Raw genomic sequence first — 57,671 nt, forward strand, 5'->3', positions numbered from 1 at the left:
AACGCCAGAAGCGTTGCTGGCTCCTGTCATGTCGATGTTCATGTTGCTGGCATTAATAATGCCTGCGCGGGTAAAACTGTTATCGCCTATAGCCGAAAGCCCGTAGGAATTGGCTCCGTTCATAATGATGTCGGTATTGGAGATATTAATAGTTGAGCCACTAAATTGTGCTGATGCGCCATAGCCTCCCGAGGCATAAATTGTGTTTCGATTATCCTGAGAACCGTTGAAATTGATCGTTGATGGGTCAGAAAAAGATGTGTTGGCTACCAGCCCGTACGTTTTGGCGGTGTCGCTTCGTCCGTCGATCGTACTGCCTTCACCAATATTAACGACGGTGGCATACATGCTACTTTGGGCTGTTATCGCTGTTCCTTGCGCGGTTTTTACCGTCAGGTTATCCGCGTCAAGTTCCCCGTATCCTCGGCCAGTGAGGTAAATAGTTGATGCCGTTCCGGTGGCGCTGATGGAACTGCCGGAACCGAGATCTACCAGACCTCCCTCTATACGGATACCTTCGGTTTTGCCGCCGGTCACTTCAATTGTCAGGTTTTCGGCATGTGCTGCGGCAGTGACGTCTTCTTTTTTTGTCGCCGAATAATCTCCGACAAACAGACCATATCCTTCGGAAAAGCCTGCCACTGTTATGGTCGAATCGTGGCCAAAGTCGATGTTGCCTGAGATGTCTGCGCCGCGGCCACTTGTGTGTCCTGTAGAGGTAGTGGATACATCGATCGTCAGGTTATTAGCAGCGATCTGACTTCCCCTTCCTGACGTCAATCCATAGGCCGTTCCACCTGGAGTGGAGAGCGTTATCTTACTGCCTTCACCAAGATTAATATGGTTGTTTGACCCTGTCTGGATTCCATAAATCATCACAGTATTTGCTGAGTCTAACGTTGTGACATCAATAACCAGGCCGTTCGCGTTGAGCGTTGTATCTTTGCCGAAATAGAGACCACTGCCTCTCTCGGTACCACTGTTGATTTCTATGTGGGTGTTGTCTCCCAGATTGAGCGTGGTTTTCTCTGCCCTGGAGGTATCGATACCCGTCGCTTTACCGGCGGAGTTGGAGGTTACATGAATGGAACCGCCATCCATGGTGAATGTATTACCGCCATCATAGAAAAAGACACCGGTGCTATTTCCGCTCAGGGATTCAACGTTGATTTTGCTTCCTTGCCCGAAGTCGAGAGATGAATCCATACCGTGAATATAAACACCATAGGCGGTGTTGTTACTGGCAACGTTAATTAATAGATTGTTGGCATCGATGCGAGTACCCGGATTTACTTTACTAATGTAAACACCATTTGTTGAGCTTGTAGTGGTTGAACCGGTATCGGTTACGTTAATCTGTGTATCGTTTCCTAAATCATTTATCACACCGTTATCGAGTTTAACGCCGATTGAACCGCTATCCCCCGTAACGTTAATTGATGCCTTACCCTCAATTTGCACTCCTTGACCACCAGTCACGGTGCTATCGATACCCGTCTCTCCTGATAATGACGTTATAGTGTCACCATTGTTCAGGATGATGGTTTCTCCGCTCTGTGGCCCTTTATCTGCGGCAAGGGCGGCGCTGGTCATGATGCCGACGGTTGATAAAAGCACCCCGGCAACGGTGGTTCGTACCCGGTTATCACCACGAGAGCGTTCTGACACGACGATGAACATGTTTCGCGCGATATTCCAGACAATGCGATAGCATTTATTCATTATTTATATCCTTATAAAATTATGCCGCCATTAATGAACAACATTCTGCGCAAAATGATTTTGGATGTTTCTATGTTTGCCTTTGAAATATATATCAAAAGGTGGTGGTGATAATTTTATGTAATTTCACTTAATCAATGTTGCTTTGGATTATAGGTAGGGGATATCGCTAAAGGTAGCTTTTGATGTCTGATTTTTTCATCAGGATTAATAAAAGCACTCCATGTATAAAAAGTGAGAATATCCTAAGGTTATTCATGGTTTTATAATTAAGGATGTTACTACTTATTATTTTAAAATAAGGCATATCGCCAGAGTGATGAAATGCTAAATAATTATAATTTACTGTAAATATATCTATGTTGATGATGAATTCTGTAATTGGCCTCTTGGGCAAGCAAAACGCTGGCCCAGCCGCATAAGTAACGTAATTGTTTCAGCTGTAGTTGTAGCAAAGGTGATCCAGTTAACAATGCAATGTAAATAGTCAGTGATGTCTCAGGTTTATGTGGTTGTCAGGTTGTTAAAATCAGGAAAGATGTTATAGAAACAAAATGTAACATCTTTCTGGATCACGCAAACGGACAACAACTATGAATAAATCAGGGAAATACCTCCTCTGGACATTGCTCTCCGTTATCGGAGCATTTGCCCTGGGATATATTGCGTTAAATCGTGGTGAACAGATCAACGCGTTGTGGATAGTCGTGGCGTCAGTCTGTGTCTACCTTATCGCTTACCGTTTCTACGGCCTGTACATCGCGAAAAATGTACTGGCGCTGGACCCGACGCGTATGACGCCAGCCGTGCGTCATAACGATGGTCTGGATTATGTACCCACCGATAAAAAAGTACTGTTTGGTCACCATTTTGCGGCGATTGCCGGAGCGGGTCCGTTAGTTGGACCGGTGCTGGCGGCGCAAATGGGCTATCTGCCGGGTATGATCTGGCTGCTCGCCGGGGTGGTACTGGCAGGGGCGGTGCAGGACTTCATGGTGCTGTTTGTTTCTACCCGTCGCGATGGTCGTTCCCTTGGCGAACTGGTGAAAGAAGAGATGGGCCCAACGGCGGGTGTTATTGCGCTGGTAGCCTGTTTTATGATCATGGTGATTATCCTCGCGGTACTGGCGATGATTGTCGTGAAAGCGCTGACCCACAGCCCGTGGGGAACTTACACCGTAGCGTTCACTATCCCGCTGGCGATTTTTATGGGGATTTACCTGCGCTATCTGCGCCCGGGCCGCATTGGTGAAGTGTCGGTTATTGGTCTGGTATTCCTGGTGTTTGCCATTATTTCCGGCGGCTGGGTAGCGGAAAGCCCGACCTGGGCACCGTACTTTGACTTTACCGGCGTACAACTGACCTGGATGCTGGTGGGCTACGGTTTTGTCGCCGCCGTGCTGCCGGTGTGGCTGCTGCTGGCCCCGCGTGATTACCTCTCTACCTTCCTGAAAATCGGCACCATTGTTGGTCTGGCGGTAGGGATTCTGATCATGCGTCCGACGCTGACCATGCCAGCTCTGACCAAGTTTGTTGACGGTACTGGCCCGGTCTGGACCGGTAACCTGTTCCCGTTCCTGTTTATCACCATTGCATGCGGTGCGGTATCTGGCTTCCATGCGCTGATCTCCTCCGGAACCACGCCGAAGATGCTGGCGAATGAAGGGCAGGCTTGCTTTATCGGCTACGGCGGAATGCTGATGGAATCCTTTGTCGCCATTATGGCGCTGGTTTCCGCGTGCATCATCGATCCGGGCGTGTACTTTGCGATGAACAGCCCGATGGCGGTGCTGGCTCCTGCGGGCACGGTTGATGTAGTGGCTTCTGCGGCACAGGTAGTCAGTAGTTGGGGCTTTGCTATTACGCCAGATACTCTGCACCAAATCGCCAATGAAGTGGGTGAGCAATCCATTATCTCCCGCGCAGGTGGTGCGCCGACGCTGGCCGTCGGGATGGCGTACATTCTGCATGGCGCACTGGGTGGCATGATGGATGTGGCGTTCTGGTATCACTTCGCCATTCTGTTTGAAGCTTTGTTTATTTTGACGGCGGTTGATGCCGGTACACGCGCTGCGCGCTTTATGCTGCAGGACTTGCTGGGCGTGGTGTCACCGGGCCTGAAACGTACCGATTCGTTGCCTGCGAACCTGCTGGCGACGGCGCTGTGCGTACTGGCCTGGGGTTACTTTTTACACCAGGGCGTGGTGGATCCTCTGGGTGGTATTAATACCCTGTGGCCGCTGTTTGGTATCGCCAACCAGATGCTGGCAGGTATGGCGTTGATGCTCTGTGCTGTGGTGCTGTTCAAGATGAAACGCCAGCGCTACGCGTGGGTGGCACTGGTCCCAACCGCCTGGCTGCTGATTTGTACCCTGACCGCTGGCTGGCAGAAAGCATTTAGCCCGGATGCAAAAATCGGCTTCCTCGCTATCGCCAACAAATTCCAGGCGATGATCGACAGCGGTAACATTCCGGCGCAGTACACCCAGTCGCAGCTGACGCAACTGGTGTTTAACAACCGCCTGGATGCGGGTCTCACCATCTTCTTCATGGTAGTCGTTGTGGTGCTGGGTCTGTTCTCCATCAAAACTGCGCTGGCAGCATTGAAAGAGGACAAACCAACTTCGAAAGAGACGCCGTACGAGCCGATGCCTGAGAATGTCGAAGAGATCGTGGCGCAGGCGAAAGGCGCGCACTAATATTCTCTTAACCAATGAGCCCTCTCCTGAATGGGGAGGGCGTTTGTACGACAGGGAATCACTATGTTTGAAACACTCTCCAAAGCCGGGAAGTATTTAGGTCAAACCGCCCGATTAATGATAGGTGTGCCGGATTACGACAACTATGTTGAACATATGCGCGTCACGCATCCGGACCAAACGCCAATGACCTACGAAGAATTTTTCCGCGAGCGCCAGGATGCGCGATATGGGGGGAAAGGCGGCGCGAAGTGCTGTTGATTTTTTGCCGGATGGCACTGACGCTTATCCGGCCTACAACATCGCATTTGCCGTTATAATTAGTCGTCGTAGGCCTGATAAGGCGAAGCCGCTATCAGGCATCCCATACCCTAATCATACCGTAAACGATTCTACCTTTTCGAATGCTGCGCGCAGTGTCTCCGGCGTTAACGTTACCGGCAGGGCGTGAATGGACTCCACCGGGCGCAGGGTGTGCGTAATCACTTTGTCGATTTCTGCGCGATTATTGATGTCCACGTCCAGTTGAGCTAATCGGGTGGGCAGGTTGAAGCGCTGATAGGCGGTAATTAACTGCGCCAGCACGGCATCTTGACCCAACAACGCACTCTGCACCAGGATGCCGTACGCCACTTTAGTGCCATGTAAAAACTTCTCTGTTTGTGGGAGGACGGTCAGGCCATTGTGAACAGAATGCGCCGCCGCCACGCGGGTGTAGCGCTCGCCCAGACCACCAACCATGCCGCCTCCGGCAATAATCGCATCCACTACATCGCAAAACGTGCGGCTTAACGAGCCTTGTTGTTTATCTGTCAGCGCCTGCTCGCTGCTTTCCAGCAGGACGTCGCGGATCGTCTGCGCGGCATCTATACCCAGACGAACAGTTAATGGCAGGTTTTCTGGCTGAGGCGCAAGCACGACGGCCTCGTACCACTTCGCCAGCGTGTCGCCGATCCCCGCCAGTAGATATTCCTCTGGCGCATTGAGAACGATCTCGGGTTCGACCAGAACGAGGAAATTGGCATCAGGGAAAATTTCAAAATGCAGCGCCTGGCCTGCATCGTTATACCAGACGGAGAGCGGCGTCCAGGCGGCGCAGGTCGCCGCAATCGTAGGAATACCGACAAACGGCAGATCCAGACGACGGGCCAACGCTTTAGCGGTGTCGAGCAATGTTCCTCCGCCCACGCCAATCACCACGCTGCGATTATCTCCCGACTCTTTTGCCAGTTGAGCAACATCGGTTTCGCTGCAATGTCCCGTAAACAGCAGGCGCTTAGCCTCGGCGAGATGAAATGTCTCTGGCAGATAAGGGCGGGCCGCATCGATAGCGCGCTCACCATAAACCCACACGGCGCGTGAAAGTTGGTCGGTAGTGAAAAAATCGTTGAGTCTCGACAGGCTGCCGGGATGGGAAAAATAGTTGGCCGGGCCGGTGACGACGCGAATCTCTGTATTACTCATGTTGTGTTGTCCTTTGGCTGTCCTGTCCAGGCAGGTTATTTTTATATAGACGTCTGAACGTCTTGATTGCCAAATACTAGCATCGTGTTATAGTGGCTTCAACCACAACATCACACGCTGGGATAACAATAATGAGTAATAACCCGCTGATTCCGCAAAGCAAACTGCCTAACCTGGGCACTACTATCTTCACGCAAATGAGTGCGCTGGCGCAGCAGCATCAGGCCATTAATCTCTCGCAGGGATTTCCTGATTTTGACGGTCCGCTCTTTTTGCAGGAGCGTCTGGCGTATCACGTCGCGCACGGTGCAAACCAGTATGCACCGATGACGGGCGTGCAGCCGCTGCGCGAAGCCATCGCGGATAAAACGGCAGACCTGTACGGCTACAAACCCGACGCGAATAGTGAAGTGACCATCACGGCGGGAGCCACAGAAGCGCTGTATGCCGCGATCACTGCGCTGGTGCGCCCAGGTGATGAGGTGATTTGTTTTGACCCGAGCTACGACAGCTATGCGCCTGCGGTTGAATTATCCGGCGGGGTGGTTAAACGTATCGCGCTGCAACCACCGTCTTTTCGCGTCGACTGGCAGGCTTTTAGTGCCTTACTCAGCGACCGTACCCGATTGGTTATCCTGAACACGCCACATAATCCTTCTGCCACCGTGTGGCATCAGGCCGATTTTGACGCGCTGTGGCAAGCAATTAAAGAACGCGAGATCTTTGTCATCAGCGACGAAGTTTATGAGCATATCTGTTTCGCCAGGCAAGGGCATGCCAGTGTGCTGGCACATTCAGAGCTGCGGGAACGCGCTGTTGCTGTTTCATCGTTTGGTAAGACCTACCATATGACCGGCTGGAAGATTGGCTACTGCGTTGCGCCAGCAGCCATTAGCGCTGAGTTACGCAAGGTACACCAGTATCTGACGTTTTCTGTCAACACGCCGGCTCAGTTGGCACTGGCGGATATGCTACGAGAAGATCCTGCACACTATCGCGAGCTGCCTGCGTTTTATCAGAAAAAACGCGACGTGTTGGTGAACGCGCTGCGTGACAGCCGACTGGAAATTCTGCCGTGTGAAGGCACGTATTTTCTGCTGGTCGATTACAGCGCCGTTTCCACGCTTAACGACGTGGAATTTTGCCAGTGGCTGACCACTGAAGTGGGCGTTGCGGCGATACCGCTGTCGGTGTTTTGCGCCGATCCTTTCCCGCATAAACTGATTCGTCTCTGTTTTGCCAAGCAAGAATCGACGCTGTTAACAGCAGCTGAACGTCTGGTGTCGCTGTAGCTATTTCACCGTCCAGGCTTTGGAGAATCGACGGTCGGCGAACAACTCTTGCAGACCGTTGATTTGCTTCAGGCGTAACACCTCGTCGTTGTCCATGCCGAGATCCTTGCTAATTCTTTCTTCACTCCATCCCAGTTGCGATAGCTCGCGGACAATCTCGGACATGGCGTGGATTTGATGACGCCCACGGGCGCGGTTGTGGCGAATGGTCGCCGCCATACGCTCTTGGCGTTCTCGTTCTAAACAGGCAACCGGCAGGTATCCTTTAAGCCTGGGCCTCAGTGAGGCTTTGGCTTTACCTAACTCGTGGCGGTGGAAACCGTCGACAATTTCGTATTCCTCTGCCGTTGAGTGAACCACCACAATGGGCTGTGTAAACCCGTCTGCTTCAAGGGACTTCAGCAGCAGCTTTTTCTCCGGTGGCGCAACGTTATTGGGGTTGTAGTCATTGGGTGAAATGTGATCATTTTTAACCCAAAGTACGCAATCTACGGGTTCCTCGCGAAAGGGACTGACGCTGTGTATCGCCCGCCTGAATTCATTGATGGCTTCAATTCGTTCTTCTTCTGACAGGCCAGAAAGAAAGCCGAGGAGTTCGTGAGTTAGTCGGTGTTGCATAAGATTCCCCATTCCTGGCGTTTTGTTTTCATACGTTCGTTATAGCGTTGGTAGTTTTTGGGTTTCGTTGGACTGAATGAAAGTGCCCGACACCAGTAATCATTATTCAACAGGACTTTGCAGATACGTCGCCATGAAGGAATATCTTTCGAACCAATATCGCCTTCCTGGGTTTGCGGGATATTATCCATGCCTTTTTTCTTATACCACTGCAAATAGACGGCGATTTTATTGCGGTAATGCTCTGCTGTAGTCTCCGGCATGCTGTTCAATAGCAGCATGGCATATTCCTGCCAGCTTAAATGCTCTGGTTTAAGTATTTTCCGATGACCGTAAAAATGGTTGTCATGACCGGCATAAATACCCCCGCTTTTAACACCGCTGACACGGGCGCACATAGCCGCCCAGCGCTCGGGTTCAATGACATGATATAGCCATAATCCCTGACGCTGTTCCGGGCCAAAGGGTTCGCAAATGCGCATATATCGTGTCGGGACCCCGGCCTGGTACATCAGATTATACAGGGGGTTACACGGTAATTTTGACTTCGCAAACCACGTCCAGATGTCGGCTGTTTTCCAGTCATACAGCGGGTAAATATACCAGGTGTGTCCACCAGGTGCTGCAGTCGTCCACGGCTTGTCATCGGCAAAACGCTGCTTTTGCGAGTTGGCAATGGCAACAAAGCGGTTATATGACTCATCGGCGCGGATGCCCACCATCATGGCAGCCGGTCGTTTCTGCGAAAACCAGTCAGCGAACTCACGAACAAATTGTTCAAAGGTCATGCCGGGTTGATAGAAGGAGAAATATTCAGGATCGGTTATGGCATCTGCGGGCGGCTGGCGAACCCATTGCGTACCCGGCTCCCAACACTGCCATTCGGGTTGAAATTGTGACAGTGAATTCTGCGTCGTCAGCGGTAATGCCACCCAATAGAAATTTTCGATGACATCGGAATAATTCTCGCGCAGCGCCTGGATATAATCGATAGTGCAGGAAAACTGCGCCTCCCAGTCGATAAACAAGACGTTTATTTTTTTCTGTAACTGGCGGGCAATGGCGGCGGTTAGATGTAACATCAGCCCCGAATCTTTACCTCCAGAGAAAGAAACGCAAATGCGTGGCAGAGCCTCAAGCGTCCAGGCGATACGATCCTGTGCGGCTTCGAGAACGTTTTGATTCAATGGTATTTTATAAACAGACATATCAAGACCATATCAGAGATTTTTATTGTTTGTATTAATAAGAGATGCACATTATTACGATATGCCAATTTATATAGTATGCAATATTTAAATATATATTTAATTTATATGTGTTGCCTTGTTACATTCTGAAAATGAATTAAATGTACTGATGAGAAATTGCAATACGATTTACAGACCTTCTGAGGAGATTTGATTTATATATGCAGCGAATGCTTTGTTGTTAAGCGACGCCCTGTTATACATTAAAAATAGCTGGACGCTGGGTAGATTAAAGTCAACACTAATCTCTTTGAGATTAAGTGCAGTCGCATAGTGATCGTACATTAATTTAGGAATCAGACCAATAATATCCGTGCTGGAAATAATATTAACGATTGATGTCAGAGAATCGCTACTAAATCCAATCTTACGATTAACAAAAAAAGTATTGGCTTGTGATTGACATTCTTTAATACCTTTCTCTTCGGTGAGTAAGAAGGTGAATTGCTCTTGCATAATTTGTTGCAGGGTGCTTGAGTCATTCATTCTGGGATGGTCTTTTCTGCAAATCAAAACACTCTCGATAGTCTTAAAAGGGATGCAAACGACGGAACGGTTATGGACCGGCATCATCGTAACCACCATGTCGGCCTTGCGGTAAGCCAGTATGTTTTCAGCAGTTTCTGCCGACATTAAGATATCGTGATGTTCGACTTCAATATCTGAATCTTGTACCAGAGCATGAATTAATGTCGTCACATTTACGGTGGTTGTAAGTTGTGGGCTGTAAATAATGAATTTATTTTTCAGCTGGGCACCATGCATGATGCTTATTGTTTGCTCCAGTTGATTAAGGTTTTGCTCAAGATGATGATGAAGATTAATACCCGTCACCGTGGGCGTAATACCTTTGCCGGAGCGAATAAATAAAGGGTCGTTAAACTGCGTACGCAGTCGTTGCAATGACTGACTTACAGCTGATGGCGTGATGTACAGCGTTTCTGCAGCCTTGCTGATGCTCAAATGTTGATATATGCATTCAAATATAATCAACAGGTTGAGATCGAACTTTTTGAGGTCATAGAGGTTAGCCATGCGTACTTTCCTGTGATGGTAATGTAGTGAGAAATTCAATTGTGGAATAGTTTAAATGGTAATTATTCTTGAAATTTATGTTTGTGTGCTTAATGAATAATTAACTTTAGCTAAAATAGCACAAGTTGCGTAATTTTCAGCAGGAAAGTTAATTTAAATGAGTGATTGATATGAGAACGATAACAATCACTCATCTTGTTACTTTTATTTATTTCCCATGATAATGTTTAATTTTTCTTTATCCGGTAAGCCTACTTCCTGTTGTAACGTATCGTCTTTACTCATGTAATAGATAGCCGGCGTTACGTTGGCCCCCAAATCATCCATCAACTTTTGGTTGATATTCAGTAACTTCATTTGCTCCGCTGGGACCGAAGCCGGGATTTCCAGCTTCATTTTCCCACCGGATGCCTCATAGTCATGCCAGGTTTTGGCCGGATCTTTGGTTGCCAGAATTGCAGCGGCGGTGGCCGGACTTTCAGGTTTAATTACGCCAACCAATAATGTACGCAACTGAACTTTACCGGATTCTACCCACGGACGCGCCTGCTGCCAGAACTGTTTACAATAGGGACAGAAGGGATCGGCAAACACGTACACAATAACCGGTGCCTCTTTTTTCCCGTCCAGAATCCACGACGCTTTTTCCATTCGCTGCCACATTTCACGTCCGGCAGGGGCATAGATCTCTTTTTCTATGAGCGAATTACTGAGGTTTTCGCCTTTTTCATTATACATGTAGCCTGAGATGGCATGTTTACCGTCAGGCGTGACATAGATAGTGACCCCCATGTCCTGGTATTTTCCCAGATAGCCTTTCATTCCACCCGGAGCATCGAAAGGCTTCAGGATGGTAATACCCTGTTTCTCAATAGCTTTAACGGGAGCAGGCAGTTCTTCGGCATGCACCACGGCAGGGAGCAGGGTTAAAAGTAAGGTACGTTTAAACATTGATTTTCCTTATAAAATCAGCAGGAAAGGGGGCTTAATTGCAAAACCTATCGCAGCCATAGGTAAGATCGACGGTCCATCGATTGCCCTTTCTTGAGTTGGGTGATGTAATCCCAATCGCTGTTACGACCTTTGTTAAGGTAGTGTAGAGCGCAACACATAGCCAGCCCTGCTGGCACTGACGTTACCTGCGGGTAGCTCGGGTAATGAGGCTCCCTGCATAGGGGGCCTTTTTTACTTTTGTCTTTTAGGTTCGATTGAGTAAGTTGTTAGTTAACGCTTATTGATTTGATAAAGGAAACGCATTAGCCCTGCTAAGAGATTTTCGTTAACTTATCTCTCAACGAAAACACGGAGGAAGTACAGATGTCTTTGATTAATACCAAAATTAAACCTTTCAAAAACCAGGCGTTCAAAAACGGTGAGTTCATCGAAGTAACCGAGAAAGATACCGAAGGTCGCTGGAGCGTCTTCTTCTTCTACCCGGCTGACTTTACTTTCGTATGCCCGACCGAACTGGGTGACGTTGCAGACCATTACGAAGAACTGCAGAAACTGGGCGTAGATGTGTATTCCGTATCTACTGATACCCACTTCACCCACAAAGCATGGCACAGCAGCTCTGAGACCATCGCGAAAATCAAATACGCGATGATCGGCGACCCGACTGGCGCCCTGACCCGTAACTTCGACAACATGCGTGAAGATGAAGGTCTGGCTGACCGCGCAACCTTCGTTGTTGACCCGCAGGGTATCATCCAGGCAATCGAAGTTACTGCTGAAGGTATCGGCCGTGATGCATCTGACCTGCTGCGTAAAATTAAAGCAGCACAGTATGTCGCTTCTCACCCAGGTGAAGTTTGCCCGGCAAAATGGAAAGAAGGTGAAGCAACCTTAGCTCCATCTCTGGATCTGGTTGGTAAGATTTAAGTCGCATAATTTGTAGGCCGGATAAACGTAGTGCATCCGGCATTCCACAGGCGCAAATCTGCGCCTGTTTTATTCCAGCACCATGACGCAAGTTGCATTAATGCAGTCCCGCAAAATCGGCTTGCATGATGATGTTTTCAGAGAGGGAAGAAGAATGCTCGACACAAATATGAAAACCCAGCTCAGGGCTTATCTTGAGAAACTGACCAAACCTGTTGAGCTGATTGCTACGCTGGATGACAGCGCTAAATCGGCAGAAATCAAGGAACTGCTGACTGAAATTGCTGAACTGTCAGAAAAAGTCACCTTTAAAGAAGACAATACTCTGGCGGTGCGTAAGCCATCGTTCCTGATTACCAATCCCGGTTCTCACCAGGGACCGCGTTTTGCCGGTTCTCCGCTGGGTCATGAGTTTACCTCTCTGGTGCTGGCTCTGCTGTGGACCGGCGGTCACCCGTCAAAAGAGGCGCAGGCGTTGCTGGAGCAGATCCGCGATCTCGACGGTGATTTTGAATTTGAAACCTATTATTCGCTCTCCTGCCACAACTGCCCGGACGTGGTGCAGGCGTTGAACCTGATGTCGGTACTGAACCCACGTATCAAACATACGGCGATTGACGGCGGTACATTCCAGAACGAAATCACCGATCGTAACGTGATGGGCGTACCGGCGGTGTTTATGAACGGCAAAGAGTTCGGCCAGGGTCGTATGACGCTGACTGAGATCGTGGCGAAAGTAGATACCGGCGCAGAAAAACGTGCGGCTGAAGAACTGAATAAGCGCGATGCTTATGACGTGTTGATTGTCGGTTCTGGTCCTGCGGGGGCGGCGGCAGCGGTGTACTCTGCACGTAAAGGCATTCGCACCGGTCTGATGGGCGAACGTTTTGGCGGTCAGGTACTTGATACCGTTGATATTGAAAACTACATCTCAGTACCGAAAACTGAAGGTCAGAAACTGGCAGGTGCGCTGAAAGCACACGTTGATGATTATGATGTCGATGTGATCGACAGCCAGAGCGCAAGCAAACTGATCCCGGCAGCGCAGGAAGGCGGTTTGCATCAGATTGAAACAGCCTCCGGCGCGGTGCTGAAAGCACGTAGCATTATCATCGCCACCGGCGCGAAATGGCGCAACATGAACGTTCCGGGTGAAGATCAGTATCGCACCAAAGGTGTAACCTATTGCCCGCACTGTGATGGTCCGCTGTTTAAAGGTAAGCGTGTTGCGGTAATTGGCGGCGGTAACTCCGGCGTTGAAGCGGCTATCGACCTGGCAGGTATTGTTGAACATGTGACGCTGCTGGAGTTTGCTCCTGAAATGAAGGCAGACCAGGTGCTGCAGAATAAGCTTCGCAGCCTGAAAAATGTCGACATCATTCTGAACGCGCAAACGACAGAAGTGAAAGGCGATGGCAGCAAGGTCACTGGCCTGGAGTATCGTGACCGCGTGAGCGGGGATGTTCACAATGTGGAACTGGCCGGTATCTTTGTACAGATTGGTCTGCTGCCGAACACCAACTGGCTGGAAGGCGCCGTTGAACGTAATCGCATGGGTGAAATCATCATCGATGCCAAGTGCGAAACCAGCGTGAAAGGTGTTTTCGCTGCCGGTGACTGCACCACCGTACCGTATAAGCAGATTATCATCGCGACCGGTGAAGGCGCGAAGGCCTCGTTGAGTTCGTTTGATTATCTGATTCGCACGACAGTAGCATAAAAAGAGTAAGACTCACCTGCAATGCCAAAACCGCCAGTCATCCGCTGGCGGTTTTTTATTTCCATATACTCACATTGTCAATTCTTGAAACAATAAACCGTATAAAACATTCACTTAATTAGCCTGATCATTATTTTCATCAAAGAAAGAGAGGGCGTTATCTTTATTATATTAACCTGCGTTATTTTTTCATTTGTTGTGTGAATAAATGGTTGGTTAATTCATGGGTGAAGTATATGAAACCCTGACGATCTTTGAATCGACAGGGTTATTGTTACGTGATTTTTTTATCTCTCACGATAGTTGCACGCTGAAAGCGGCTTATTCAGCTTTAGATACAAATGCCTCGGCGCTAACAGAGCAGGAGTGGCTGGAAGCGGAGTACGACTTCAATGCGCTGTTTGTCGGACCGCAGAAGCTAAAGGCCGCGCCGTTTGCCTCGGTTTATCTTGAAGAAGATGCCCTTGTAATGGGTAAATCAACCCTTAGCATTCGGGAATTCATGGCAAATATAGGGTTATCTATAAGTGTCGTGAATAATATTCCGGATGATCATATTTCCTGTGTATTGGAATTGGCGGTTTTATTATCAGCTAATGCCAGAGCATCGTCAGAATACCAGGTGACCCTTACTCGATATGCATCTGAGTATGTCGCGGTGTGGGTGCCCGAGTATATAGAAAAAATAAATATAAATGCACAAACCGCCACGTTGAAAAACGTAGCTGGAAGATTGTCTTCTTGGCTTGATGAATTAAAAACGAGAGTATCAATATGAGTAATGAACCGGGAGTTCTGAACAGACGTTCATTTTTGAAAGGGTTGATTGCCCTTGGCACGGTCGCAGCCCTGCCAGGGGGATTGCTGACTTCACGCTGTGCATTGGCGCAACCGCCCATTCCATTTAACCCCAAAACCTACAAAATCTATCGTAACGCCTGTCCGCGTAACTGCTATGACACTTGTAGCCTGAAAACCTGGGTGAAGGATGATGTCATCACCTTTGTGGAGGGGGCGCCTGAGTCAACGTTTACGCATGGAACTCCGTGTGTGAAGGGACTGAGCTACCCGCGTCGGGTATACAGCCCGGACCGCATTAAATATCCGATGGTTCAGGATGTTCGCGGCAGTGGGAACTGGCGTCGTATTTCCTGGGACGAAGCAATGCAACGCATTGCGACCAAGATGCTGGAGATTAAAAAGAAAGACGGTTCAATGCTGGGTCTGGCGATGACCAAATATTCCGGCAAATTTGGGGTATTGAACTATGCGGTTGAAGGGATGATGTCTTCGCTGGGTTACACCACGCGTTTTGCCGGAACACCTTGCTGGCCAGCCGGTATCGATGCCCAGAACTACGATATGGGTGATATGTGGTGTAACGACCCGGAAGATTTTGTGAAAGCAAAATACATCATTATCTGGGGCGCTAACCCGGCCTGGTGCTCTATGCACACCATGAAGTATATCTACCAGGCGCGGGAGAAAGGGGCGAAAGTGGTCGTTATCGATCCGCTGTTAACCCAGACCGCTGCGAAAGCCGATCTCTATTTACGCGTTCGTCCTGGTTCTGATGGTGCGCTGGCGCTGGGTATGGCACGTCATTTGGTGGATAAAGGTCTGGTGGACCAGGATTTCGTCAACAACTATTCCCATGGTTACCCGGAATTCGAAGCCTATCTGCGCAACAGCGTTACCGTAGAGTGGGCGTCTGAGATTTGCGGGCTGTCGGCGGATGTTATTCGCCAGTTGGCGGAAGAATTTACCGCGGTTAACCCTGCTACCGTGTGGATTGGCTACGGCATGCAGCGTCATGTTAACGGCGGCGCTAACGTACGGGCGATCGATGCCTTTGTGGCAATGACCGGCAATATTGGCATTGAAGGCGGTGGCGCTCGCTACGGCCACCTGCATACCTGGGGCTTTAACTACAATGCCATGCTGCAGAAGCCACCGGTAGGCTCCATCGGTATGCCAGGTGCAGCGGGAACTACCAGCGAGTTTGGTTCTGCGGGGGAAGTCGCACAGTATTCCGATCGCTCATTGAATATCAACCAGACCGCCAAGGGAATTCTGGAAGCCAACGAGCCGCCTGTCCGAATGCTTTGGGTTGCCTGTAAGAACCCGTTTGCTCAGGATTTTGATCGCAGCAAGATGGAAAAAGCATTCGAAAAACTGGAAATGGTGGTCTGTGCCGATCAGTTCTTTAACGAGACCGTCCAGCATGCCGATATCGTTTTGCCTGTCACCACGGCCTTTGAAGAGTGGAACGTAGACGCCTCATATTGGCACTACTGGCTCTCAATCAACCAGCCTGCAATTAAGCCAATGTACGAGGCAAAATGCGATCTGGAAATCGCCGTTTTACTTTCCCGCACAATCAACAAGCTGGAGCCGGGTTCTTGCACATTCCCGCAGGAGTTCAATCATAAGCGTTGGCTGGACCAGGAATTCAATGACGGAATGGCCAAAATGTTTGGCATCTCCTCCTGGGATGACTTACTGGATGGCCCGAAAAAAGCCATTTTGCCGAGTTCTGCGGCCTGGTATGACCGCAAATTTAAAACCCCCTCAGGAAAGTTTGAGTTCAGATCTGAGCTGTGTGAGAAAAATGGCCATACGGCGCTGCCGGAATACAAACCGGAGGCGAAAAGCACGCTGCCATTCCACCTGTTTACACCGCATGTGCAGTTCGGTATCCATTCCCAATTTATCAACCTTGACTGGATGCAGGTCTTCTATCCGGAGCCGTTTGTCTATATGCATCCGATTTCCGCAGAAAAAAGAGGCATTGCCGAAAACGACCTGGTGAAAGTGTTTAACACCGTAGGTGAAGTAGAACTGCGTGCGAAGGTGACCGCTAACGTTCCGGAAGATTTCCTGGTGATGTACGAGGCGTGGTTCCCGAAACGGAAATACAACGTTCAAAACGTGGTGGCGGATACCCCAGCCGATATGGGGTTGATGAAAACCGGTGCGCCAGGTGCGGCTATCCACAGTCAGTTTGCGGACATCATTTTGATCAGTAAAGGAGCAGCGGCATGAGACGCGCGTTTTTAGTTAATAGCGATAAATGCATCGGCTGCCGTGGCTGTGCAATGGCGTGTAAGAGTTTTAACCAGTTGGAACCTGAACGTTTCTGGCGCTATGTCTACCCGCTGGATAAAGAAATTTATCCGCATGAAGAGCGGGCGTTCTATTCGCTGGCCTGTAACCACTGCGAAAACCCGGCCTGTCTGGCGGCGTGTCCGGTAGAGGCCTACACCAAGCGTGAAGATGGTGTCGTGGTGCATAACCCGGAGCGCTGTATTGGATGCAAAAACTGTATCCGCAACTGCCCATACGGTGCGCCGCGTTTTAATGAGGAGACGAAGAAAGCGGAAAAATGCAGCATGTGCTACGAGCGTCTTGATGTTGGTATGCAACCGGCTTGCGTGAATGCCTGTCCGGTAGGTGCGCTGACGCTTATCGATCTGGATGCCGATCCTATACCTGACAATGCCGTACAGTATCCGCCGGGATTCCCGCGTATGCCGCAGCTTAATCCTGGCACGCGTTTTATCCTTGCGCGTCAGCCGAAGCAGTCGGAGGGCAAGTAATGGAAAAGTATGAACTTCCGCTGGTTATTTTTACCGTATTGAGCCAGATGTCGGTTGGGATCACGCTCATTCTGACGCTACGCACGCTGCAAGGAAAACTGGAAAGCAAACGCCTGTACTGGCTGGTAAGTGGGCTGGTTCTGGCGGTGGCGTCCGTTGCAGCGATCCTGCACCTTGCGCATCCGGATCGCGCCTACGATGCCCTGATTAACCTGCAGCACGCCTGGCTGAGCCGTGAAATTCTTGGCGCAACCTTATACGGTGCGGCGGTCGGGGTGACGTTTTTGGCAAAAGGGCACAAAGCGCCAGCTGTTCTGGCCTCTGTTCTCGGTATCGCGCTGGTGGCGGTGCAGGGGATGACCTATGCTGCCCCGGCAATGGTGGCGATAGCCAACGGTCTGACAATGCTGTTGTTCTTTATCACGGTGTGGGTGATGGGGTGTGCGGCGATTCCACTGCTTAACCTTGCACCTGCCGTTGCCGCATTGCGCCAGGGGATTGTTGTGTGTATGGCGGTCATGATCGCCGCGCCCATTATCTGGCTAAGCGGCGGCACTATCATGCAGATGACGGCGCATGCCTGGCTGACGTCGCCGCTTTATCTGGCGAGTCTGGTCTGTCTGGCGGTGGCCTTTGTGCTAAGCCGTCAGGGAGAGCGTCGCGCAAAAGCGATTTTTGTCCTGCTGTTTGTTGGCATATTCCTGAGTCGTCTGACGTTCTTTGGCGATACGATCAGCACCATCGTGAATATCGGTCATTTGTATTGATCGTGAGGTAATAAAAACCCCTGTCAGGCGTTAACCTGGCAGGGGTTTTCTTTAGCGAATCAATGGCAGTTAACGAACAACCAGCACTGGCAAAGTCGCGTGACGGACAACGCTGGAAGCGTTTGAGCCGAGCAGATGGGTGCTGATTGATGGGTTACGCGACCCAATGACAACGACATCTGCATTCAACTCTTCACCCAACTCGTTGACCACGTCACGGACGCTGCCAAAGCGGACGTGTTGCTTAATACGGGAAGGATCGATGCTGAAGTGACCGACCATCGTTTGCAGACGGGTTTCCGCTTCGTGTTGCAGATGCTCTTCAAAACGACGGACATCGGCCGCAAAGCGATGCAGACTTAGGCTCGCTGAGCCTGGCAGCACATGCAGCAGATGGATAACCCCTTTATCCTGGGCCAGAAATTCTGCATGGCGAATAGCCTTGTCGCTCAGTTCCATTTCGAATACATCAACAGGCATTATGATTGTGTTGTACATAAACATTCTCCTTGTCATTACATGAACACATAACAGCATAGTATTAAAAATGATTCTGTCAGTCACGACACAGATTTATGTTTTGCGAACATGAAAGAAAGCGAGGAGCAGGGAGAGCTAACCGGAAAGAGGATGCGGATGCATCCCCTGTAAGATAAAGCGAGTGGCTTTGATAAGACAGAGTTAGCGCAGGTAGTCGCCTGCAGCTTCAGGCTGGTACTCAAGCTCAATAACTTCGAGGTGCGTTGAGGTCCCGCCTGGCAGTTCCCAGTGAATGGTATCACCAACGCGCAGCCCCAAAAGTGCAGCGCCGACAGGTGCCATTACCGAAAGCTGTGTGCTGCTGTCAGTCATAGTGGCCGGATACACCAGGGTACGCACACGGACTTCGCCATCACTCAGATTGCGGAATTTCACGCGGCTGTTCATGGTCACGACATCGTGCGGCATGGTTTCTGGAGAACACATTTGGGCACGATCCAGCTCGGCGTTAAGGGCGTCGGCAATCGGTAAACCAGCAAACGCAGGTTGCTCCAACAGGCGGTCAATGCGTTCCGCATCGAGGTCGTTAATGATGATAGTTGGTCTGGACATTTATTACTCCATGTCGTCGATACTGCGGGTGCGCAGGTAAATAATCCCAAAAGAAAACCCTCACCGTCAGGCGGCAAGGGTTTAGCTTTTATGATGATACTGAGACTTACCCCATGTTTGAAGTGATTTAGTTCACATTCAGGCAAATCATCAATATTGTCGCGTATGGTGTGATTTTAGCCGAAAAACGTGATCGTTCTCCAATTTGCATTATGCTTTTTAAGCGCTCACTGCGGGCGCGTCAAACAACTCAGTGTTCCGCGACAGGAGATCTCATGAGCCAGTACGACAAACTTACTTTGAAAGACGGCAGCTATTTGCATTTTAAAGATTGGGGAAGTGGACAGCCCATTGTCTTCAGTCATGGTTGGCCGCTGACGGCAGATGCGTTTGAGGATCAGATGTTGTTCCTCGGGTCGAAAGGATTTCGTGTGATCGCTCATGACAGGCGTGGCCATGGGCGTTCGGCCCAACCCTGGGATGGTCACAATATGGATCAGTATGCTGACGATCTGGCTGAACTTACCGCGCATCTCAATCTTAAAGATGCCGTCCATGTCGGACACTCTACTGGCGGTGGGGAAGTGGCTCGTTATATTGGCCGGCATGGGACGCAGCGGGTGGCAAAAGCGGTGTTAATTGGCGCGGTGACGCCCATCATGATCAAGACTGACTTTAATCCAAATGGCGTGCCGAAAGAGGTATTCGATGGCATCCGTGAGGGGGTTGTGAACGATCGCGCCGCCTTTTTCTATGAATTAACCGCTGCATTCTATGGCTACAACCGTCCTGGCACAAAAGAGTCGAAAGCCGTCAGGGAAAGTTTTGTTGAACAGGGTTTACAAGGTTCCATCAAAGCGTTGTACGACTGTATCCACGCGTTTTCGGAAACAGATCTGCGTGAGGACCTCAAAAAGATGACCATCCCGACGTTGGTGATCCACGGTGATGACGATCAGATTGTCCCGTTTGAAACCTGCGGAAAGATCGCGGCGGAAATACTGCCTGATTCGCAGTTGAAGGTATATGTCGGCGGCTCGCATGGCATTTGCACCACCCATAAACAACAGATCAACGGTGACCTGCTCAACTTTATTCAGTCGTAATCGTTGGCAGATTGTTCTACGCTGATCTTCTTTTTCCAGGGGGATGAGCGAAGCATAATTTGTGCTGCGCTGACGTTAACTTCAACAGGGAACGCTATGTATTTCTATCAACCGTCACAGGGACACGGCTTACCGCATGACCCGCTAAATGCCATCATTGGACCGCGCCCGATTGGCTGGATTGCGTCGCGTGACGGCAATGGTCGGCACAATCTGGCACCATACAGTTTCTTTAACTGTTTTAACTATCATCCGCCGATTATCGGTTTCGCTAGCAGCGGCTGGAAAGACAGCGTGCAGAATATTATCGAAACCGGTGAATTTGTCTGGAACCTGACGACTCTTGAGCTGGCCACTGCGATGAACGAAACGTCAGCCAGCTTGCCGCACGGTGAGGACGAGTTTTTTGCCGCCGGGCTTAGTAAAGCAGATAGCCGGATAGTCAACGTGCCGCGCGTGGCGCAAAGCCCGGTCAATTTTGAGTGTCGTTTATCGCAAAGCCTGCAACTGACTACCGCTGATGGCTCACCGGTTGATACCTGGTTGGTATTGGGGGAAGTGGTGGGCATCCACATTGATGAAACGCTCCTGGAAGACGGCATCTATCAGACGGCGAAAGCGAAGCCGGTACTGCGTGCAGGTGGGCCAACGGCGTATTATTCGATCAGTGAAACACACCGTTTTGATTTAGTTCGCCCGGTTGCACGAGCAAAACGCTGAGCTTACGGACCGACGCCAGCTTGCAGCGTCGGTCGCAAGTTTCAATATCCCTCTTTGTCGATAATAAACTGTTTACCGCAGCTACCCGGATGCGGTTGCGGTAAGAATGAATGTGCAGATAACGTCTGGTTGATGTTGTCGGCTTTCAGGGATAACTGGATCTCAGTGAGATACGCCGGATTGCCGTGGCAGCTTAGCTTCACAGCTTTGACGTTCTCTTTGCCCCAGCTTTTGGCAACTGCGGCGTCAAATGCGTTACGGCTGACAGTTTTGCCGTAGTTTTCCGCCAGGAATTTGCCCACCTCGCTGTTCTTAACCTCATTATTCAGCCGTACCATCGTGCCAAAGTACGCGTCGGGATCAAAACCGAAACACGCGCCATGTTTGGCATACTCGTAACGTTCCAGACAGGATCTCCCTCCAGCGCCGGGCATTACGGCGCTGAGTTTTGCTGCGCTTTCCAGCGACAGCCCGGTTTCGGGGGCCGCGCATTTACGGCTGGCACGTGCTTCAGGCAGGTTGGGAATAGGGCGAGTCGCGCAGCCAAAACGCATCCAGCGGCGGTTGTCGACTCCACGGGCGGCAATGGATTTAGGCAGGCTGGGCCATAAACCGTGAACGGTCAGGAAATCCGCTTTGTCTGCGCTCTCTTTTTGTAAACGACATTCGTCAGGCTCCTGACGATTACGCTCGTGTTGGCTCTGACAAAATCCGGTTTGCCAGGAGAGGGCCAGCACGTAGCTGTCAAAATCAGCGTACTGTTTTGCCTGAAGTTCATCGGCCTGAGCTGCAGAAACCGGCAGCAGGAGTGCTGCCAGCAACGAAGAATAACGCCATGTTGATGTCATGATGATTTCGGATACTTATATAAATTCTGAATATCATCTATTTAATCATAAAAAATGCCAGTCAGGTTTAGCTGACTGGCATCATTTTCATCAGGTGTGAACCGAAATGATTAGCTCCACATTGCCAGAATCGGCCAGCCGACCAGCAGAAGCATAGAGATGTAGATAACGCCGAAGATAGCACCCAGACGCCAGTAGTCTTTGGACTTCACATAACCACATCCGTAGATGATAACGCCAGGGCCTGTTGCATATGGAGTCAGACAGCCCATGATACCGATGGACAGTACCAGCAGGATACACAGATGTTCCATTGGCACGCCCGGGATACCTTTACCGACAGCCAGAATAACCGGCAGCATGGTGGCAGTGTGTGCAGAAAGGCTGGCAAACAGGTAGTGAGCAAAGTAGAACACCAGCACCAGCACGATTACGGTCGCGTTAGGCGAGAAGCCTTCCAGGTGCGTGCTCATGGTGTTGGCGAACCAGTCGATGAAGCCTGAACGGGTTAAACCATTCGCCATAACGACCAGCGTGGCGAGGTTAACCAGGGTGTTCCATGCGCTGTTATAGCGGGTAATGTCTTTCCACGGTACCACGTGCAGCGCCAGCATCAGGGAGACAGCAAGCAAACCCACTGCGGTTGCATCAATCAGTTTACCACCGAAGACCCACAGGCCCAGGCTGAGCAGAACCAGACCGATCAGCGTTATCTCTTTACGGGTCAGTTTACCCATGCCTTTCAGTTCATCACCGGCCCATGCGGCAACTTCAGCACTGTGAGTGACTTCTGGTTTGTACAGAACGTATGACAACCACGGAGCAACGATCAGCAAAATAATACCGACCGGCAGGAAGCTGAGGAACCATTGCAGCCAGCTGATTTGAATACCGGCAATTTTGTTGACGAATTCCAGACCCAGTACGTTTGGCGCAGCGCCGGTCACGAACATAGAGGAGCTCAGGCTGGTACTGATTACCATCATCCACATCAGGTATCCGCCGATACGGCGCGCGGAAGGATCGTTCGGGAATGATTTAAACAGCGGCGGCAGGTTTTTGATAACCGGGAATACGGTACCACCGGTACGCGCGGTGTTAGACGGTGTAAACGGCGCCAGCAGAATGTCGATGATAACAATCGCATAGCCCAGCGTCAGGGTGCGTTTACCCATGAATTTCACCAGGAACAGCGCGATACGACGACCCAGACCGGTGACTTCATAACCCAGTGCGAAGATAAATGCACCAAACACCAACCACACGGTGGTGCTGGAGAAGCCCGCCAGACCCCATTTCAACGCTTGCTTACCCGCTTTAAATGCCGGGTCGGCCAGTTCTGAAGCATCAAACAGCAGATAGTTGCTGCCGATAACGCAGATCGTTACGGCGATAAAGCTGATCGCTGTTGCCGGAATTGGCTCGAGGATCATACCGACGATCATCGCCACAAACACGGCAAAGTAGTGCCAGGCCTGTGGAGGCATTCCATCAGGGACGGGGATAAGAAACATGACGCCCATTACGACCAATGGGGCCAGTAACTTCCATATTTTATCTTTTGCTAAAGACATGTGTGTGATTCTCCGGAAAGGATCTTTAATTGTGATAATGATGAACTTGTGAAATCTGAGCTAAGAACCAGGTGACGATCAGCAGATCGGCGCAGCCTCCGGGACTGAGGTTGCGTTCAATGCACTGTTGGTCGAACTGGTGTAGGTATTCGAGATCGGCAGGGGTACGAATCCCCCCTTGCTGCATCAGGGCGGTGGCCTGCTGCTGTAGCCAACGCAGACCTTCTGCGCCGCCACGTGAAGCCACGTTGGTGTCGCCGTTGATAGACATCAGCAGCAATAAAGTGTCGAGTAACGCCAGTTCAGGGTCGCGGCCCTGAGTCAGCAGTGCGCGGTAGTGCGGCAGGGCATGCTGGATGACTAGCGGGTATCCCGCTTCGGCTTCGCCCCGTGCGCCGGTTAATCCCAGTTGCTGATAAAGACGTTGGCCTGCCGTGAGTTGTTGATTGTTCTGGCGCAGTTCGCGCTCGGTCAGACCACGGCAAAATGTTGCTGCCGTAGAGCAAATGGTTTCAGCGGTAACAGTTAGTTGGAGCTGGTGCAGGCGGCCAATGGCGGCGCACAGCAGGCCCAGAGAAAAGATGCTCCCTTTATGAGTGTTCACCCCAGCGGTGGCGCGAAACATATCAGCTTCGCAGGCCATGCCCAGCGGGCGCAGTCCTTTCAATACATCCTCAGGCGACAGCTGTGCGCTAAACGCCCCATATTCAATAAAACGTGGCAGCCAGGCCTGAATCGCTTCGGCGCTGCGATGAAAATCTTCCAGCGCCATATCTTTATGCGCGCCGTTGTTAATACGATCTACCAGACCGGGTTTAGGTGATAGGTTGACTTCAGTCAGCATGGCGCGCCACGCGAGCGTTGCGTAAGCATCAGGCAGATCCAGAGGAAGGACTGCATTATTGGTTGATGTTGCGGGAATCGGCATCATGCAGCAGTGCCTCCATCTGAGAGAGTAAGTCGGAAAGTGCGTGGGTTTTACCCCGCGCACAGTCGGCAGCACTTTGCTCGCACAGCAGACAGCGGCGGGCAGGGAGTGCGAAATGACGCCGGGACAGAATTTCCCCTTCAGGGGTCAGGACATCGATGTCCCATAGCCGTCCCAGCGGGTGTGAATGCTCAAGTTCAATCGTGGCGAGCTTGAGGTCGTGGGCCGGAGCCTCAATAGACAAAAGACCTTCTGGACCGCTGGCAGAAACCAGCGCTGTTTGCTCCCTGACAATCCAGGCAGATTGTTCCGCCAGTGCGAGCAAGGCGGTTACGCCGTGATTAAAGATGCGACGGGTTAATGCGCTGTCTTTAATCGGACCCGGTGCAACCACGGTGAACGAGACCAGCGGCGCAGAGTGACGTGTCAGCCAGTCCTGTTGTCTTGCTTGTCTCTCATCGCGGCTGGCGAGCAGCTCGGGAATCGAAACCGCGTGTTGGGTGGCGAGTTCAGGGAGCAGGTGCATGGCTTATTCCTTCACCTGATGCACAACGTCAATCACTGAACCGTCGCGATAACGCACAACGGCAATCACGCGGTCAGTGAATTCGATAGCGCGTGGCTGACCGGTGAGTTGCTGTGCACGTTCGCGCAGCCATCCAATGGACACCACTTTCATACCGGCTTCTTTCAGTCGTTCTGCCAGTTCCGGACGTGCAGGGTTGACGGCGATACCGTGGTCAGTGACCAGAATGTCAACGCTGGAGCCAGGGGTTACGCAGGTCAGCACGTTATCAACCAGCGTCGGGATGCGTCCGCGAACCAGCGGTGCGACGATGATGGAAAGCGCTGCGGCCACAGCCGTATCGCAGTGTCCGCCGGATGCGCCTCGCAGTACGCCGTCAGAACCGGTCAGTACGTTCACATTGAAGTTGGTGTCTACTTCTAATGCGCTCAGTACCACCACATCCAGACGGTCAACGGATGCGCCTTTTGAACCCCAGTTGGCATACTGGTTTGCACTGATTTCAATGTGGTTTGGGTTGCGGGCCAAGGACTCAGCCGCGTTACGGTCGAAGCTCTGCACGTCCAGCAGTTTGCGAATCAGGCCTTTTTCATGCAGATCCACGATGGTGGCGGTGATGCCGCCCAGCGCGAAGTCAGCTCGGATATCGCGGCTGCGCATTTTGTCTTCCAGGAAACGCGTCACGGCCAAAGAAGCGCCGCCGGTGCCTGTCTGCAGTGAGAAGCCTTCATTGAAGTAGCCGGAGTTAGCAATGACCTCTGCCGCGCTACGGGCGATTAACAGTTCACGTGGGTTAGTGGTCATGCGGGTCGCATCAGCACCGATTTTGTCCGCATCGCCGACCTGATCGATCTGCACTATCAGATCTACCTGATCCTGTGTAATGCTGGCCGGGTTATGTGGATAGGTCAGCAGTTGTTCAGTCAGCAGGACAACCTGTTTCGCGTTTTCGGCGTCTACGCGGGCATAGCCCAGTGAGCCGCAGCATGCTTTACCGGTATAACCGTTGGCGTTACCAAACTGGTCGCAGGACGGTACGCCGAGGAACGCCACATCAATGCTGAGTTCGCCGCTTTGTACCAAGTGTACACGTCCACCGTGGGAGTGAATCTGTACCGGTTCGGCCAGCAGGCCACGGGAGATCTCTTCCGCCAGCGGGCCACGCAACCCGGAGGTATAAATACGGCTGACCACGCCCTGACGGATGTGCTCAACCAGCGGAGCATGGCAATCGCTCAGAGAGCTGGAGGCCAGCGTCAGATTTTTAAAGCCCATACTGGCGATGGCATCCATCACCAGATTAATGGTCAGATCGCCACCGCGAAAAGCGTGGTGGAAAGAGATGGTCATGCCATCCTGTAAACCTGAACGACGAATGGCGTCTTCCAGGTTAGTGCACAGCTTTTTGTCGCGCGGTTTTTGCGCCTGTAGTTCTACTTTTGCGGTGCTCTGATAAGCGGAAAGCTCACTTTCTGCATGACGGCTCCAGGTCGCCACGCGATCCTGGCGTTGAGACTGTTCGATTTTCTGCGTCATTTTTTTGCCTTATTCTTCGCGAATGCCGGAAAGTTCTGCACGGGAGATAACCAGAAGGGCGCGCTCGATAACCGGGCTGTCGACCATTTTGCCGTTCAGGGAAACCACTCCACGACCTTCGCGGGCAGCGGCTTCAGCGGCTTCTACGACCAAACGGGCGTGAGCCAGCTCTTTGCGCGTCGGGGCGTACAGGTTATGCAGGAGTTCGATCTGGCGCGGGTTGATGAGCGACTTGCCGTCAAAACCCAACTGCTTGATGTGTGCGGCTTCGTGCAGGAAACCTGCTTCGTTGTTGGCATCGGAATACACGGTGTCGAACGCCTGAATACCGGCAGAACGTGCAGCCTGCAAAATAGAGCAGCGGGCAAACAGCAGTTCAGTACCCTCCGGCGAGCGTTCAGTGCGCAGGTTACGCACATAATCTTCAGCACCCAGAGCAATACCGATCAGGCGCTCGGAAGCGTGGGCAATTTCTACCGCACGGGTAATGCCTAACGGCGACTCAATGGCGGCTAACAGGCCGGTGCTGCCGGGTTCACGGCCACAGGCGTTCTCGATGCGCAGAATTTCACTTTCGATGTCGATGACATCCTGCGCGGTATCGGTCTTCGGTAAACGTACGATGTCAGCACCGCCGCGTACCACGGCTTCAAGGTCGTTGATGCCCCATTCGGAGTCGAGGGCGTTTACACGCACGATGGTTTCAACGTCGTGATACAACGGATGCTGCAGCGCGTGGTACACCATGCGGCGAGCGGTATCTTTTTCACGCAACGCGACGGAGTCTTCCAGGTCGAACATCAGTGCATCTGCCGGGTAGATGAACGAGTTGCTGACCATGGCGGCATTGGCACCCGGTACGAACAACATGCTGCGGCGAGTACGGGTTTTACGTTGTTGTAAAGATGCGGAAATCACTGGCAATCCTCCCATGGCAGTGCCGGAATACCGCCAGCGCGGGCCAGTAGTGCTTCCAGTCGCGCACGTAAAATGCAGTCCAGTGCGCCTTTATCATCAACATTCAATTGCACGCCGCGTACGTTGTAGCGGGACAGAACGTCCAGGATGGTGGTCCGAATGGCATCACCGAACTGTTTTTCGACGCTACTGTTAACCTGCAGGTCAATATCCTGCGAATCGAGTGGGGCGATGCGAATCATCACATCACCGGACTCGAGTGTGCCTGCGACGGCTGCCTGGTTTATTTTCATTTTTCACCTGTTGCTAATGCGGGGGTATTTTGGCGGACTGCCGCACCCGATGAGGCTCGTTCAACCATGCTTTGCAGATAGTGCAGCGTGGCGTCAGGGACCAGGGATGCGATAGCCGTGAGATCTTTTTTAACCAGCAGCTTGCGCACCCAGGAGGCGGAAATCGGCATCTCCTGGAAGCACAGCCGCTCAATTTCCACCAGTTCAATCGGTGGGGCGGGAAGCGTTGGGGTCTCCAGCCAGTAGCGCATATCGTTGTTGTACTGGGAGGTGACGGTGCAATACGGCTCGGTACCGACGAAACGATGTGTAACGCCGAGAGCCGGTGCCAGGTACTGGCGGAAGATTTTCAGGTCTATTTCGGTGTAGCAGTGGTTAATAACGCTCTGCTCTTTGATGAAGTAGCACGGGAACGTGGCGCGGGAAATGATGTATTCCGAACCGCGATGCACGGTTAAACGTGGAATATCTTTTGTCCCTTTAAGCACCAGATCCAACCGGTCTTCATACGGAAACCGTGAGGTATCCTCTTTGACCAAAAACAGATGCAGCCAGTCACATTGTGCGGCCGCCTGTTGGATCAGAAAACGATGTCCGTTGGTGAAGGGGTTGGCGTTCATGACGATGCAACCAATTTTTTTCCCTTCACGACGCTGTTTTGCCAGAGATTCAGCGTAACGTTTCAGACGCGTGGTGCTGTTTTCCATCAGCACCATAATGCCTGGAACGCTGGTCAGCGTAGAAAAGCCACACTGTTTAAACAGCGATTCGTACTCGGTTTTGGTATAGATGAAGAGGTGCGTACAGTGGCGCTCATAGGCGAGGTTGATTAACTCGGTCGCCAGCGTCAGCGCTAAGCCTTCGCCCCGTACGGATTCGCAGATGGCGACACATTTAATAATATTCCCAGCGATACCGCCGCAGGCAATCAGGCGGTCGTCTCGGGTGACGGTGATAAATACTTCGACGGTGGTGTCAACGCTCAAATCATTCTCTTTCAGAAATTGCGTGATAGCCGCCATCTTTTTATTTTCTGAGCGTTTAACTTGCGTGAATATATTATTACCGAACATAGTGAATAGAGCCCCGATGCTATATTTGTTACTGGGTTTCTGTTTTTGTTGCTCTACTTAGCAACCTGATAACGTTTTGTTTGCAATTGAAGGGAATGATTTTTTATTACGGAGTATTTCTTTTTTTCCCTGCTGCATACATCGTAAGGGGTATTTCGGAGGTAATTTTTGATTTATTTCACAATAAGTTAGAAGGTTTTAATGTGTTTTATGGTTTTAAGTTTTTTAATTAATTTAACCTCGAAATAGCGTGTGGTTTTAATTTGTTTAATTGATTTAAAGTGGGGAATCTGCAACGATCTTGTTTTATACCGTAACGTGTAAATAAAACATTTCTATTACAACTACAATGAGAAATAAGTTTCGGGTAACGTGGATGAGGAAGATATATGGCTGAGCAGAAAAATAAAACACGGTTTCCTTTTTTCCGCAGCCTGGCGTTTCCTTTACGCATCTTTCTGCTTATTTTGGTCGTTTCTGTTTTTATCATCGCCGCCCTGGCACAATACTTTACCGCCAGCTTCGAAGATTATCTGGCCGCGCATGTCCGCGATATGGCAATGAACCAGGCCAAAATCATCGCCTCTAACGAGAGTATCATTACGGCGGTTAAACATCGTGATTACAAGCGTTTGGCGACGATTGCCGACAAACTGCAGAGCGGAACTGACTTCGACTATGTGGTTATCGGGGATACCAACTCCATTCGTCTATATCATCCGAACCCGGAAAAAATTGGCTACCCGATGCAGTTCACCAAACCCGGTGCGCTGGAAAAAGGGGAGAGCTACTTTATTACCGGTAAAGGGTCCATCGGGATGGCAATGCGCGCTAAAACGCCCATCTTTGATGACGATGGCAAAATCATTGGCGTAGTCTCAATTGGTTATCTGATCAGCAAAATCGATAGCTGGCGATCGGATTTCTTACTCCCGATGGCCGGTGTGTTTATCTTGCTGTTGTTGGTACTTATGCTGCTCTCCTGGTTTTTTGCTGCCCATATTCGTCGGCAGATGTTGGGTATGGAACCGAAACAAATTGCGCGGGTGGTACGTCAGCAGGAAGCGTTGTTCAGCTCGGTATATGAAGGATTGATTGCCGTGGATCCTGATGGATATATCACCGCAATAAACCGCAGTGCGAGGAAAATGCTGGGGCTGTCTTCACCAGGGCGAAAGTGGCTTGGAAAACCGGTGAGTGAGGTGGTTCAGCCAGCGGACTTTTTCACCCAACAGATTGCGGAAAAACGACAGGATGCGATGGTAAACTTTAATGGCCTAAGCGTTATCGCCAACCGTGAAGCGATTCGCTCCGGTGACGAACTGCTTGGGGCAATCATCAGTTTTCGTAGTAAAGATGAAATTGCTACCCTTAATGCGCAATTAACGCAGATCAAACAGTATGTAGAGAGCCTGAGAACGCTGCGTCATGAGCACCTGAACTGGATGTCGACCATCAATGGCCTGCTGCAAATGAAAGAATATGACAAGGTTCTGGCCATGGTGCAGGGAGAATCCCAGGCGCAACAGCAACTGATTGACAGCCTGCGTGGCGCGTTTGCCGATCGTCAGGTCGCCGGTCTGTTGTTTGGCAAGGTTCAGCGCGCACGGGAACTGGGCCTCACCATGACTATCGTTCCGGGGAGCCAACTGCATCAACTCCCCGAGGGGCTGGATAGCACAGAGTTTGCAGCAATTGTTGGCAATCTGCTTGATAATGCATTTGAAGCGAGCTTACGCACCCAGCAAGGCAACAAGGTCGTAGAGCTCTATTTGAGCGATGAAGGGGATGACGTGATCATCGAAGTTGCCGATCAGGGATGCGGTGTGCCGGAAGCATTGCGTGAGAAAATATTTGAACAGGGTGTGAGCACCCGTACCGATGAACCAGGTGAACATGGCATCGGTTTGTATCTGATTGCAAGTTATGTGAGGCGCTGTGACGGGGTGATTACGCTCGAAGATAACTCCCCTTGCGGTACCTTATTTTCTTTATTTCTTCCGAAAGTGAAAAAAAATAATGACGGAACCATTAACGCTGTTGATCGTTGAGGATGAAACGCTACTGGCGGAAATGCATGCTGAATATATCCGCCATATACCCGGTTTCAGCCAGATATGGCTGGCGGGTAATCTTGAGCAGGCGAGGATGATGATTGAGCGTTTTAAGCCCGGTCTGATACTGCTCGATAACTACTTGCCGGACGGCAAGGGAATTACGTTGCTGCATGAGCTGACCCAGGCGCGCTATCCGGGCGGCGTAGTGTTTACCACGGCGGCCAGCGATATGGAAACGGTCTCCGAGGCCGTGCGCAGCGGTGCGTTTGATTACCTGGTCAAACCCATTGCCTACGAGCGGCTGGGGCAGACCCTGACGCGTTATCAGCAACGTCGACGCATGTTGGCGGGGAATGACAGCGCCAGCCAAAAGCAGATTGATGAAATGTTTAATGCCTACGCGCGGGGCGAACCGAAAGGGGATTTACCGACCGGGATTGATGCGTTAACACTGAATGCAGTGTTGAAATTATTCGCCGACCCGACGGTACACCATACTGCGGAAACGATCGCCCAGGCGCTTACCATCAGCCGAACGACTTCCAGACGCTACCTGGAGTACTGTGCCAGCCGTCATTTGATTATTGCGGAGATTATTCACGGTAAGGTAGGCAGGCCGCAGCGTATTTATCATGGCGGCTAAATGCTGATTTCTGACGTAGGCCGGATAAGATGTTTTAGCATCGACATCCGGCAATGGTGCGGTTTAAATGCCGGATGCGGCGTAGATGCCTAATCCGGCCTAAATTTCACTGAGTATCAGCCGCCAACGACGGCTGAAGAAGAACCTGGTACCATCACTTCAGTTGCGATAATCACCACCAGCAGTCCAACCAGAACCGGAACCGAAGTACGTTTCACCACTTCGAACGGAGAAATCTTTGCCATACCTGCTACAGCGACAACCACGCCGGAGACCGGGGAGATGGTGCGCCCAAGGTTTGACGCCTGCAGCATCGGGATAACAAGGTAAGCCGGGTTAATGCCGGAAGAATGCGCCAGCTTAGGGATCATCTCAACGAAGGCGTAGAACGGGGCGTTACCGGAACCCGTAGTCATTGCCGCCAACATAGTCAGGATCACCAGCACCATCATCAAGATAATGCTCGCTGAACCAAACGAGGTGGCGATAGAAATCAGACTCTGAATAAAGCCGATTGTGCTCAGACCCTGGGCAAAAACACCCGCAGCGACTAACAACATCACCACGTTAGCAAAGGCATCCGCCATGCCACGGTAAGCGACTTCCAGACCAGAGAAAACCTTTTGGGTGTTGAACCCACGTACGAACTCCAGAATAGCCGCGATGAGCATGCACAGAACCAGAATCGTAATGATGTGCAGCTGCGGGCCCCATTTACCATCAAAAATCAGGACGCCAACGATCGGGGTAAACGGCAGAATGGCGTAAAATGACGGGGCAGTCGTGGTAATTTCAGCCACATCTAACATTTCATGAGAAATGTTCTCTTTTTTATCCAGAAAACGCTGCCAGAAAAAGTGGGCAATCGCCATAGCAATGATGGCGGCAATGGAAATTGGCAGCGTGGTTTTAAAGGCGAAATCGATCAGCGGCATTTCCGCAGCTTTTGCCGCCAGCACCACATCACCGGATGTTGGTGAAAGAATAATTGCAGCAGGGGAGGCACAAATAGCCGCTGCAGCGCCACGGCTGATTCCAACGTTAACCATGACCGGGAACAGTGTTGCCATCAGCAAAACGCCCAGACCGGTTGCTGAAGAAACCGCCAGTGACATCAGGCAGGCGACAAAATAGGCGGCAATCATTAGCAGGTAAGGAGAGTTGATGTATTGCAGGGGCTTGGAGGCCAGCTTAACGACCATATCGTTCGCGCCAATATGGGTCATATAGGCGGCAAAACCACACAGCATCATGATCATCATGCCGAGATCGCCACCACGGCTCATCAGCAAAATTTTAATATATTCAACAATGTCTGTTGCCGTATAGCCCGTCGATGCCGCGCTGGATGGCAACACTTTATGCCCCATCAGCGCACTGATAATCAGCAAAACCAGACCGCCAACAAACAGTACGCCTGTCGCGGAATAACCTTTAATGATGTAGCGCGCTACACCCACAATAACCACAACTCCAATAAGAAGTTCAATAAATGTCAACATCGTTTCCCCTGTCGCATTGCTGCCCAGAAAGTAAAAAAACTAAAAAAAGTAAAAAGTGGTGACAGAATGTGCCTAATAAACCGATAACTCTTGCTGATTAAAATCAATAAAAATACGGATTCAAGCGATGGCTTAGCCGTTTTTTCAGCATCGTGGTTAAAAAAAGAATCTCACAATAAAAAACTGTGAAGTGCAGCGACGGTGTGTGTGTTTTGTGGTGATATTGATTCTTAATTGTTAATTTATTGTAATATTATTTAACTTTTCCCGGAGGAAAGAACAATTTATTGGCAATAAAGAGAAAATAGTTCCTATGAGATGGCTCAATAAATTAAGGGCTAATTATCTTAAAAATTACATGCTGAGGAATATTCTGATTTTTTAGCTGCGCATTTTTGTTAAGCTAACATTAAGGTTGGGTTTGCTACAATTAATAATAAATCCCAGGATGGTAATTAAGTTGTGATTGTCGCTAAACGATATTTTCTCATTTTTTCATTTCTTTTTATTCAGTTAGCTTTCATTCCCCAGGGCGCTGCTGAAGATAAAGGCTGGTTCGCTACTTTTAAAGACAACGTCAGTGAAACCTGGCAGCAGCCGGAACATTATGATTTGTATATACCGGCTATTACCTGGCATGCACGCTTTGCCTACGATAAAGAAAAAACGGATCGCTACAATGAACGCCCGTGGGGGGCAGGATTTGGTCAATCCCGTTGGGATGATAAAGGTAACTGGCACGGACTTTATATAATGGCCTTTAAGGATTCCTACAATAAATGGGAACCCATTGGTGGTTATGGCTGGGAAAAAACCTGGCGACCGCTGGCCGATGAAAATTTCCATACAGGTCTCGGTTTTACCGCCGGTTTTACCGCGCGTGATAACTGGAACTACATTCCGGTACCCGTGCTGTTACCGCTGGCATCGATAGGGTATGGTCCGGCAACGTTCCAGATGACCTACATTCCGGGAACGTACAACAACGGTAACGTCTACTTTGCGTGGATGCGTTTCCAGTTTTGATGGACTACCTGTATTGTCAGATGGATTATTAAAAAGTCTTTTTAAAACAGTGTGATATCAGCGTTAACTGAAAAATAACGCGACATTTATCACTTTTTGATAAAGTTCGACTGGACAAAGTGCACCACAATTGTTGTACTGATACCCGACACAGCATTTGTGTCTATTTTTCATGTAAAGGTAATTTTGATGTCTAAGATTAAAGGTAACGTTAAGTGGTTTAATGAGTCCAAAGGATTCGGTTTCATTACTCCGGAAGATGGCAGCAAAGACGTGTTCGTACACTTCTCTGCAATCCAGACCAATGGTTTTAAAACTCTGGCTGAAGGTCAGCGTGTAGAGTTCGAAATCACTAACGGTGCCAAAGGCCCTTCTGCTGCAAACGTAATCGCTCTGTAAGCATACGACAGCAAGCATTCAAAACCCGCTTAATTGCGGGTTTTTTTCGCCTCAGTGTGCGGGAGAGGCCGAAACCAGCCAGAATGCCAGGGCGGTCATCGCAAATGATCCCAGCAGATTCACCAGCACATTCACCATAGCCCAACCAAAGCGTCCTTCCTGTAGCAAAAACACCACCTCAGCCGAGAAAGTGGAAAATGTTGTTAGTCCCCCGCAAAAGCCAGTTGTAATCAGTACCTTCCACATTGGATCAATGTTTGTCATGCGATTAAACCATGCCAGACCCATACCAATGATAAATGCGCCAAGTAAGTTTGCAGCCAGCGTACCGAATGGAATGGCCTGATGTAGCGGGTTAAACCTCATGCTCAACATCCATCTTGCTACACTACCTGTACCACCACCGATAAAAACCGCTAAAAGGAGTTGTAACACTGCGTAATCCTGCTATTTGATTGTATATAGGATGAGTGTAACGCTGAATAATCGTGGTTGGCGAGCCTAACAACGTTTTCTGGAGGGAATATGTTCGTTGCAGCAGGGCAATTTGCCGTGGGACCTTCATGGGAAAAAAATGCAGAAACCTGCGTTTTACTGATGTCTCAGGCTGCGGGAGAGGGGGCATCGTTACTGGTATTACCGGAAGCGCTTCTGGCCCGTGACGATCTGGACCCTGACCTGTCAGTGAAATCAGCTCAATTGCTGGAAGGCGGGTTTTTGACGCGCTTGCTGCGAGAAAGCGCGCAAAACGAGATGACAACAATCCTGACGATTCATGTACCCTCTGTGCCTGGACGGGCGTTTAACATGCTGGTGGCGCTACGGGCAGGTCAGGTAGTTGCCCATTACGCTAAATTACATCTCTACGACGCCTTTTCGATTCAGGAGTCACGAAATGTGGATGCAGGGGACGCCATAGCGCCGCTGCTGGACGTAGGCGGGTTAAAAGTAGGGTTAATGACCTGTTATGATCTGCGCTTCCCTGAGCTGGCGCTGGCGCACGCATTGCAGGGAGCGGAAATTATCGTATTACCCGCAGCCTGGGTACGGGGATCGCTTAAAGAGCATCACTGGTCTACGCTTTTGGCTGCAAGAGCGTTAGATGCAACGTGTTACCTGATTGCGGCGGGAGAGTGCGGTAATAAGAATATCGGCCAAAGCCGGGTCATCGACCCTTTTGGTGTGACCATTGCTGCGGCGGCGGAAACGCCTGCACTAATTATGGCCGAGGTTTCTGCAGAGCGGGTAAGGCAGGTCAGAGCACAGCTTCCGGTGTTAAGTAACCGACGTTTTGCGCCACCGCAATTATTATGACGTTTTTTTAAACAAGGCTTGATTCACCTTGTTACAGATTGCTATTGTGTGCGCGCGTCGAAAGGCCGTTAATATTCTCAGGTTAATATGGCGCTTTATGCAGCCTGGTTTAAGTGAAGAAGGTATCTATGGGTGAGATTAGTATTACCAAACTGCTGGTGGTTGCCGCACTGGTTGTTCTGCTGTTTGGTACCAAGAAGTTACGTACACTGGGTGGAGACCTGGGAACGGCAATCAAGGGCTTCAAGAAAGCAATGAACGACGATAATGCCGATGCTAAGAAAGATGCTGATGGTAGCGTTCAGGCTGAGAAGCTTTCTCATAAAGAGTAATGTCAGGAGCATGATGCTCATACTGCATACTCTGCATGAAAAAAAACCGGCAATTTGCCGGTTTTTTTATTGCTGATATGTAAGTGAGTATTACACGATTACTTCACTTCCAGCCCTTTGGCCTGCATGTCAGCATGGTATGAAGAGCGAACGAATGGACCGCAGGCTGCATGGGTAAAGCCCATGGCCATAGCTTCGGCTTTCATCTCATCGAACTCATCCGGGCTTACATAACGTTGAACCGGCAGGTGGTGACGGCTTGGCTGTAAATACTGCCCCAGCGTCAGCATGGTCACGCCATGACTGCGCAGGTCACGCATGACCTCAATGATTTCTGCATTGGTTTCGCCCAGACCAACCATCAGACCTGATTTAGTCGGAATCTCCGGGTGCGCTTCTTTGAAACGTTCCAGAAGCTTCAGCGACCAGTTGTAGTCAGCCCCCGGACGTACATTGCGATAAATACGCGGTACGTTTTCGAGGTTGTGGTTAAACACGTCTGGCGGCGTGGCGGTGAGGATATCCAACGCGCGATCCATACGACCACGGAAGTCAGGCACCAGCGTTTCGATTTTAATCGACGGGCTTTTCTCACGAATAGCGGTGATACAGTCAGCAAAGTGCTGAGCGCCGCCGTCACGCAGATCGTCGCGGTCAACGGAGGTAATGACGACATAGCGCAGCGCCATGTCAGCAATCGTCTGAGCAAGTTTTAACGGCTCGTTAGCATCCGGAGCAACCGGACGGCCATGGGCAACGTCACAGAATGGGCAACGGCGGGTACAGATTGCGCCGAGGATCATAAAGGTTGCGGTTCCGTGATTGAAACATTCAGCCAGGTTAGGGCAGGAAGCTTCTTCGCAGACAGAGTGCAGGCCATTTTTGCGCATTGCCGCTTTGATGCCCTGGATGCGAGTGGAGTCCGCTGGCAGTTTTATTTTCATCCATTCCGGTTTACGCAGCAGGGCTTCACGCTCTGTTGCCACATTTTTTACCGGGATAAGAGCCATCTTATCGGCATCGCGGTATTTAACACCGCGTTCCATCACAATGGGTTTACTCATAGCTTGCGTGTTCCAGTTGCGAATTACGAAGGAAAGCGTTTCAATTCAAGGGAATGTTGCATTTATCAACTATTTTTGAATTAGTGATACGCAGTATATCATTGAAACGGGCCAGAAAGCAGCCTGACAGGCTGGCAAAATGTAAAATAGTTGTTGTTTTGTGCCATTTGCCACAACATTTGCCGTGGCAAAGTATGACCGTATTTTCAGTCTGCAACGTACTCGTGCGGTGGGTTACCCAACAGCGCTAATATGTTGGCCAGCAGGCGTGGGCGAACGCTCTCGGTCGTGGCTGCGCTATCCCACTGCGATACTTTCGCCATCTCCATTCCGGCGTAACCACAAGGATTGATACGCAGGAAAGGCGATAAATCCATATCCACGTTGAGCGCTAAGCCGTGAAACGAACATCCTCTACGAATACGTAATCCCAAAGAGCAGATTTTCTTCTCCCCGACGTATACGCCAGGCGCATCGGCTCGCGGGTGGGCATCAATGCCGATTTCCGCAAGTGTGTTGACGACGGTTTGTTCCAGCAGCGTAACCAGTTCACGAACGCCAAGTTTGCGACGCTTCAGGTTCAACAGCACATACATGACCTGCTGGCCCGGCCCGTGGTAGGTCACCTGGCCGCCACGATCGCTCTGGATCACCGGAATATCGCCCGGCATCAGTACGTGCTCTGCTTTACCTGCCTGACCCTGGGTAAAAACAGGATAATGCTCTACTAGCCAGATTTCGTCATAACTGTTTTCATCGCGGGTATCGGTGAATTCGTGCATGGCCAGAGAAACTGGCTCGTAAGGTTGAAGACCGAGCTGGCGGACCAGAATTTTATCCTGATACAAAACGGCATCTCCGTAGATACTCACATAGAGTAGAGAATATAAAAGAGGGGGAAAAGTATATCACAGGAGGGAGGGGTTACCCGAGCGGGGATGCAGCGGGTAACCAACAGGTTTTTACAGTACCATGCGTACGATATCGATATTACCTAATTCTTCGTACAGCGTTTCAACCTGCTCAATGTGTGTAGCAGTAATAGTGATTGAGACCGAGTGGTAGTTGCCTTTGCTGCTCGGTTTTACCGTCGGAGAGTAATCACCTGGCGCATGGCGCTGTACCACTTCAACCACCTGATCAACCAGCTCAGGCAACGCCTGCCCCATTACTTTGTAAGTAAATGGAGTAGGGAATTCAAGCAGTTCGTTAAGTTTGGTTTTCATGTCAGCTCCGGCGTTACATCAATAAATAATAACTCCCACAGCGTGTGGGAGTTATCTGGATACCTAGTATATGGGGACGTAAATCACACTTTCAAGTGTTCGATTTTTAGCCAAACCAGTGATGGAACATTAATTTAATGTAATCAATGATTTTCCCAAAGAAGTTGCCTTCAGGGATTTCCTGCAGGACTACCAGCGGGCGCTGTTCGATGGTTTTGCCATCCAACTGGAAGTTGATGGTGCCGACAACCTGGTTTTTCTGCAGCGGTGCATGCAGTTCTGTGGTGTTCAGCACATAGCTTGCTTTCAGATCTTTCATGCGGCCGCGCGGAATAGTCAGGTAGACATCTTTATCTACGCCTAACGATGCACGATCGGTGTTACCAAACCAGGCCGGTTCTGAAGCAAACTCTTTACCGACTTTCAGTGGATTCACGGTTTCAAAGAAACGAAAACCCCAGGTCAGCAGTTTTTTACTTTCGGTTTCGCGACCTTTATAGGTGCGGCCACCCATGACGGCAGAGATCAGACGCATCTGACCTTCGGTTGCGGATGCAACGAGGTTATAGCCAGCTTTGTCGGTATGACCGGTTTTGATACCGTCGACATTCAGGCTGTTATCCCACAGCAAGCCGTTACGGTTTAACTGACGAATACCGTTAAAGGTGAACTCTTTTTCTTTATAGATAGAGTATTCGTTAGGCACGTCACGAATCAGCGCCTGGCCAATCATCGCCATATCGCGAGCCGAGCTGTACTGACCGTCAGCATCGAGACCATGAACGGTCTGGAAGTGGGTGTTTTTCAGGCCCAGCGCGTTCACATAGCTGTTCATCAGACCGACGAAAGCATCCTGGCTACCGGCTGCGAAGTCCGCCATTGCCACACACGCGTCATTCCCAGATTGTAGGTTGATACCACGGATCAGTTGGGAAACAGGAACCTGCATTCCAGGTTTCAGGAACATCAACGATGAACCTTTAAAGACCGGGTTACCTGTAGCCCAGGCGTCATTGCCTACAGTGACCAGATCGGTTTCTTTGAACTTGCCGGCTTTCATCGCCTGGCCGATGACGTAGCTGGTCATCATTTTGGTCAGACTGGCGGGGTCGCGGCGAGTGTCTGCGTTCTGTTCTGCCAGAACTTTGCCTGAATTGTAATCAATCAGGATATATGACTCCGCATCGATCTGCGGAACACCCGGGATCATGGTTTTAATATTCAGGTCATCGGCATGGGCAGCAGAGAGAGAAGCTGCGCAGAGAGCCGCGGTGAGCGCCATACGCTGCACGAAACGAGCGGAAAAAGTGGTCTTCATGGTCTGAACTACGACGTCCGTGATGAAATTTAAAAAAGTGCCCTACTATAGCAAATGCAAAACGGGCAGGCATCTGACTTTCCGCGTGACTTTGTTAATGTCATTTACAGAAACTGACAGTTCAGATACCTGATTTACGTTATTACACGCCGGTGATGAAGGACTGTAATTGCGCCTCGGATTGAAGACGCTGCTGCAATGTGGAGGCTTCAGCTTTGCTGGCGAACGGCCCCATCTGGATACGCCAGACTGCGCCATTTTGTACCACCCGACCTGGGACGCCAAACTGCTGGCTTAAACGTTTTTGATACTGCTGCGCACGCGACTGCTCGCTGACTGCGCCAACCTGAACCACGTAACGTCCGTTGGCTACTGCCGCTGGAGCTGGTGCCGCGACGGCGGTTGGTGTTGCTGCTGGTGCGGTTGGTGTTGCCGGTGCGGAGATGGTCGGTTGCGGAGCCGGAGTCGGCTCGCTACCTTCCAGCACGCCTGCGGCGAGGGTGGTTGGCGCACCGAGGAATCCACCGCTGTTCACTGGCGCACCGGTTGGATCATCGCTTTTCAGCGTGGAATTGCTGATCGGACGAATATCGCCTTGCGGCTGACCCGCATCCGATGGCGAAGGCATACTTCCCATATTACCGCCACCGCTTAAATCAGGACGCGCGGGCAGGGCATAGGTTTGCTTTGCGACTGTCGTACACGTCATACCCGGACCGGACAATGAACCATCCTGGGCGACGATGATCGGGTCGATACGCACTTTGGTGTTGTTGGAGGTATTCAGACGGTCTGCTGCTGCACGTGAAAGTGAAATCACGCGATCGTTGCCATAAGGGCCGCGATCGTTTATGCGCACGACAATCATCCTGCCGTTTGCCAGGTTAGTTACTCTGGCATAGCTTGGGACTGGCAGCGTGGGATGCGCTGCGGTCAGTTGCATCGGGTCGAACGCTTCACCAGACGCGGTTAAGTTGCTTCCGGGTTCCGCATCATAGATAGCGGCAAGTCCTGCCTGGCTAAAGCGGGAAGGATCCTGGACGATTTTGTAGCTCTTACCATCACGTTGATAGTCCTGATTCGCCGTTGGGTTCAGGGGTTCAAAGCGCGGATCGGCCCCGCTGATTTCAACAATCGGACCATTGCACACCGCAGGCTGCGGCGCGACAGCACCCTGTTGCTGACCATCATCACTCGAACACGCCGCGAGCATTCCTGCTGCGATGCAGATACCAAGCCACTGCTTACGCATTGCGTACCCCTTACACGCTTTTCGACAACATTTTTCTATGGGTGTGGATCGACATAACAATCCCGAACCCGGCCATCAGCACGATAAGTGCCGAGCCTCCGTAACTGACCAGTGGGAGAGGAACGCCAACCACGGGCAGAATACCGCTCACCATACCAATATTTACGAAGACATAAACGAATAATATCAACATTAAACCACCTGCCATGACGCGACCAAAGGTGGTTTGCGCGTGGGCAGCGATCCATAATCCGCGCATAATCAGCAAAATGTACAGCGCAAGCAGAATTAAGATCCCTACCAGACCCAGCTCTTCTGCTAATACCGCGAAGATAAAGTCCGTGTGACGTTCGGGTAAAAACTCAAGCTGCGACTGTGTACCGTGCAGCCAGCCCTTGCCGCGTAGACCGCCGGAGCCAATAGCAATTTTAGACTGAATAATATGATAACCCGCACCCAGTGGATCGGTTTCCGGATCGAGCAACATCATGACGCGCTGACGCTGGTAATCATGCATCAGGAAGAACCACAGTATCGGGATAAACGCCGCAACCAGAACCACCGCAACACCGATTAAACGCCAGCTTAAACCAGAAAGGAACAGAACAAACAGACCGGAAAGGGCGACCAGTATTGAGGTACCGAGGTCAGGCTGAGCGGCCACCAGCAGGGTGGGCATAAATATCAGCACCAGTGCAATGGCGGTATTTTTTAGCGATGGCGGGCAAACATCACGGTTGATGAAGCGTGCGACCATCAGCGGCACGGCAATCTTGGCAATTTCGGAAGGCTGAAAACGCACAATACCTAAATCCAGCCAGCGCTGCGCTCCTTTGGATATCGCGCCGAAGGCATCTACCGCCACCAACAGGATGATGCAGAATATATAGAGATAGGGTGCCCAGCCTTCATAAACCCGGGGCGGGATTTGCGCCATCACCACCATGATGACCAGGCCCATTGCGATCTGGCCGACCTTGCGCTCCATCATGCCGATATCCTGGCCGCTGGCACTCCAGATGACCAGCGAGCTGTAAACCAGCAGCGCCAGCAAAATAAGCAACATCGTGGGATCGATGTGGATTTTGTCCCAGAATGTTTTTTTGTTCGGATTATCCGTCACGATTATTGGTCCTCCGCTGCTGCAACCGCGGGGTTTTCTGCAGGCAGATTGGTGTTGTTGTCGCCCAACATAATGTGGTCAAGGATCTGGCGCATAATGGTACCCACAGCCGGGCCCGCGCCACCGTTTTCAAGGATTATGGCGACAGCAACCTGGGGCTTATCATAGGGTGCGAAGGCCGTCATCAGCTTGTGGTCACGTAAGCGCTCGGCGATCTTGTGCGCGTTATAGGTTTCATTGGCTTTCAGGCCAAAGACCTGGGCAGTACCGGATTTCGCCGCAATTTTGTAAGGTGCGCTAGCGAAATACTTGTGCGCAGTACCGTTAGGGCGGTTTGCTACACCGTACATGCCGTCTTTCGCGATTTCCCAGTATCCAGAATGAATATCACCAACGGGCGGTTCGTGCGGCTGTACCCACGGAACCTGCTTGCCATTTTCTGCCGTGCTCATCAACAGATGCGGAACTTTTATCAAACCGTCGTTGATAAGGATCATCAGCGCTTTACTCATCTGGATTGGAGTTGCAGTCCAGTAACCCTGACCGATGCCGACCGGAATGGTATCACCCTGGTACCATGGCTTTTTAAACCGTTTTTGCTTCCACTCGCGGGTTGGCATATTGCCGGAGCGTTCTTCAGCGAGATCGATGCCCGTATATTTGCCGTAGCCGAATTTGCTCATCCACTCTGAAAGCCGGTCAATCCCCATATCATAGGCAATTTGATAGAAAAACGTATCCGCCGACTCTTCCAGAGAACGGGTGATGTTCAGATGGCCGTGTCCCCATTTTTTCCAGTCACGGTAACGTTTTTCAGAGCCCGGTAATTGCCACCAACCAGGATCGAACAGACCAGTATTGCGGGTGATGACACCTGCACTTAATGCAGAAACCGCGACGTAAGGTTTAACTGTCGAAGCAGGAGGGTAAACACCCTGCGTGGCGCGGTTAACCAATGGGGTGTTCGGGTCATTGAGCAACCCAGAGTAATCTTTACTGGAGATACCATCGACAAACAGGTTCGGGTCGTAGCTCGGCATGGACACCAGCGCGAGAACGCCGCCGGTACGCGGGTCGGTAACCACCACGGCGGCGCGACTGCCCGCCAGCAGCGTTTCAATGTACTGCTGGAGTTTCAAATCGAGGGTGAGATAGATATCGTGCCCGGCCTGCGGCGCCACTTCTTTCAGCTGGCGAATGACGCGGCCGCGGTTGTTCACTTCAACCTCTTCATAACCGGTCTGGCCGTGAAGTACATCTTCGTAATAACGTTCAATACCCAGCTTGCCGATGTCGTGCGTCGCCGCGTAGTTAGCCAGTTTGCCGTCTTTGTCCAGGCGGTCTACGTCTTTATCGTTGATTTTTGATACGTAGCCAATGACATGGGTCAGCGCAGAGCCGTAGGGGTAGTAGCGGCGTTTATAACCTTTAACTTCGACGCCAGGAAAGCGATATTGATTAACGGCAAAGCGTGCGACCTGAACTTCACTCAGGTTAGTTTTTACCGGAATGGATGTGAAACGGTGTGAACGGGCGCGCTCTTTTTTAAAGGCGGCAATGTCATCGTCCGTCAGGTCTACGACGTTACGCAGCGCGTCGAGGGTATCCTGAACGTTGTCGACCTTTTCTGGCATCATTTCTATCTGATAAATGGTGCGGTTAAGGGCGAGCGGGATTCCGTTACGGTCATAAATAATGCCGCGACTGGGGGCGATAGGCACCAGTTTGATGCGGTTTTCGTTCGAGCGGGTCTGATAATCAGTAAAGCGAACGATTTGCAGATTATAAAGGTTGGCGATCAGCACGCCGGTGAGCAGCAAAATCCCCAAAAAAGCGACCAGCGCCCGGCGCACAAACAGCGCAGACTCAGCCGAATAGTCGCGAAAAGAATTCTGTAGTTTCATCCGCTGCTTAATCTACTCAAGAATCAATGATCACTCACGGTGATAAGGATGGTTGGTGGTAATGCTCCACGCCCTGTACAGACTCTCCGCAACCAGAACCCGAACAAGAGGGTGAGGAAGGGTTAACGCTGAGAGTGACCAGCTTTGTTCCGCTGCTGCTTTACAGGCAGGAGAAAGACCTTCCGGCCCACCAATCAACAAACTGACGTCACGACCGTCCAGTTTCCAGCGTTCCAGTTCGGTCGCCAGCTGCGGCGTGTCCCAGGGTTTGCCAGGGATATCAAGGGTGACGATGCGGTTTTTGCCTGCTGCAGCCAGCATCTGTTCACCCTCTTTGTCGAGAATGCGTTTAATATCCGCGTTCTTGCCGCGTTTTCCTGCCGGGATTTCGATCAGCTCAAAGGGCATATCTTTCGGAAACCGACGGAGATACTCCGTAAAACCGGTTTGCACCCAGTCAGGCATTTTCGTACCCACAGCGACAAGTTGCAGCTTCACGCATTAACTCCAGAGTTTTTCCAGTTCATACAGGCGACGGCTTTCTTCCTGCATCACGTGGACAATCACATCGCCGAGGTCAACGACGATCCAGTCTGCGACGTTCTCGCCTTCTACGCCGAGCGGCAGCAGACCAGCAGTGCGGGACTCCTGAACAACGTGGTCTGCGATAGACATTACATGACGGCTGGACGTGCCAGTACAGATAATCATGCAATCAGTGATGCTGGATTTGCCCTGAACGTCTAAGGCGATGATGTCTTGACCTTTCAGGTCATCAATTTTGTCGATTACAAAATCCTGAAGTGCTTTACCCTGCAAGTGTTCCCCCTGGGTGAAAATAGTTAAAAACGTCTGTTAGTATACCTGAACCAGAGGCGATATCGGGACAAATGTCTCCGAAAGCGCTTGTGAAGTGCGCTATCATCCCACCCCACGCCGCAGAATGCATCGCCATTTTTGTAAAACAATTTCTGCAAAGCTCTGAAGGGCGGGAAAAGTCAGGTTGCGGAGAATAACAGCCTGTCATGGGGTGTCAATGGGAGAGAAGCCCTTCGGCAGAAAAAACAGTGCTTTCACTCTCCGTCGTGCCATACAGCCCGGCTGTTAAGTACTTTCAGAACCGCAAAATCGTCGCAAAAATCAATCGCGCTCCAGCAACCTTGTTCGACGCGAAAATGCCACATTGCTGCTGCCGGCATGGACAACAAACGGGCGATCAACACGCTCAGTACACCCTGATGGCTCACCACCAGCAGGTTTTGGCACATTTTGTAATCATCGAGTTGAGCAATGAAGCGTTCCACGCGCAGGGAAAATGCCTGAAAACCTTCGCCATTAGTGGGCGTCGCGTTCTGCCAGTCGTTACACCACACGGCGTAGTTTTCGGCGTCTTCGCGCGCCAGATCTCGATGGTGGCGCATTTCCCAGTCGCCAAAAAACATCTCATTGAGCTCAGGCATCTTACGCACAGGAATCTCGCGATCGCCTAAGATCAACTGCGTTGTATGGCGAGCGCGCTCCAGCTCGCTGCACAGAACGTTGTCGACAGGCACATTGCGTAACAGCGTACTCAGCGTTTGCGCCTGAGCTATTCCCCGTTCTGTTAGTGGTGTGGGAGCGTGTCCGCTATATAAACCCGCGACGTTGGCTTCGGTTTCGCCATGACGTACCAACCAGAGTCTCATTTTTTCCTCTTGGGGTTATTCGCACAAAACATGATGTTTGCCCTGATTGCGCAGAGATTTTTCACTAAAATACCTTTTTTTACGTGGAGCGGCACGATGTCTTTATTGAAGAGCGCGCATGGTGGTAATACCCGAGAAGCCGCCGAACTGTTGGGCGTCTCGCCTGAGCAATTGCTGGATTTTAGCGCAAATATTAATCCGCTGGGTATGCCAGCAGGTTTAAAACGCGCAATTATCGACAATATGGACTGCGCGGAGCGTTACCCGGATGTCGATTACGCGCAACTGCATGCAGCGCTGGCGGAGCATCATCAGATTCCGGCCTCGTGGATCCTGGCCGGAAACGGTGAGACCGAGTCTATTTTTACCCTGGTAGATGGCCTGAAGCCACGTCACGCGATGATCGTGACGCCTGGGTTTGCTGAATATCGTCGGGCGCTGCAATGGGGAGACTGTACGATCCATGAGTTTGCGCTGCGCGAAGACGATGGCTGGCAGCTTACCGATGCGATCCTCGATGCGTTAACCTCAGAGCTGGACTGCCTGTTTCTCTGCACGCCCAACAACCCCACCGGGTTACTACCGGATAACCGCCTGCTACGTGAGATTGCCTCACGTTGTGAGCGGCTTGGGATCAATCTGATCCTTGATGAAGCGTTTATCGATTTTATTGCCGGGGAGCCGGGGTTTATTCCGCTACTTCGGGATAATCCGCATATTTGGGTGCTGCGCTCGCTCACCAAGTTCTATGCGATACCGGGGCTGCGTCTGGGGTATCTGGTCAACAGTAACGAGCAGGCCGTTGTACAAATGCGCAGCCGACAAATGCCGTGGTCAATTAATGCGTTTGCTGCTCTGGCTGGCGAGATTATTTTACGCGACAGCGCTTATCAGCAGGCGACGTGGAAATGGCTGGAACAAGAGGGAGCGCGGTTTGAGCAGCAGCTACAAAACCTGCCCGGCCTGACGGTGTATCCCGGCCAGGCAAATTATCGTTTATTACGCTGCGATCGCGCGGATATTGATTTGCAACGGATGTTGCTGGAACAGCATGTCTTGATTCGCAGTTGTGCCAATTACCCTGGGTTGGACGCGCGTTATTACCGAGTTGCTGTTCGCAGTCAGGAAGAAAATGACCGCCTGCTGGCGGCATTAAACAACACGCTTAGCGATACAACCCCTGCTGATTGATATAGTCAAGCACTGCGCCTGGCATCAGGTCGTCGCACGGCTCGCCTTTTTCCAGGCGCTCGCGAATGAGCGTGGCGGAGATGTTGAACCACGGCGTTTCGGCCAGGTAGATTTTTCCGCAAGGCAGGTTGTGCAGGTCATCCGGCGAATGAGTCAGGTGATCCTCCAGCCATTGCTGGTGCTTTTCCTGCGTCATTTCGAGAGGATAACCTGGACGTCGGCACACGATGAGATGGGTATTATCCAGAATCGTGTGGTAGTCGTGCCAGGAAGGGAAGGTCAGCAGCGAATCCTGACCAATGATAAACGCTAACGGCACGTTCGGGCCTTGTTCCTCGCGCCACTCTTTTAGCGTTTGCGCGGTGTAGGAGGCCGTGTCGCGTTTCAGTTCGCGTTCATCCAGGGAAAACAGCGGTTTATCAGCAATGGCCAGTTCAACCATGCGCTTACGTTGCTCACCGGACGCTTCAGGCTGCGCGCGATGCGGCGGCACGTTATTGGGCATGATGATGACCCGGGAAAGACCAATCAGATTCGCCAGAATTTCAACCGGTTTAAGATGACCATAATGCACCGGATCAAAGGTGCCGCCGAACAGAGCCTGCAATGATTTCATATCAACCATCAATAAAAACATCGGCCAGTGATTTATGGCAGAGCAAAAGGGACAGTCCCTCAAGTTCCGCCCACACTGACTGACCATAGTCTTGTTTAAGCGTAATTTCCGTACGCGTTAACAGCGTTACCGCCTGACGCAGCTGTGCCGGGTTCAGCCGGTTTAGCGCATCACCCATCATGCCTCGGCGATTTTGCCACACCCGGTGTTTATCAAACAACGTGCGCAAGGGGGTATTCGCCGACTGCCGTTTTAGGTTGACCAGCAACAGCAATTCACGCTGTATCGTACGCAGCAAAATAACCGGCTCACTGCCTTCCAGACGTAGCTGTTGCAGAATGTGCAGCGCGCGTTTGCTTTTGCCCATCAGCAGCGCATCCACCCAGTGGAACGGGGTAAAGTGCGCCGCATCGTTAACGGCTTTCTCTACGCGAGGCAGCGTTAGTTTGCCATCAGGCCAAAGCAATGCTAACCGTTCCAGTGCTTGCGCCAGTGCTAACAGGTTACCTTCATAGCAATAGCACAACAGCTGATTGGCTGCGTCATCCAGTTGCAGGTTATTGAGTTTAGCCCTCGCGGCGACCCAACGCGGGAGCTGTGCTTGCTCCGGCGTCTGGCAGCTGACCTGCACCGCATTATTGGCAAGTCCGGTATACCATGCGGCGTTTTCCTGCGCTTTAGTCAGCTTATTACCACGAACAATCAGCAGCAGGTCGTTATGTAGCAGTGTGACGAGTGAAGCGAGCTGTTCGTTAATGGCGGCATTGGGGCCATTTTCAGGTAGTTGCAGGAGTAGGGTTTGACGGTTGGCAAACAGGCTCATCGCCTGGCAGAGTGAAAAAATCTCTCCCCAGTCGGTGCTGTTGTCCAGAGTGAAGGCGTGGTGTTCTTCGAACCCTTGTGTGGCAGCAGCCTGACGGATGGCATCCTGGCTTTCCTGCAATAAGAGGGGATCGTTACCTAAGAGCAAATACGCCGCGCGCAGCCCTTCATTGAGCTGTGCGCGGAGTTGTTCAGGGTACAACTTGAGCATCAGTTACCCAGCGTGGTGGAGACACGCGCCGGAGATGACGCAGGCGTCGCGGCTTTATTTTCCGCCGGTTCAGCATCAACTCTGGATGACTGAACGTCCGCCAAATGTACGCTAGGCAGCTTACGAATCAACTGTTCAGCCGCTTTGTCATACATCTCTTTTACGATCATATCCTGCTCATTATCTTTCGCCAGCGCAGCCTGTGGGTTGTCAAAGAACGAACGATAAACTTTGGCGCTGATTGGATAGATATCATGACCTGGAATCAGCACGGTAGCACTCACGGACATCACCATCTGGTATTCAGCCGTTTGACCGTTCTGGAATACTGACGCGGTATCTGCGGAAATAGTGACCGCACCAAGACGTAAGGACGTCACGTCTTTACGCATTGTACCGTCTTCAAGCAGCGTCACGCCGTTCAGACGCAGCTGGTTACGAACCGCGCGGCTCAACGGACCGTTCGGATCGCCAGAGTCCAAAATCATGGTTTTCATTGAGGGTGGAACCTGCGTAGTACTACGCAGATGCCAGCCACACCCGGCGGTGACAAGCACCGCCAGAGATAACAACAATGTTGTCAGAAGTCGCACGCTTCCTCCCGCGCTTAGCCAACGACCAGATTGAGGAGTTTACCCGGTACATAAATCACTTTACGTACGGTAACGCCATCAAGATATTTTGCCACCAGATGCTCCTGGCCAGCACGTTCACGAACCTGCTCTTCAGTGGCATTTACCGGAACGGTAATTTTGCCACGGACTTTACCGTTCACCTGAACAACAACCAACGTCGAGTCTTCAACCATTGCTGCTTCGTCAGCTACCGGCCACGGCGCATTGTCGATATCGCCTTCGCCTTTCAGCGCCTGCCACATCGTGAAGCAAACGTGTGGGGTGAACGGGTTCAGCATGCGAACGACGGCCAGCAGCGCTTCCTGCATCAGGGCGCGGTCCTGCTCGTCTTCCTGCGGTGCTTTCGCCAGCTTGTTCATCAGCTCCATAATCGCCGCAATTGCGGTGTTAAAGGTCTGACGACGGCCGATATCATCGGTCACTTTAGCAATGGTTTTATGCACGTCGCGACGCAACGCTTTTTGGTCTTCGCTCAACACATCAACGTTCAGTTCAGCTACATCACCTTTGGAGTTATGTTCGTAAACCAGCTTCCAGACACGTTTCAGGAAGCGGTTCGCCCCTTCAACGCCGGATTCTTGCCATTCCAGCGTCATATCAGCCGGAGAAGCGAACATCATGAACAGACGTACGGTGTCGGCGCCGTAACGTTCAACCATAACCTGCGGGTCGATACCGTTATTTTTCGACTTGGACATTTTGCTCATGCCGGTATACACCAGTTCATGGCCTTCTGCGTCCTGAGCTTTGACGATACGACCTTTCTCGTCGCGCTCAACGATGGCATCAACCGGAGAAACCCAGTTACGCTCACCGTTTGCACCAACGTAATAGAACGCATCGGCCAGCACCATACCCTGGCACAGCAGCTGTTTAGCCGGTTCGTCAGAGTTGACCATACCCGCATCGCGCATCAGCTTGTGGAAGAAGCGGAAGTAGAGCAGGTGCATGATGGCGTGTTCAATACCACCAATGTAGATATCAACCGGCAGCCAGTAGTTGGCAGCTTCTGGATCCAGCATCCCTTCGTTGTACTGCGGGCAGGTGTAGCGCGCGTAGTACCAGGAGGATTCCATAAAAGTATCGAAAGTGTCGGTTTCACGCAGTGCAGGCATGCCGTTAACGGTGGTTTTTGCCCACTCCGGATCGGCTTTGATTGGGCTGGTAATACCATCCATAACCACGTCTTCCGGCAGAATAACCGGCAACTGGTCTTCTGGCGTCGGCAGTACGGTACCGTCTTCCAATGTCACCATCGGAATCGGCGCGCCCCAGTAACGCTGACGGGAAACACCCCAGTCACGCAGACGGTAGTTCACTTTACGCTCACCCACGCCAAGAGCCACCAGCTTGTCAGCAATGGCATTGAAGGCTGCTTCGAAGTCGAGGCCGTCAAACTCACCGGAGTTAAACAGCACCCCTTTTTCGGTCAGAGCTTGTTCGGACAGATCCGGCTCTGCGCCTTCAGCGGTCAGAATTACAGGCTTGATGGTCAGGCGATATTTAGTCGCAAACTCGTAATCGCGCTGATCGTGCCCCGGAACGGCCATGACTGCGCCCGTACCGTATTCCATCAGGACGAAGTTTGCTGCCCAAACCGGGATCTCTTCGCCAGTCAGCGGGTGAACGGCTTTAAAGCCCGTGTCGACGCCTTTCTTCTCCATGGTTGCCATTTCGGCTTCAGCAACCTTGGTGTTGCGGCATTCGTCAATGAAGGCGGCCAGTTCCGGGTTATTTGCAGCGGCTTTCTGCGCCAGCGGGTGACCTGCGGCAACGGCCAGATAGGTCGCACCCATAAAGGTGTCCGGACGGGTTGTGTAAACGGTCAGCGTGTTGTCGTAATCGTTCACATCGAAGGTGATTTCTACGCCTTCAGAACGGCCAATCCAGTTGCGCTGCATCGTTTTCACGGTGTCAGGCCAGTGATCCAGGTTATCCAGGTCACGCAGCAGTTCGTCAGCGTAAGCGGTGATTTTGATGAACCACTGCGGGATCTCTTTACGCTCGACTTTGGTATCACAACGCCAGCAGCATCCGTCGATAACCTGTTCGTTCGCCAGTACGGTCTGGTCATTCGGGCACCAGTTGACCGCAGACGTTTTCTTGTACACCAGGCCTTTTTTGTACAGCTCGGTGAAGAATTTCTGTTCCCAACGGTAATATTCCGGGGTGCAGGTCGCCAGCTCACGGCTCCAGTCGTAACCGAAACCCAGCATTTTGAGCTGGTTTTTCATGTATGCGATGTTGTCGTACGTCCACGGTGCCGGCGCGGTGTTGTTTTTAACCGCAGCACCTTCTGCTGGCAGACCGAACGCATCCCAGCCAATTGGCTGCAGTACGTTTTTGCCCAGCATGCGCTGGTAGCGGGCGATCACGTCACCGATGGTGTAGTTACGTACGTGGCCCATGTGTAGTCGACCAGAAGGATAGGGAAGCATAGACAGGCAGTAATACTTCTCTTTGCTCTCGTCTTCGGTAACTTCAAATGTGCGCTTCTCATCCCAGTGAAGCTGTACTTTGGATTCTATCTCTTCCGGGCGGTATTGCTCTTGCATGGCAGCCAGTGGTCCTGTTTTCAATACAGCTACAAACGTAGCTCTAGATGTGGTGTTTCAGATCCGCATAGCATAGCCCAAACGCCCGCGCCAAAACAGCCTTTCGCGCATTCAGCGTTGAATTCCCGCAAGGATAATTCTTGCACGAATTTACACACTCTGTGGACAGTCTTGCAAAGCGTAGCGTAAATAACGTCTATTATTATAGACAGTTAACGACCCAGGAGGCGAAGCGATGAACAAGGTTGCTCAATATTACCGTGAACTGGTAGCTTCACTGAGCGAACGTCTGCGTAATGGCGAACGCGATATCGATGCGTTGGTGGAGCAGGCGCGTCAACGAGTTATGCAGACCGGGGAGTTAACGCGAACCGAGGTGGAAGAGCTCACTCGGGCCGTCAGACGTGACCTGGAAGAGTTTGCTCTGAGCTATGAAGAAAGTCTCGATGAGGAGACAGACAGCGTCTTTATGCGGGTTATCAAGGAGAGTATCTGGCAGGAACTGGCCGATATTACCGATAAAACGCAGCTCGAATGGCGCGAAGTGTTCCAGGACCTCAGTCATCACGGTGTTTATCACAGCGGCGAGGTGGTCGGATTAGGTAATCTGGTCTGCGAGAAGTGCCACTTCCATTTAGCGGTTTACACCCCGGATGTGCTGCCGCTGTGTCCGAAATGCGGACACGATCAGTTTCAGCGCCGACCGTTTGAACCGTAATTGCTTATTGCCGGATGGCGACGCAAAGCGTCTTCTCCGGCCTACAAATTGCACGATTTTGTAGGCCGGATAAGCGTTAGCGGCATCCGGCGTGTATTAGGCGTAAAACTTCAGCCGTTCTGCCAGCAAATCGACAAACCCCTGGCGATCAACATCCACCATCACGGTGGCGTTTGGCTTATTGCCGCTCAGGAAGTAGTAGTCCACCACGGTCATTCCCTGGGTATATTTACCCTGAGTTTCCACGCCAACCCAGCGTTCAACGGTGGTAAACAGTTCAGGTTTCAGCAGCCAGGCAATGGTACATGGGTCATGCAGCGGTGCGCCGATGAATCCCCATTTTTCGTCTTTGTGATATTCAAAGAAGAAATCGAGTAGTTCAGCAACGATCGTTGAAACAGGATTGCCAATAGCGCGGAACCGTTCGGTATCTTCACGATGTATTTGCGCTTTATGCGTCACGTCCAGACCAGCCATCACCACCGGAATACCCGACTGGAATACGATCTCCGCAGCTTCGGGATCCACAAAGATGTTGAACTCGGCGGCGGGTGTCCAGTTTCCGAGGCCCATTGCACCACCCATAATCACGATACGGTCGATTTTGGCGTGCAGCTCAGGATGGCTATTCAGTAGCAATGCCACGTTAGTTTGCGGGCCGGTGGAGACAATCGTCATCTGTTCCGGGCTTTCACGCAGGGTTTTCGCCATCAGTTCCACAGCGGTACAGTCTTGTGGCGCAAAAGTGGGTTCCGGCAGCGCCGGACCATCCAGCCCACTCTCGCCATGAACGTTATCGGCGATAATCAGATCGCGCATCAGTGGTTTCACAGCGCCACCGGCGACGGGAATATCCGTACGCTTGAGCAACGTCAGCATGCGCAATACGTTACGCAGCGTTTTGTCGGGAGTCTGATTCCCGGCTGACGAGGTTATCGCTTTCACATCCAGTTCAGGTGAGGCGAGGGCGAGTACAATTGCGATAGCGTCGTCATGACCTGGATCGCAATCAAACAGGATCGGAAGTGCCATTGTTGCTCCTTGTAAGTGGGACTTTGTGACAAGGTTAACGCTGGGCTGTATGTGTTTCGAGAGGCGAAGGGATAAAGCGTGAGGTGGCGCGCACATGGAGATGCGCGCCAGCAAGATTAGTGCAGGATTTTCGCGAGGAAGTCTTTGGCGCGGTCCGATTTCGGATTAGCGAAGAACTCTTCTTTCGGTGAGTCTTCAACAATTTTCCCTTCATCCATGAAGATCACCCGGTTCGCCACTTTACGCGCAAAGCCCATTTCATGGGTCACCACCATCATGGTCATCCCTTCATTGGCCAGTTCAACCATAACGTCCAGTACTTCGTTGATCATTTCAGGATCAAGCGCCGATGTCGGTTCGTCAAACAGCATGGCAATAGGATCCATACATAGTGCCCGGGCGATAGCGACACGCTGTTGCTGGCCCCCGGAGAGTTGGGCCGGGAACTTCTCGGCATGTGCCGACAGGCCAACGCGTTCCAGTAACTTTTGCGCTTTGTCGCGGGCCGGCTTTTTATCGCGCTTAAGCACTTTTACCTGCGCCAGAGTCAGGTTCTCAATGATCGACAGATGTGGGAACAGTTCAAAGTGCTGGAACACCATACCAACACGAGAGCGCAGTTTGGCCAGATCGGTTTTTTTATCATTCACCACGGTACCATCAACGGTGATGACGCCCTGTTGTACCGGCTCCAACCCGTTCACCGTTTTGATAAGCGTTGATTTACCTGAACCTGACGGGCCGCAGACCACCACCACTTCACCTTTTTTCACTTCCGTGGAGCAGTCGGTCAGCACCTGAAAGTGACCATACCATTTAGAAACATTTTTCAGGGTAATCATTAAACTGTCCTTTTCTTCAAATAGCTGACCAACAACGATGCGCTCAGACTGAATACAAAATAAACGGCGCCAGCAAACAGGATCATTTCAACCTGTGTGCCGTCACGCTCGCCAATGGTGGAGGCGGTACGGAAGAAGTCTGCCAGACTCAATACATAGACCAGCGAGGTATCCTGGAACAGTACGATGCCCTGGGTCAGCAGCAGTGGTACCATCGCGCGGAAGGCCTGTGGCAGAATGATCAGCTTCATCGACTGCCAGTGTGTCATCCCCAGCGCCAGCGCGGCGCTGGATTGCCCACGAGAAATACTCTGGATACCGGCACGGATAATCTCGGAATAGTACGCAGCTTCAAACATCGAAAACGCGACCATCGCTGAGATCAGGCGAATATCGGTTTTAGGCGACAGACCCAGTACGTTTTGCAAAAAGCCGGGCACAATCAGGTAGAACCACAGCAGCACCATGACCAGCGGAATAGAACGAAATACGTTGACGTAGCCTTTCGCAAACCAGGCAATCGGCGCGAAGCTGGACAGACGCATTACTGCAAGGATGGTTCCCCAGACAATACCAATGACGACCGCCGTAACGGTGATTTTCAGGGTGATGATCAGCCCGTCCAGCAGATACGGCAGGGAAGGGACGATAGAACTCCAGTCAAATTCGTACATTATTTGCCTCCCAAATTGCCAGGCAGGCGGATTTTGCGTTCGACGAGATTCATCACCAGCATGATGACGGCGTTAATCAGGACGTAGGCCAGCGTGATGGCGGTAAACGACTCCCATGCGTGGGCGGAGTAATCCAATAGTTTTCCCGCCTGCGCCGCCATATCGACCAGGCCGATGGTAGAGGCGATCGCGGAGTTCTTCACCAGGTTCATCATCTCTGAGGTCATTGGCGGAACAATCACGCGGTATGCGTTTGGCAGCAGCACATAGCGGTAGGCCTGCGGCAAAGTCAGCCCCATCGCCAGCGCGGCGTTTTTCTGCCCGCGAGGCAGGGACTGAATCGCTGCGCGAACCTGCTCACAGACGCGAGCTGCGGTAAACAGCCCCAGACAAAGCATGGATGAGAGGAAGAACTGAATGTTGGGATCCAGTTCCGACTTGAACCACATGCCAATGTTTTCCGGCAGCAGTTCAGGAATGACCAGATACCAGGTAAAGAACTGAACGATGAGCGGAACGTTACGAAACAGCTCAACGTATAGCGTGCCGATCCCGGAAAGGAAACGATTTGGGACGGTACGTAAGATGCCGAATAAAGAGCCTATGAGGAAAGCGATAATCCAGGCGGTGATAGATAACGCGACCGTGACCTGGAAACCACTCCAGAGCCAGCCGAGATAGGTGGTGTTGCCGAACGGGGCCTGTTGTAAAAAAATACCCCAGTTCCAGTCTATAGACATAAATCTACTCCAGAAAAAAAAGGGTAGCAGCGCTACCCTCGAAGATTGTTATTCGGCGTTTTGCGGTTTTCAGGCCTGATGGGGAACGACCATCAGGCTTATAGTCTGTCCGTGCCGAGTAGCAATCGAGAGGGAGGGGAAGCCTCCCATTTATTTTAGTTAGTTAAGCGCTTTATCATTCGGTTCTTTGAACAGGGCTTTCATCTCATCTGACAGTTCGAAATTCATGTTCAGGTTCTTAGGTGGAATTGGATTTTTAAACCACTTATCAAACCATTTCTCAGCTTCGCCTGAGGTCTGCGCCTTGGCGATAGTGTCGTCCATCAGCTTTTTGAACTCAGGGTCATCTTTGCGCAGCATACAGCCGTAGGCTTCCTGAGATTGTGGCTTGCCAACGATCTCCCAGTTGTCTGGTTTCTTCGCTTTCGCGCGTTCGCCAGCCAGCAGGGCGTCATCCATCATAAAGGCAACGGCGCGACCGCTTTCCAGAGTACGGAAAGAGTCACCATGGTCTTTCGCGCTGATGATGCGCATATCCATTTTTTGTTCTTCGTTCAGCTTGTGCAGCAGCACTTCTGAGGTGGTACCTGAAGTCACGACCACGGCTTTGCCTTTCAGGTCAGCGAAATCTTTGACGTCGCCGCCTTTTTTCGCCAGCAGACGGGTACCGACAACGAAAATGGTGTCAGAGAAGGCTGCTTGTTTCTGGCGCTCGACGTTGTTGGTGGTGGATCCACATTCAAAGTCGAAGGTGCCGTTTTGCAGCAGCGGGATACGGTTTTGTGAAGTAATCGGGATCAGTTTTACCTGCAGGTCAGGCTTGTTGAGTTTTTTCTTCACGGCTTCAACGATCGCGTTGGAGTAATCCTGTGAATAACCGACCACTTTTTGCTGATTATCGTAGTAAGAAAACGGTACCGATGATTCACGGTGACCGACCACGATCACGCCATTTTTGGCGATCTTATCCAGCGTGCTGCCTGCCGCGGGTGCTGCGTCTTCTGCGTGCGCCAGACCGGCGGACATTCCCATGACCAGCATGGCAGTGGCGAGCTTACGTAATTGCATATCCAACTCCTTTATCGTCTGCGCCAGGGACGCATTGATACCCATTGTGATGTTGTTATTGTTTGCTACTAAAACGTGCAGTCTTGTATGTGTTTGTTAACATTTAGTTTGGATGAATGTAAAGAATTTGCTGTGTTATTGTTTATTTTTGCGAAGTGCGCCGCACCATTTGGGGGCAAAAATATCTTGTTGCACTTTTCAGGTGCTACCGGCGCTCAACTTTGGTGCGACCAGGTTGCACATTCAGCCAAAACAGCGTTTGCCTTGTAGAACAAAGCAATAGACGTGCCAGAATGGGAAGGGATACATATTTTGGGGCCAGATAAACGAGGCGTTATCCGGCCTGGGGAGGTGGGTTACTTACGACGTTGGCGCAGGCTCATTACCACCGCACCAAAGCCAAACAGTGCGGTCAGCAGCCAGAGCGGCCAGTTACCGGTACGGGCATAAGGGGTCAGGCCCGTGGTTGGCGTCACGCTGGTGGTCAGAACCTGACGGGTAAACTGCGGGATCATCGCCTGAATCTCACCCTGAGGACCAATCACCGCCGTAATACCATTGTTGGTGCTACGCAGCAGGGGGCGCGCTAGCTCAAGGGAACGCATCCGCGCCATCTGGAAGTGCTGCCACGGGCCAATGGACTTACCAAACCAGGCATCGTTGGAGATAGTCAGCAGGTAGTCCGTATCCGGACGGAAGTTATCCCGAACCTGTTCGCCAAGAATGATTTCGTAGCAAATGGCAGCCGTCAGCTTAAAGCCGTGCGCATGCAGCTGCGGCTGCACATAAGGCCCACGGCTGAACGAAGACATTGGCAGGTCAAAGAACGGCGCTAACGGTCGCAGGATTGATTCCAGAGGGACAAACTCGCCAAACGGTACCAGATGGTTTTTGTTGTAGCGGTTGCTGGAGTCGTAGCTGTATGGACTGTCTTTACCCAGTGTGATGATGGTGTTGTAGGTGTCGTAACGATTCTGTTTGTTCAGACGCGCGTCCACGATACCGGTAATCAGTGTGCTGTTTTTCGATTTCAGCAGGTCATCCATCATGCTCAGAAAACG

Annotated in this window: 57 protein-coding genes (2 of these 57 cut by a window edge); 19 read left to right on the plus strand and 38 right to left on the minus strand. The window is 51.3% G+C overall.

What is annotated here, in order from left to right; translation table 11 throughout:
* Positions 1-1,722: the 5' end (the start) of an autotransporter outer membrane beta-barrel domain-containing protein gene (locus tag OGV98_RS15935; protein WP_202580692.1), read on the minus strand. 2,742 nt of this gene lie to the left of the window's left edge; 1,722 of the gene's 4,464 nt are visible here — the first part of the coding sequence; the start codon lies at positions 1,720-1,722; its stop codon lies beyond the left edge, outside the window.
* A gap of 593 nt (positions 1,723-2,315) precedes the next feature.
* Here OGV98_RS15935 and cstA point away from each other — a divergent pair.
* Both cstA and OGV98_RS15945 read left to right on the plus strand, forming a co-directional pair.
* Positions 2,316-4,421 carry a pyruvate/proton symporter CstA gene (cstA, locus tag OGV98_RS15940; protein ID WP_003022061.1) on the plus strand — a complete coding sequence of 702 codons (2,106 nt, stop codon included), beginning with the start codon at positions 2,316-2,318 and terminating at the stop codon, positions 4,419-4,421.
* A gap of 63 nt (positions 4,422-4,484) precedes the next feature.
* Positions 4,485-4,682 (plus strand): YbdD/YjiX family protein, encoded by a 198-nt coding sequence (locus OGV98_RS15945; RefSeq protein WP_006685574.1) that lies wholly within the window; start codon positions 4,485-4,487, stop codon positions 4,680-4,682.
* A 114-nt stretch (positions 4,683-4,796) separates the two neighbouring features.
* On the opposite strand, the gene OGV98_RS15950 is transcribed toward OGV98_RS15945, so the two are convergent.
* Positions 4,797-5,885, minus strand: a complete 1,089-nt coding sequence (locus tag OGV98_RS15950; RefSeq protein ID WP_003835631.1) for an oxidoreductase — start codon at positions 5,883-5,885, stop codon at positions 4,797-4,799.
* Between the two features lie 131 nt (positions 5,886-6,016).
* Between OGV98_RS15950 and OGV98_RS15955 the strand changes: the two genes are divergently transcribed.
* Positions 6,017-7,177, plus strand: a complete 1,161-nt coding sequence (locus OGV98_RS15955) for a pyridoxal phosphate-dependent aminotransferase (RefSeq protein ID WP_003835629.1) — start codon at positions 6,017-6,019, stop codon at positions 7,175-7,177.
* Here OGV98_RS15955 and OGV98_RS15960 read toward each other — a convergent pair whose 3' ends face one another.
* From OGV98_RS15960 to dsbG, 4 genes are all read right to left on the minus strand, one after another.
* Entirely contained in the window at positions 7,178-7,795 is a 618-nt protein-coding gene (locus OGV98_RS15960; protein WP_106107871.1) for an IbrB-like domain-containing protein, read from the minus strand.
* Positions 7,780-9,003 carry a phosphoadenosine phosphosulfate reductase gene (locus OGV98_RS15965; RefSeq protein WP_202580691.1) on the minus strand — a complete coding sequence of 408 codons (1,224 nt, stop codon included), beginning with the start codon at positions 9,001-9,003 and terminating at the stop codon, positions 7,780-7,782. The genes OGV98_RS15960 and OGV98_RS15965 overlap by 16 nt, the downstream gene beginning before the upstream one ends.
* 171 nt (positions 9,004-9,174) lie before the next feature.
* A complete protein-coding gene (gene citR / locus OGV98_RS15970) occupies positions 9,175-10,080 on the minus strand; it encodes a DNA-binding transcriptional repressor CitR (RefSeq protein WP_032936897.1) in 906 nt (301 codons plus the stop codon).
* A 204-nt stretch (positions 10,081-10,284) separates the two neighbouring features.
* Positions 10,285-11,031, minus strand: a complete 747-nt coding sequence (dsbG, locus tag OGV98_RS15975; protein WP_016149767.1) for a thiol:disulfide interchange protein DsbG — start codon at positions 11,029-11,031, stop codon at positions 10,285-10,287.
* A 366-nt stretch (positions 11,032-11,397) separates the two neighbouring features.
* On the opposite strand from dsbG, the gene ahpC reads away from it, so the two are divergent.
* From ahpC to OGV98_RS16005, 6 genes are all read left to right on the plus strand, one after another.
* Positions 11,398-11,961, plus strand: a complete 564-nt coding sequence (ahpC, locus tag OGV98_RS15980; protein ID WP_002894394.1) for an alkyl hydroperoxide reductase subunit C — start codon at positions 11,398-11,400, stop codon at positions 11,959-11,961.
* A gap of 154 nt (positions 11,962-12,115) precedes the next feature.
* Positions 12,116-13,681 carry an alkyl hydroperoxide reductase subunit F gene (ahpF, locus tag OGV98_RS15985; protein ID WP_003835619.1) on the plus strand — a complete coding sequence of 522 codons (1,566 nt, stop codon included), beginning with the start codon at positions 12,116-12,118 and terminating at the stop codon, positions 13,679-13,681.
* A 223-nt stretch (positions 13,682-13,904) separates the two neighbouring features.
* Positions 13,905-14,459 (plus strand): TorD/DmsD family molecular chaperone, encoded by a 555-nt coding sequence (locus tag OGV98_RS15990; RefSeq protein ID WP_044712727.1) that lies wholly within the window; start codon positions 13,905-13,907, stop codon positions 14,457-14,459.
* On the plus strand, positions 14,456-16,726 hold the full coding sequence (locus OGV98_RS15995) for a molybdopterin-dependent oxidoreductase (protein WP_003835615.1): 2,271 nt from the start codon (positions 14,456-14,458) through the stop codon (positions 16,724-16,726). The genes OGV98_RS15990 and OGV98_RS15995 overlap by 4 nt, the downstream gene beginning before the upstream one ends.
* Positions 16,723-17,280 (plus strand): 4Fe-4S dicluster domain-containing protein, encoded by a 558-nt coding sequence (locus OGV98_RS16000; protein ID WP_032948789.1) that lies wholly within the window; start codon positions 16,723-16,725, stop codon positions 17,278-17,280. The genes OGV98_RS15995 and OGV98_RS16000 overlap by 4 nt, the downstream gene beginning before the upstream one ends.
* Positions 17,280-18,047, plus strand: a complete 768-nt coding sequence (locus OGV98_RS16005) for a dimethyl sulfoxide reductase anchor subunit family protein (protein WP_016149771.1) — start codon at positions 17,280-17,282, stop codon at positions 18,045-18,047. Before OGV98_RS16000 ends, OGV98_RS16005 begins: the two co-directional genes overlap by 1 nt.
* A gap of 69 nt (positions 18,048-18,116) precedes the next feature.
* On the opposite strand, the gene uspG is transcribed toward OGV98_RS16005, so the two are convergent.
* Together uspG and rnk are read right to left on the minus strand one after the other, a co-directional pair.
* The gene (gene uspG, locus OGV98_RS16010; RefSeq protein ID WP_003022101.1) at positions 18,117-18,545 is read right to left on the minus strand and encodes a universal stress protein UspG; all 429 of its coding nucleotides are present in this window, start codon (positions 18,543-18,545) and stop codon (positions 18,117-18,119) included.
* 183 nt (positions 18,546-18,728) lie between these two features.
* Positions 18,729-19,139: a nucleoside diphosphate kinase regulator gene (rnk, locus tag OGV98_RS16015; RefSeq protein WP_003022104.1), complete on the minus strand. Its 411-nt coding sequence runs from the start codon at positions 19,137-19,139 to the stop codon at positions 18,729-18,731.
* A 275-nt stretch (positions 19,140-19,414) separates the two neighbouring features.
* Between rnk and OGV98_RS16020 the strand changes: the two genes are divergently transcribed.
* Together OGV98_RS16020 and OGV98_RS16025 are read left to right on the plus strand one after the other, a co-directional pair.
* On the plus strand, positions 19,415-20,245 hold the full coding sequence (locus OGV98_RS16020) for an alpha/beta fold hydrolase (protein ID WP_121571527.1): 831 nt from the start codon (positions 19,415-19,417) through the stop codon (positions 20,243-20,245).
* Positions 20,246-20,341: 96 nt separating this feature from the next.
* Complete coding sequence (locus OGV98_RS16025) at positions 20,342-20,965, plus strand: flavin reductase family protein (RefSeq protein WP_202580690.1); 624 nt, start codon at positions 20,342-20,344, stop codon at positions 20,963-20,965.
* A 41-nt stretch (positions 20,966-21,006) separates the two neighbouring features.
* Here OGV98_RS16025 and rna read toward each other — a convergent pair whose 3' ends face one another.
* From rna to citC, 8 genes are all read right to left on the minus strand, one after another.
* Positions 21,007-21,813, minus strand: a complete 807-nt coding sequence (rna, locus tag OGV98_RS16030; protein WP_202580689.1) for a ribonuclease I — start codon at positions 21,811-21,813, stop codon at positions 21,007-21,009.
* A 110-nt stretch (positions 21,814-21,923) separates the two neighbouring features.
* Entirely contained in the window at positions 21,924-23,387 is a 1,464-nt protein-coding gene (gene citT, locus OGV98_RS16035; protein WP_003022114.1) for a citrate/succinate antiporter CitT, read from the minus strand.
* Positions 23,388-23,412: 25 nt separating this feature from the next.
* A complete protein-coding gene (citG, locus tag OGV98_RS16040; protein ID WP_003835603.1) occupies positions 23,413-24,318 on the minus strand; it encodes a triphosphoribosyl-dephospho-CoA synthase CitG in 906 nt (301 codons plus the stop codon).
* Positions 24,287-24,841, minus strand: coding sequence for a citrate lyase holo-[acyl-carrier protein] synthase (citX, locus tag OGV98_RS16045; RefSeq protein ID WP_044712724.1), 555 nt, complete (start codon positions 24,839-24,841; stop codon positions 24,287-24,289). Before citX ends, citG begins: the two co-directional genes overlap by 32 nt.
* A gap of 3 nt (positions 24,842-24,844) precedes the next feature.
* Positions 24,845-26,377, minus strand: coding sequence for a citrate lyase subunit alpha (gene citF, locus OGV98_RS16050; protein WP_171862334.1), 1,533 nt, complete (start codon positions 26,375-26,377; stop codon positions 24,845-24,847).
* A gap of 9 nt (positions 26,378-26,386) precedes the next feature.
* Positions 26,387-27,295 carry an aldolase/citrate lyase family protein gene (locus OGV98_RS16055; RefSeq protein ID WP_003022123.1) on the minus strand — a complete coding sequence of 303 codons (909 nt, stop codon included), beginning with the start codon at positions 27,293-27,295 and terminating at the stop codon, positions 26,387-26,389.
* The gene (citD, locus tag OGV98_RS16060; RefSeq protein ID WP_003022125.1) at positions 27,292-27,588 is read right to left on the minus strand and encodes a citrate lyase acyl carrier protein; all 297 of its coding nucleotides are present in this window, start codon (positions 27,586-27,588) and stop codon (positions 27,292-27,294) included. Before citD ends, OGV98_RS16055 begins: the two co-directional genes overlap by 4 nt.
* Positions 27,585-28,661, minus strand: coding sequence for a [citrate (pro-3S)-lyase] ligase (gene citC / locus OGV98_RS16065; protein ID WP_003022129.1), 1,077 nt, complete (start codon positions 28,659-28,661; stop codon positions 27,585-27,587). Before citC ends, citD begins: the two co-directional genes overlap by 4 nt.
* Before the next feature lie 389 nt (positions 28,662-29,050).
* Between citC and dpiB the strand changes: the two genes are divergently transcribed.
* Both dpiB and dpiA read left to right on the plus strand, forming a co-directional pair.
* Entirely contained in the window at positions 29,051-30,712 is a 1,662-nt protein-coding gene (gene dpiB / locus OGV98_RS16070) for a sensor histidine kinase DpiB (protein WP_044700983.1), read from the plus strand.
* A complete protein-coding gene (dpiA, locus tag OGV98_RS16075) occupies positions 30,681-31,361 on the plus strand; it encodes a two-component response regulator DpiA (RefSeq protein WP_003022133.1) in 681 nt (226 codons plus the stop codon). Before dpiB ends, dpiA begins: the two co-directional genes overlap by 32 nt.
* A 116-nt stretch (positions 31,362-31,477) precedes the next feature.
* Here the strand turns inward: dpiA and dcuC are convergent, their stop codons facing one another.
* Positions 31,478-32,863: an anaerobic C4-dicarboxylate transporter DcuC gene (gene dcuC, locus OGV98_RS16080; protein WP_003022136.1), complete on the minus strand. Its 1,386-nt coding sequence runs from the start codon at positions 32,861-32,863 to the stop codon at positions 31,478-31,480.
* A 462-nt stretch (positions 32,864-33,325) separates the two neighbouring features.
* On the opposite strand from dcuC, the gene pagP reads away from it, so the two are divergent.
* Together pagP and cspE are read left to right on the plus strand one after the other, a co-directional pair.
* Positions 33,326-33,889, plus strand: a complete 564-nt coding sequence (pagP, locus tag OGV98_RS16085; protein WP_003835590.1) for a lipid IV(A) palmitoyltransferase PagP — start codon at positions 33,326-33,328, stop codon at positions 33,887-33,889.
* A 189-nt stretch (positions 33,890-34,078) separates the two neighbouring features.
* Positions 34,079-34,288, plus strand: coding sequence for a transcription antiterminator/RNA stability regulator CspE (gene cspE / locus OGV98_RS16090; RefSeq protein ID WP_000034825.1), 210 nt, complete (start codon positions 34,079-34,081; stop codon positions 34,286-34,288).
* Between the two features lie 51 nt (positions 34,289-34,339).
* On the opposite strand, the gene crcB is transcribed toward cspE, so the two are convergent.
* Positions 34,340-34,723, minus strand: a complete 384-nt coding sequence (gene crcB / locus OGV98_RS16095; protein ID WP_003831281.1) for a fluoride efflux transporter CrcB — start codon at positions 34,721-34,723, stop codon at positions 34,340-34,342.
* 90 nt (positions 34,724-34,813) lie between these two features.
* On the opposite strand from crcB, the gene OGV98_RS16100 reads away from it, so the two are divergent.
* Both OGV98_RS16100 and tatE read left to right on the plus strand, forming a co-directional pair.
* Entirely contained in the window at positions 34,814-35,602 is a 789-nt protein-coding gene (locus tag OGV98_RS16100; protein ID WP_061548857.1) for a deaminated glutathione amidase, read from the plus strand.
* Between the two features lie 128 nt (positions 35,603-35,730).
* Positions 35,731-35,934, plus strand: coding sequence for a twin-arginine translocase subunit TatE (tatE, locus tag OGV98_RS16105; RefSeq protein WP_003022699.1), 204 nt, complete (start codon positions 35,731-35,733; stop codon positions 35,932-35,934).
* Positions 35,935-36,032: 98 nt separating this feature from the next.
* On the opposite strand, the gene lipA is transcribed toward tatE, so the two are convergent.
* The 10 genes from lipA to OGV98_RS16155 all read right to left on the minus strand — a co-directional run bounded on the left by lipA (position 36,033) and on the right by OGV98_RS16155 (position 45,506).
* Entirely contained in the window at positions 36,033-36,998 is a 966-nt protein-coding gene (gene lipA / locus OGV98_RS16110) for a lipoyl synthase (protein ID WP_003022702.1), read from the minus strand.
* A gap of 206 nt (positions 36,999-37,204) precedes the next feature.
* Positions 37,205-37,846, minus strand: coding sequence for a lipoyl(octanoyl) transferase LipB (lipB, locus tag OGV98_RS16115; RefSeq protein WP_003022703.1), 642 nt, complete (start codon positions 37,844-37,846; stop codon positions 37,205-37,207).
* A gap of 114 nt (positions 37,847-37,960) precedes the next feature.
* The gene (gene ybeD / locus OGV98_RS16120) at positions 37,961-38,224 is read right to left on the minus strand and encodes a DUF493 family protein YbeD (protein WP_003022706.1); all 264 of its coding nucleotides are present in this window, start codon (positions 38,222-38,224) and stop codon (positions 37,961-37,963) included.
* Between the two features lie 106 nt (positions 38,225-38,330).
* Positions 38,331-39,542 (minus strand): D-alanyl-D-alanine carboxypeptidase DacA, encoded by a 1,212-nt coding sequence (gene dacA, locus OGV98_RS16125; protein WP_003022711.1) that lies wholly within the window; start codon positions 39,540-39,542, stop codon positions 38,331-38,333.
* 142 nt (positions 39,543-39,684) lie between these two features.
* On the minus strand, positions 39,685-40,794 hold the full coding sequence (gene rlpA / locus OGV98_RS16130) for an endolytic peptidoglycan transglycosylase RlpA (protein WP_174501083.1): 1,110 nt from the start codon (positions 40,792-40,794) through the stop codon (positions 39,685-39,687).
* Between the two features lie 10 nt (positions 40,795-40,804).
* Complete coding sequence (mrdB, locus tag OGV98_RS16135) at positions 40,805-41,917, minus strand: peptidoglycan glycosyltransferase MrdB (protein ID WP_003022718.1); 1,113 nt, start codon at positions 41,915-41,917, stop codon at positions 40,805-40,807.
* Between the two features lie 2 nt (positions 41,918-41,919).
* The gene (gene mrdA / locus OGV98_RS16140; protein WP_003022722.1) at positions 41,920-43,821 is read right to left on the minus strand and encodes a peptidoglycan DD-transpeptidase MrdA; all 1,902 of its coding nucleotides are present in this window, start codon (positions 43,819-43,821) and stop codon (positions 41,920-41,922) included.
* A 30-nt stretch (positions 43,822-43,851) separates the two neighbouring features.
* Positions 43,852-44,319 carry a 23S rRNA (pseudouridine(1915)-N(3))-methyltransferase RlmH gene (gene rlmH, locus OGV98_RS16145; protein WP_003022725.1) on the minus strand — a complete coding sequence of 156 codons (468 nt, stop codon included), beginning with the start codon at positions 44,317-44,319 and terminating at the stop codon, positions 43,852-43,854.
* Positions 44,320-44,322: 3 nt separating this feature from the next.
* Positions 44,323-44,640 carry a ribosome silencing factor gene (gene rsfS / locus OGV98_RS16150; protein ID WP_003022728.1) on the minus strand — a complete coding sequence of 106 codons (318 nt, stop codon included), beginning with the start codon at positions 44,638-44,640 and terminating at the stop codon, positions 44,323-44,325.
* A 254-nt stretch (positions 44,641-44,894) separates the two neighbouring features.
* On the minus strand, positions 44,895-45,506 hold the full coding sequence (locus tag OGV98_RS16155; RefSeq protein ID WP_202580688.1) for an adenosylcobalamin/alpha-ribazole phosphatase: 612 nt from the start codon (positions 45,504-45,506) through the stop codon (positions 44,895-44,897).
* Between the two features lie 96 nt (positions 45,507-45,602).
* Between OGV98_RS16155 and cobD the strand changes: the two genes are divergently transcribed.
* A complete protein-coding gene (cobD, locus tag OGV98_RS16160) occupies positions 45,603-46,697 on the plus strand; it encodes a threonine-phosphate decarboxylase CobD (protein WP_121539834.1) in 1,095 nt (364 codons plus the stop codon).
* Here cobD and nadD read toward each other — a convergent pair.
* The 4 genes from nadD to leuS are packed head-to-tail and all read right to left on the minus strand — an operon-like array spanning position 46,672 to position 51,536.
* The gene (gene nadD / locus OGV98_RS16165; RefSeq protein ID WP_003022738.1) at positions 46,672-47,313 is read right to left on the minus strand and encodes a nicotinate-nucleotide adenylyltransferase; all 642 of its coding nucleotides are present in this window, start codon (positions 47,311-47,313) and stop codon (positions 46,672-46,674) included. The genes cobD and nadD overlap by 26 nt on opposite strands.
* A 1-nt stretch (position 47,314) precedes the next feature.
* Positions 47,315-48,346: a DNA polymerase III subunit delta gene (gene holA / locus OGV98_RS16170; protein ID WP_003022740.1), complete on the minus strand. Its 1,032-nt coding sequence runs from the start codon at positions 48,344-48,346 to the stop codon at positions 47,315-47,317.
* Complete coding sequence (gene lptE / locus OGV98_RS16175) at positions 48,346-48,939, minus strand: LPS assembly lipoprotein LptE (RefSeq protein WP_138828308.1); 594 nt, start codon at positions 48,937-48,939, stop codon at positions 48,346-48,348. The genes holA and lptE overlap by 1 nt, the downstream gene beginning before the upstream one ends.
* Positions 48,940-48,953: 14 nt before the next feature.
* Positions 48,954-51,536, minus strand: a complete 2,583-nt coding sequence (gene leuS, locus OGV98_RS16180; RefSeq protein ID WP_202580687.1) for a leucine--tRNA ligase — start codon at positions 51,534-51,536, stop codon at positions 48,954-48,956.
* A 235-nt stretch (positions 51,537-51,771) separates the two neighbouring features.
* Here leuS and OGV98_RS16185 point away from each other — a divergent pair, with 235 nt between their 5' ends.
* Positions 51,772-52,254 carry a zinc ribbon-containing protein gene (locus OGV98_RS16185; RefSeq protein WP_003022748.1) on the plus strand — a complete coding sequence of 161 codons (483 nt, stop codon included), beginning with the start codon at positions 51,772-51,774 and terminating at the stop codon, positions 52,252-52,254.
* Positions 52,255-52,350: 96 nt separating this feature from the next.
* On the opposite strand, the gene rihA is transcribed toward OGV98_RS16185, so the two are convergent.
* The 6 genes from rihA to lnt form a co-directional block, all read right to left on the minus strand.
* A complete protein-coding gene (gene rihA, locus OGV98_RS16190) occupies positions 52,351-53,286 on the minus strand; it encodes a pyrimidine-specific ribonucleoside hydrolase RihA (RefSeq protein WP_048233267.1) in 936 nt (311 codons plus the stop codon).
* Positions 53,287-53,402: 116 nt separating this feature from the next.
* Positions 53,403-54,128, minus strand: a complete 726-nt coding sequence (gene gltL / locus OGV98_RS16195) for a glutamate/aspartate ABC transporter ATP-binding protein GltL (RefSeq protein ID WP_003022754.1) — start codon at positions 54,126-54,128, stop codon at positions 53,403-53,405.
* Positions 54,128-54,802, minus strand: a complete 675-nt coding sequence (gene gltK, locus OGV98_RS16200) for a glutamate/aspartate ABC transporter permease GltK (protein WP_003022757.1) — start codon at positions 54,800-54,802, stop codon at positions 54,128-54,130. Before gltK ends, gltL begins: the two co-directional genes overlap by 1 nt.
* Positions 54,802-55,542 carry a glutamate/aspartate ABC transporter permease GltJ gene (gene gltJ, locus OGV98_RS16205; RefSeq protein WP_003022759.1) on the minus strand — a complete coding sequence of 247 codons (741 nt, stop codon included), beginning with the start codon at positions 55,540-55,542 and terminating at the stop codon, positions 54,802-54,804. The genes gltK and gltJ overlap by 1 nt, the downstream gene beginning before the upstream one ends.
* A 159-nt stretch (positions 55,543-55,701) precedes the next feature.
* The gene (gene gltI / locus OGV98_RS16210; protein WP_003022762.1) at positions 55,702-56,610 is read right to left on the minus strand and encodes a glutamate/aspartate ABC transporter substrate-binding protein GltI; all 909 of its coding nucleotides are present in this window, start codon (positions 56,608-56,610) and stop codon (positions 55,702-55,704) included.
* 356 nt (positions 56,611-56,966) lie between these two features.
* On the minus strand, positions 56,967-57,671 hold the 3' portion of the coding sequence (lnt, locus tag OGV98_RS16215; protein WP_048241389.1) for an apolipoprotein N-acyltransferase. 834 nt of this gene lie beyond the right edge of the window; only the last 705 of its 1,539 coding nucleotides appear in the window; its start codon lies beyond the right edge, outside the window; the stop codon is at positions 56,967-56,969.

This window comes from Citrobacter sp. Cf136, from assembly GCF_030333815.1.
GTDB classification, from domain to species: domain Bacteria; phylum Pseudomonadota; class Gammaproteobacteria; order Enterobacterales; family Enterobacteriaceae; genus Citrobacter; species Citrobacter freundii.

Coding starts and splice junctions, on each gene's coding strand:
- OGV98_RS16100 (WP_061548857.1), top strand. CDS start 34,814: ATGTTCGTTGCAGCAGGGCAATTTGCCGTGGGACCTTCATGGGAAAAA.
- citG (WP_003835603.1), bottom strand. CDS start 24,318: ATGATGCCGATTCCCGCAACATCAACCAATAATGCAGTCCTTCCTCTG.
- dacA (WP_003022711.1), bottom strand. CDS start 39,542: ATGAAGACCACTTTTTCCGCTCGTTTCGTGCAGCGTATGGCGCTCACC.
- cspE (WP_000034825.1), top strand. CDS start 34,079: ATGTCTAAGATTAAAGGTAACGTTAAGTGGTTTAATGAGTCCAAAGGA.
- leuS (WP_202580687.1), bottom strand. CDS start 51,536: ATGCAAGAGCAATACCGCCCGGAAGAGATAGAATCCAAAGTACAGCTT.
- tatE (WP_003022699.1), top strand. CDS start 35,731: ATGGGTGAGATTAGTATTACCAAACTGCTGGTGGTTGCCGCACTGGTT.
- gltJ (WP_003022759.1), bottom strand. CDS start 55,542: ATGTCTATAGACTGGAACTGGGGTATTTTTTTACAACAGGCCCCGTTC.
- dcuC (WP_003022136.1), bottom strand. CDS start 32,863: ATGTTGACATTTATTGAACTTCTTATTGGAGTTGTGGTTATTGTGGGT.
- OGV98_RS16005 (WP_016149771.1), top strand. CDS start 17,280: ATGGAAAAGTATGAACTTCCGCTGGTTATTTTTACCGTATTGAGCCAG.
- cobD (WP_121539834.1), top strand. CDS start 45,603: ATGTCTTTATTGAAGAGCGCGCATGGTGGTAATACCCGAGAAGCCGCC.
- citR (WP_032936897.1), bottom strand. CDS start 10,080: ATGGCTAACCTCTATGACCTCAAAAAGTTCGATCTCAACCTGTTGATT.
- ybeD (WP_003022706.1), bottom strand. CDS start 38,224: ATGAAAACCAAACTTAACGAACTGCTTGAATTCCCTACTCCATTTACT.
- dpiA (WP_003022133.1), top strand. CDS start 30,681: ATGACGGAACCATTAACGCTGTTGATCGTTGAGGATGAAACGCTACTG.
- OGV98_RS15965 (WP_202580691.1), bottom strand. CDS start 9,003: ATGTCTGTTTATAAAATACCATTGAATCAAAACGTTCTCGAAGCCGCA.
- OGV98_RS16025 (WP_202580690.1), top strand. CDS start 20,342: ATGTATTTCTATCAACCGTCACAGGGACACGGCTTACCGCATGACCCG.
- uspG (WP_003022101.1), bottom strand. CDS start 18,545: ATGTACAACACAATCATAATGCCTGTTGATGTATTCGAAATGGAACTG.
- OGV98_RS15960 (WP_106107871.1), bottom strand. CDS start 7,795: ATGCAACACCGACTAACTCACGAACTCCTCGGCTTTCTTTCTGGCCTG.
- lipA (WP_003022702.1), bottom strand. CDS start 36,998: ATGAGTAAACCCATTGTGATGGAACGCGGTGTTAAATACCGCGATGCC.
- gltI (WP_003022762.1), bottom strand. CDS start 56,610: ATGCAATTACGTAAGCTCGCCACTGCCATGCTGGTCATGGGAATGTCC.
- cstA (WP_003022061.1), top strand. CDS start 2,316: ATGAATAAATCAGGGAAATACCTCCTCTGGACATTGCTCTCCGTTATC.
- OGV98_RS15995 (WP_003835615.1), top strand. CDS start 14,456: ATGAGTAATGAACCGGGAGTTCTGAACAGACGTTCATTTTTGAAAGGG.
- OGV98_RS15950 (WP_003835631.1), bottom strand. CDS start 5,885: ATGAGTAATACAGAGATTCGCGTCGTCACCGGCCCGGCCAACTATTTT.
- gltK (WP_003022757.1), bottom strand. CDS start 54,802: ATGTACGAATTTGACTGGAGTTCTATCGTCCCTTCCCTGCCGTATCTG.
- rlpA (WP_174501083.1), bottom strand. CDS start 40,794: ATGCGTAAGCAGTGGCTTGGTATCTGCATCGCAGCAGGAATGCTCGCG.
- citD (WP_003022125.1), bottom strand. CDS start 27,588: ATGAAAATAAACCAGGCAGCCGTCGCAGGCACACTCGAGTCCGGTGAT.
- citF (WP_171862334.1), bottom strand. CDS start 26,377: ATGACGCAGAAAATCGAACAGTCTCAACGCCAGGATCGCGTGGCGACC.
- nadD (WP_003022738.1), bottom strand. CDS start 47,313: ATGAAATCATTGCAGGCTCTGTTCGGCGGCACCTTTGATCCGGTGCAT.
- OGV98_RS15990 (WP_044712727.1), top strand. CDS start 13,905: ATGGGTGAAGTATATGAAACCCTGACGATCTTTGAATCGACAGGGTTA.
- dpiB (WP_044700983.1), top strand. CDS start 29,051: ATGGCTGAGCAGAAAAATAAAACACGGTTTCCTTTTTTCCGCAGCCTG.
- citX (WP_044712724.1), bottom strand. CDS start 24,841: ATGCACCTGCTCCCTGAACTCGCCACCCAACACGCGGTTTCGATTCCC.
- rnk (WP_003022104.1), bottom strand. CDS start 19,139: ATGTCCAGACCAACTATCATCATTAACGACCTCGATGCGGAACGCATT.
- OGV98_RS16000 (WP_032948789.1), top strand. CDS start 16,723: ATGAGACGCGCGTTTTTAGTTAATAGCGATAAATGCATCGGCTGCCGT.
- OGV98_RS16185 (WP_003022748.1), top strand. CDS start 51,772: ATGAACAAGGTTGCTCAATATTACCGTGAACTGGTAGCTTCACTGAGC.
- OGV98_RS15955 (WP_003835629.1), top strand. CDS start 6,017: ATGAGTAATAACCCGCTGATTCCGCAAAGCAAACTGCCTAACCTGGGC.
- citT (WP_003022114.1), bottom strand. CDS start 23,387: ATGTCTTTAGCAAAAGATAAAATATGGAAGTTACTGGCCCCATTGGTC.
- citC (WP_003022129.1), bottom strand. CDS start 28,661: ATGTTCGGTAATAATATATTCACGCAAGTTAAACGCTCAGAAAATAAA.
- OGV98_RS16155 (WP_202580688.1), bottom strand. CDS start 45,506: ATGAGACTCTGGTTGGTACGTCATGGCGAAACCGAAGCCAACGTCGCG.
- rihA (WP_048233267.1), bottom strand. CDS start 53,286: ATGGCACTTCCGATCCTGTTTGATTGCGATCCAGGTCATGACGACGCT.
- ahpC (WP_002894394.1), top strand. CDS start 11,398: ATGTCTTTGATTAATACCAAAATTAAACCTTTCAAAAACCAGGCGTTC.
- ahpF (WP_003835619.1), top strand. CDS start 12,116: ATGCTCGACACAAATATGAAAACCCAGCTCAGGGCTTATCTTGAGAAA.
- dsbG (WP_016149767.1), bottom strand. CDS start 11,031: ATGTTTAAACGTACCTTACTTTTAACCCTGCTCCCTGCCGTGGTGCAT.
- OGV98_RS16020 (WP_121571527.1), top strand. CDS start 19,415: ATGAGCCAGTACGACAAACTTACTTTGAAAGACGGCAGCTATTTGCAT.
- rna (WP_202580689.1), bottom strand. CDS start 21,813: ATGACATCAACATGGCGTTATTCTTCGTTGCTGGCAGCACTCCTGCTG.
- mrdA (WP_003022722.1), bottom strand. CDS start 43,821: ATGAAACTACAGAATTCTTTTCGCGACTATTCGGCTGAGTCTGCGCTG.
- OGV98_RS15945 (WP_006685574.1), top strand. CDS start 4,485: ATGTTTGAAACACTCTCCAAAGCCGGGAAGTATTTAGGTCAAACCGCC.
- gltL (WP_003022754.1), bottom strand. CDS start 54,128: ATGATTACCCTGAAAAATGTTTCTAAATGGTATGGTCACTTTCAGGTG.
- holA (WP_003022740.1), bottom strand. CDS start 48,346: ATGCTCAAGTTGTACCCTGAACAACTCCGCGCACAGCTCAATGAAGGG.